The sequence below is a fragment of the Streptomyces sp. BL1 genome (genome assembly GCF_057628045.1).
This window is the reverse complement of sequence record NZ_JBXYWZ010000002.1, coordinates 7,680,949-7,737,057: the sequence shown is the minus strand read 5'-3', so window position 1 is coordinate 7,737,057 and position 56,109 is coordinate 7,680,949. Positions and strand designations below refer to the sequence as shown.

General features: G+C 71.2%; 52 protein-coding genes (1 of these 52 only partly in view). 22 read left to right on the top strand and 30 right to left on the bottom strand.

All coding sequences use genetic code 11. The annotated features are described in order from the left end of the window. Positions 1-483 carry the 3' portion of a hypothetical protein gene (locus AC3AGO_RS34050; RefSeq protein ID WP_487824154.1) on the top strand. It extends 66 nt beyond the left edge of the window, so the window shows 483 of its 549 coding nt (coding positions 67-549); its start codon lies beyond the left edge, outside the window; the stop codon is at positions 481-483. Positions 484-562: 79 nt separating this feature from the next. Here AC3AGO_RS34050 and AC3AGO_RS34045 read toward each other — a convergent pair whose 3' ends face one another. Further along, entirely contained in the window at positions 563-1,906 is a 1,344-nt protein-coding gene (locus tag AC3AGO_RS34045) for an aspartate aminotransferase family protein (protein ID WP_487824153.1), read from the bottom strand. A gap of 925 nt (positions 1,907-2,831) precedes the next feature. Here AC3AGO_RS34045 and AC3AGO_RS34040 point away from each other — a divergent pair. Then, positions 2,832-3,422, top strand: a complete 591-nt coding sequence (locus AC3AGO_RS34040; RefSeq protein ID WP_487824152.1) for a DUF6461 domain-containing protein — start codon at positions 2,832-2,834, stop codon at positions 3,420-3,422. A 32-nt stretch (positions 3,423-3,454) separates the two neighbouring features. Here the strand turns inward: AC3AGO_RS34040 and AC3AGO_RS34035 are convergent, their stop codons facing one another. Beyond that, positions 3,455-4,354, bottom strand: coding sequence for a serine hydrolase (locus AC3AGO_RS34035; RefSeq protein WP_487824151.1), 900 nt, complete (start codon positions 4,352-4,354; stop codon positions 3,455-3,457). Beyond that, on the bottom strand, positions 4,351-5,277 hold the full coding sequence (locus AC3AGO_RS34030) for a LysR family transcriptional regulator (protein WP_487824150.1): 927 nt from the start codon (positions 5,275-5,277) through the stop codon (positions 4,351-4,353). Before AC3AGO_RS34030 ends, AC3AGO_RS34035 begins: the two co-directional genes overlap by 4 nt. A 168-nt stretch (positions 5,278-5,445) precedes the next feature. Between AC3AGO_RS34030 and bla the strand changes: the two genes are divergently transcribed. Together bla and AC3AGO_RS34020 are read left to right on the top strand one after the other, a co-directional pair. Further along, the gene (gene bla / locus AC3AGO_RS34025) at positions 5,446-6,381 is read left to right on the top strand and encodes a class A beta-lactamase (RefSeq protein ID WP_487824149.1); all 936 of its coding nucleotides are present in this window, start codon (positions 5,446-5,448) and stop codon (positions 6,379-6,381) included. A gap of 167 nt (positions 6,382-6,548) precedes the next feature. Next, a complete protein-coding gene (locus AC3AGO_RS34020) occupies positions 6,549-6,863 on the top strand; it encodes an STAS domain-containing protein (protein ID WP_487824148.1) in 315 nt (104 codons plus the stop codon). Between the two features lie 76 nt (positions 6,864-6,939). Here the strand turns inward: AC3AGO_RS34020 and AC3AGO_RS34015 are convergent, their stop codons facing one another. From AC3AGO_RS34015 to AC3AGO_RS34005, 3 genes are all read right to left on the bottom strand, one after another. Further along, positions 6,940-7,278, bottom strand: coding sequence for a DoxX family protein (locus tag AC3AGO_RS34015; RefSeq protein ID WP_487824147.1), 339 nt, complete (start codon positions 7,276-7,278; stop codon positions 6,940-6,942). Positions 7,279-7,469: 191 nt separating this feature from the next. Beyond that, positions 7,470-8,762: a hypothetical protein gene (locus tag AC3AGO_RS34010; protein WP_487824146.1), complete on the bottom strand. Its 1,293-nt coding sequence runs from the start codon at positions 8,760-8,762 to the stop codon at positions 7,470-7,472. A gap of 379 nt (positions 8,763-9,141) precedes the next feature. Beyond that, on the bottom strand, positions 9,142-10,671 hold the full coding sequence (locus tag AC3AGO_RS34005; protein WP_487824145.1) for a purine-cytosine permease family protein: 1,530 nt from the start codon (positions 10,669-10,671) through the stop codon (positions 9,142-9,144). A 268-nt stretch (positions 10,672-10,939) separates the two neighbouring features. Between AC3AGO_RS34005 and AC3AGO_RS34000 the strand changes: the two genes are divergently transcribed. Next, on the top strand, positions 10,940-11,581 hold the full coding sequence (locus AC3AGO_RS34000; RefSeq protein WP_487824144.1) for a GntR family transcriptional regulator: 642 nt from the start codon (positions 10,940-10,942) through the stop codon (positions 11,579-11,581). 129 nt (positions 11,582-11,710) lie between these two features. Here AC3AGO_RS34000 and AC3AGO_RS33995 read toward each other — a convergent pair whose 3' ends face one another. From AC3AGO_RS33995 to AC3AGO_RS33975, 5 genes are read right to left on the bottom strand one after another with little or no spacing between them, the layout of a single operon-like run. Further along, positions 11,711-13,213, bottom strand: coding sequence for an aldehyde dehydrogenase (locus AC3AGO_RS33995; protein ID WP_487824143.1), 1,503 nt, complete (start codon positions 13,211-13,213; stop codon positions 11,711-11,713). Continuing rightward, a complete protein-coding gene (locus tag AC3AGO_RS33990) occupies positions 13,185-14,066 on the bottom strand; it encodes an alpha/beta fold hydrolase (RefSeq protein WP_487824142.1) in 882 nt (293 codons plus the stop codon). Before AC3AGO_RS33990 ends, AC3AGO_RS33995 begins: the two co-directional genes overlap by 29 nt. Continuing rightward, the gene (locus AC3AGO_RS33985; protein WP_487824141.1) at positions 14,063-14,614 is read right to left on the bottom strand and encodes an amino acid synthesis family protein; all 552 of its coding nucleotides are present in this window, start codon (positions 14,612-14,614) and stop codon (positions 14,063-14,065) included. Before AC3AGO_RS33985 ends, AC3AGO_RS33990 begins: the two co-directional genes overlap by 4 nt. Next, positions 14,611-15,204 carry an amino acid synthesis family protein gene (locus AC3AGO_RS33980; protein ID WP_487824140.1) on the bottom strand — a complete coding sequence of 198 codons (594 nt, stop codon included), beginning with the start codon at positions 15,202-15,204 and terminating at the stop codon, positions 14,611-14,613. The genes AC3AGO_RS33985 and AC3AGO_RS33980 overlap by 4 nt, the downstream gene beginning before the upstream one ends. Continuing rightward, positions 15,201-16,340: an LLM class flavin-dependent oxidoreductase gene (locus tag AC3AGO_RS33975; protein ID WP_487824139.1), complete on the bottom strand. Its 1,140-nt coding sequence runs from the start codon at positions 16,338-16,340 to the stop codon at positions 15,201-15,203. The genes AC3AGO_RS33980 and AC3AGO_RS33975 overlap by 4 nt, the downstream gene beginning before the upstream one ends. Positions 16,341-16,596: 256 nt before the next feature. Here AC3AGO_RS33975 and AC3AGO_RS33970 point away from each other — a divergent pair, with 256 nt between their 5' ends. Then, on the top strand, positions 16,597-17,064 hold the full coding sequence (locus AC3AGO_RS33970; protein WP_487824138.1) for an ester cyclase: 468 nt from the start codon (positions 16,597-16,599) through the stop codon (positions 17,062-17,064). Next, entirely contained in the window at positions 17,061-17,606 is a 546-nt protein-coding gene (locus AC3AGO_RS33965) for a flavin reductase family protein (protein WP_487824137.1), read from the top strand. Before AC3AGO_RS33970 ends, AC3AGO_RS33965 begins: the two co-directional genes overlap by 4 nt. A gap of 67 nt (positions 17,607-17,673) precedes the next feature. On the opposite strand, the gene AC3AGO_RS33960 is transcribed toward AC3AGO_RS33965, so the two are convergent. Both AC3AGO_RS33960 and AC3AGO_RS33955 read right to left on the bottom strand, forming a co-directional pair. Next, positions 17,674-18,105 (bottom strand): hypothetical protein, encoded by a 432-nt coding sequence (locus tag AC3AGO_RS33960; RefSeq protein ID WP_487824136.1) that lies wholly within the window; start codon positions 18,103-18,105, stop codon positions 17,674-17,676. Next, complete coding sequence (locus AC3AGO_RS33955) at positions 18,102-18,686, bottom strand: class I SAM-dependent methyltransferase (RefSeq protein ID WP_487824135.1); 585 nt, start codon at positions 18,684-18,686, stop codon at positions 18,102-18,104. Before AC3AGO_RS33955 ends, AC3AGO_RS33960 begins: the two co-directional genes overlap by 4 nt. A 113-nt stretch (positions 18,687-18,799) precedes the next feature. Between AC3AGO_RS33955 and AC3AGO_RS33950 the strand changes: the two genes are divergently transcribed. Both AC3AGO_RS33950 and AC3AGO_RS33945 read left to right on the top strand, forming a co-directional pair. Further along, positions 18,800-18,976: a hypothetical protein gene (locus tag AC3AGO_RS33950; RefSeq protein ID WP_487824134.1), complete on the top strand. Its 177-nt coding sequence runs from the start codon at positions 18,800-18,802 to the stop codon at positions 18,974-18,976. A gap of 186 nt (positions 18,977-19,162) precedes the next feature. Then, the gene (locus tag AC3AGO_RS33945) at positions 19,163-21,718 is read left to right on the top strand and encodes an alpha-L-arabinofuranosidase C-terminal domain-containing protein (RefSeq protein WP_487824133.1); all 2,556 of its coding nucleotides are present in this window, start codon (positions 19,163-19,165) and stop codon (positions 21,716-21,718) included. A 53-nt stretch (positions 21,719-21,771) separates the two neighbouring features. Here AC3AGO_RS33945 and AC3AGO_RS33940 read toward each other — a convergent pair whose 3' ends face one another. Beyond that, on the bottom strand, positions 21,772-22,566 hold the full coding sequence (locus AC3AGO_RS33940; RefSeq protein ID WP_487824132.1) for an IclR family transcriptional regulator: 795 nt from the start codon (positions 22,564-22,566) through the stop codon (positions 21,772-21,774). A 152-nt stretch (positions 22,567-22,718) separates the two neighbouring features. Between AC3AGO_RS33940 and AC3AGO_RS33935 the strand changes: the two genes are divergently transcribed. Next, on the top strand, positions 22,719-23,867 hold the full coding sequence (locus AC3AGO_RS33935) for an MBL fold metallo-hydrolase (protein WP_487824131.1): 1,149 nt from the start codon (positions 22,719-22,721) through the stop codon (positions 23,865-23,867). A 30-nt stretch (positions 23,868-23,897) separates the two neighbouring features. Here the strand turns inward: AC3AGO_RS33935 and AC3AGO_RS33930 are convergent, their stop codons facing one another. Continuing rightward, positions 23,898-24,281 (bottom strand): ArsR/SmtB family transcription factor, encoded by a 384-nt coding sequence (locus AC3AGO_RS33930; RefSeq protein ID WP_487824130.1) that lies wholly within the window; start codon positions 24,279-24,281, stop codon positions 23,898-23,900. 181 nt (positions 24,282-24,462) lie between these two features. On the opposite strand from AC3AGO_RS33930, the gene AC3AGO_RS33925 reads away from it, so the two are divergent. Next, the gene (locus AC3AGO_RS33925) at positions 24,463-25,476 is read left to right on the top strand and encodes a zinc-dependent alcohol dehydrogenase family protein (protein ID WP_487824129.1); all 1,014 of its coding nucleotides are present in this window, start codon (positions 24,463-24,465) and stop codon (positions 25,474-25,476) included. Positions 25,477-25,748: 272 nt separating this feature from the next. Here AC3AGO_RS33925 and AC3AGO_RS33920 read toward each other — a convergent pair whose 3' ends face one another. Then, positions 25,749-26,261, bottom strand: coding sequence for a glutathione peroxidase (locus tag AC3AGO_RS33920; RefSeq protein ID WP_487824128.1), 513 nt, complete (start codon positions 26,259-26,261; stop codon positions 25,749-25,751). Between the two features lie 223 nt (positions 26,262-26,484). Beyond that, a complete protein-coding gene (locus AC3AGO_RS33915) occupies positions 26,485-29,124 on the bottom strand; it encodes a family 78 glycoside hydrolase catalytic domain (protein WP_487824127.1) in 2,640 nt (879 codons plus the stop codon). Between the two features lie 462 nt (positions 29,125-29,586). On the opposite strand from AC3AGO_RS33915, the gene AC3AGO_RS33910 reads away from it, so the two are divergent. Together AC3AGO_RS33910 and AC3AGO_RS33905 are read left to right on the top strand one after the other, a co-directional pair. Further along, a complete protein-coding gene (locus AC3AGO_RS33910; RefSeq protein WP_487824126.1) occupies positions 29,587-30,918 on the top strand; it encodes an MFS transporter in 1,332 nt (443 codons plus the stop codon). Positions 30,919-31,245: 327 nt separating this feature from the next. Further along, positions 31,246-33,012 carry a PP2C family protein-serine/threonine phosphatase gene (locus AC3AGO_RS33905; RefSeq protein ID WP_487824125.1) on the top strand — a complete coding sequence of 589 codons (1,767 nt, stop codon included), beginning with the start codon at positions 31,246-31,248 and terminating at the stop codon, positions 33,010-33,012. 87 nt (positions 33,013-33,099) lie between these two features. Here AC3AGO_RS33905 and AC3AGO_RS33900 read toward each other — a convergent pair whose 3' ends face one another. Continuing rightward, positions 33,100-34,464 (bottom strand): FAD-dependent oxidoreductase, encoded by a 1,365-nt coding sequence (locus tag AC3AGO_RS33900; RefSeq protein ID WP_487824124.1) that lies wholly within the window; start codon positions 34,462-34,464, stop codon positions 33,100-33,102. Between the two features lie 459 nt (positions 34,465-34,923). Here AC3AGO_RS33900 and AC3AGO_RS33895 point away from each other — a divergent pair, with 459 nt between their 5' ends. Genes AC3AGO_RS33895 through AC3AGO_RS33885 form a run of 3 tightly spaced genes read left to right on the top strand, consistent with a single transcriptional unit; the run spans position 34,924 to position 38,473 of the window. Next, entirely contained in the window at positions 34,924-35,937 is a 1,014-nt protein-coding gene (locus AC3AGO_RS33895) for a dioxygenase family protein (protein WP_487824123.1), read from the top strand. Beyond that, on the top strand, positions 35,934-36,809 hold the full coding sequence (locus tag AC3AGO_RS33890; protein WP_487824122.1) for a fumarylacetoacetate hydrolase family protein: 876 nt from the start codon (positions 35,934-35,936) through the stop codon (positions 36,807-36,809). Before AC3AGO_RS33895 ends, AC3AGO_RS33890 begins: the two co-directional genes overlap by 4 nt. Then, positions 36,806-38,473, top strand: a complete 1,668-nt coding sequence (locus AC3AGO_RS33885) for an FAD-dependent monooxygenase (protein ID WP_487824121.1) — start codon at positions 36,806-36,808, stop codon at positions 38,471-38,473. Before AC3AGO_RS33890 ends, AC3AGO_RS33885 begins: the two co-directional genes overlap by 4 nt. Positions 38,474-38,594: 121 nt before the next feature. Here the strand turns inward: AC3AGO_RS33885 and AC3AGO_RS33880 are convergent, their stop codons facing one another. The 7 genes from AC3AGO_RS33880 to AC3AGO_RS33850 form a co-directional block, all read right to left on the bottom strand. Then, entirely contained in the window at positions 38,595-39,365 is a 771-nt protein-coding gene (locus tag AC3AGO_RS33880; protein ID WP_487824120.1) for an SDR family NAD(P)-dependent oxidoreductase, read from the bottom strand. Between the two features lie 41 nt (positions 39,366-39,406). Next, complete coding sequence (locus AC3AGO_RS33875; RefSeq protein WP_487824119.1) at positions 39,407-40,288, bottom strand: sugar phosphate isomerase/epimerase family protein; 882 nt, start codon at positions 40,286-40,288, stop codon at positions 39,407-39,409. Beyond that, positions 40,285-41,289: a transketolase family protein gene (locus AC3AGO_RS33870; protein ID WP_487824118.1), complete on the bottom strand. Its 1,005-nt coding sequence runs from the start codon at positions 41,287-41,289 to the stop codon at positions 40,285-40,287. The genes AC3AGO_RS33875 and AC3AGO_RS33870 overlap by 4 nt, the downstream gene beginning before the upstream one ends. A gap of 82 nt (positions 41,290-41,371) precedes the next feature. Further along, positions 41,372-42,277, bottom strand: coding sequence for a transketolase (locus AC3AGO_RS33865; protein WP_487824117.1), 906 nt, complete (start codon positions 42,275-42,277; stop codon positions 41,372-41,374). A 209-nt stretch (positions 42,278-42,486) separates the two neighbouring features. Continuing rightward, positions 42,487-43,851, bottom strand: a complete 1,365-nt coding sequence (locus AC3AGO_RS33860; protein WP_487824116.1) for an MFS transporter — start codon at positions 43,849-43,851, stop codon at positions 42,487-42,489. A gap of 497 nt (positions 43,852-44,348) precedes the next feature. Next, positions 44,349-44,651, bottom strand: a complete 303-nt coding sequence (locus AC3AGO_RS33855; protein ID WP_487824115.1) for a hypothetical protein — start codon at positions 44,649-44,651, stop codon at positions 44,349-44,351. Between the two features lie 293 nt (positions 44,652-44,944). Next, a complete protein-coding gene (locus AC3AGO_RS33850) occupies positions 44,945-45,538 on the bottom strand; it encodes a carboxymuconolactone decarboxylase family protein (protein ID WP_487824114.1) in 594 nt (197 codons plus the stop codon). A gap of 144 nt (positions 45,539-45,682) precedes the next feature. On the opposite strand from AC3AGO_RS33850, the gene AC3AGO_RS33845 reads away from it, so the two are divergent. Further along, entirely contained in the window at positions 45,683-46,513 is an 831-nt protein-coding gene (locus tag AC3AGO_RS33845) for a potassium channel family protein (protein WP_487824113.1), read from the top strand. Between the two features lie 37 nt (positions 46,514-46,550). Here AC3AGO_RS33845 and AC3AGO_RS33840 read toward each other — a convergent pair whose 3' ends face one another. Continuing rightward, the gene (locus AC3AGO_RS33840; protein ID WP_487824112.1) at positions 46,551-47,189 is read right to left on the bottom strand and encodes a GntR family transcriptional regulator; all 639 of its coding nucleotides are present in this window, start codon (positions 47,187-47,189) and stop codon (positions 46,551-46,553) included. A gap of 337 nt (positions 47,190-47,526) precedes the next feature. Here AC3AGO_RS33840 and AC3AGO_RS33835 point away from each other — a divergent pair, with 337 nt between their 5' ends. After that, positions 47,527-47,883, top strand: coding sequence for a PRC-barrel domain-containing protein (locus tag AC3AGO_RS33835; protein ID WP_487824111.1), 357 nt, complete (start codon positions 47,527-47,529; stop codon positions 47,881-47,883). Positions 47,884-47,914: 31 nt separating this feature from the next. After that, on the top strand, positions 47,915-48,082 hold the full coding sequence (locus AC3AGO_RS33830; protein WP_487824110.1) for a hypothetical protein: 168 nt from the start codon (positions 47,915-47,917) through the stop codon (positions 48,080-48,082). Between the two features lie 77 nt (positions 48,083-48,159). Here AC3AGO_RS33830 and AC3AGO_RS33825 read toward each other — a convergent pair whose 3' ends face one another. Then, the gene (locus AC3AGO_RS33825) at positions 48,160-48,456 is read right to left on the bottom strand and encodes a glutaredoxin domain-containing protein (protein ID WP_487824109.1); all 297 of its coding nucleotides are present in this window, start codon (positions 48,454-48,456) and stop codon (positions 48,160-48,162) included. Positions 48,457-48,869: 413 nt separating this feature from the next. Between AC3AGO_RS33825 and AC3AGO_RS33820 the strand changes: the two genes are divergently transcribed. Beyond that, positions 48,870-50,705, top strand: coding sequence for an alpha/beta fold hydrolase (locus AC3AGO_RS33820; protein WP_487824108.1), 1,836 nt, complete (start codon positions 48,870-48,872; stop codon positions 50,703-50,705). Positions 50,706-51,063: 358 nt separating this feature from the next. Continuing rightward, entirely contained in the window at positions 51,064-51,474 is a 411-nt protein-coding gene (locus tag AC3AGO_RS33815) for a DUF1801 domain-containing protein (protein ID WP_487824107.1), read from the top strand. A gap of 90 nt (positions 51,475-51,564) precedes the next feature. On the opposite strand, the gene AC3AGO_RS33810 is transcribed toward AC3AGO_RS33815, so the two are convergent. Continuing rightward, complete coding sequence (locus tag AC3AGO_RS33810; RefSeq protein ID WP_487824106.1) at positions 51,565-52,761, bottom strand: protein kinase domain-containing protein; 1,197 nt, start codon at positions 52,759-52,761, stop codon at positions 51,565-51,567. Between the two features lie 183 nt (positions 52,762-52,944). Then, positions 52,945-53,316, bottom strand: a complete 372-nt coding sequence (locus AC3AGO_RS33805; RefSeq protein WP_487824105.1) for a VOC family protein — start codon at positions 53,314-53,316, stop codon at positions 52,945-52,947. Between the two features lie 157 nt (positions 53,317-53,473). On the opposite strand from AC3AGO_RS33805, the gene AC3AGO_RS33800 reads away from it, so the two are divergent. After that, positions 53,474-54,511: a PHP domain-containing protein gene (locus tag AC3AGO_RS33800; RefSeq protein WP_487824104.1), complete on the top strand. Its 1,038-nt coding sequence runs from the start codon at positions 53,474-53,476 to the stop codon at positions 54,509-54,511. A 263-nt stretch (positions 54,512-54,774) separates the two neighbouring features. Here the strand turns inward: AC3AGO_RS33800 and AC3AGO_RS33795 are convergent, their stop codons facing one another. Next, positions 54,775-56,031, bottom strand: a complete 1,257-nt coding sequence (locus AC3AGO_RS33795) for a phosphodiester glycosidase family protein (protein WP_487824103.1) — start codon at positions 56,029-56,031, stop codon at positions 54,775-54,777. Positions 56,032-56,109: the final 78 nt, after the last annotated feature.

Here is a 56,109-nt window from a genome sequence, read left to right as displayed (position 1 = left end):
ACCGCCGCGGAGGCCAGTGGCGGGGACGTCCAGTCCGACGCAGGCAGGCACACGACTTCCGTCGAGCGGAAGCCCCACTGCGACGCGTCACCATGGCCGAATGTGTGGAGCCGCTCCGACACCGTCCGCGTCAAAGGTCGTGTCGGCAAGCTCTATACGGAATCGATCCAGGACGACGAGGCGTACACCGCCGGCAGCCGTCTGAAGAAGGGCGACAAGATCTCCGTCGAGCGCAGCAAGAAGACCTTCACCAGGCCGGACGGGGACAAGCCGGGGCGCCCCAGCCACTCGGCCGTGAAGAAGAAGGGCATCAAGAAGTCCTGCTACGCGAAGGTCACCGAGCGGGGGCAGACCACCCTGGAGACCGGCTCGGTGTGGCTGTCCACCTCTGCCACGGACAGCTACGCGGTGCGCTCGTGCGTCAACCCGAAGGGCAGTACGGGCAAGAAGTGCAGCAGGTGGTTCGTCGACCACCGCGACTGACCCACACCCGTGCAGGGGCCCGGCACAGGAGGGGTGGGCCGGGCCCCGCTCAGGGTCGCCGGGCTCGAAGGCACGCGGCTCAGAGCGTTGCTGTCGCGTCGGCTATCGCCTTGTCGAGGATGGTGAGGCCGAGGGTGAGTTCTTCTTCCGTGGCGGTGAGGGGTGGGGCCATGCGGAGGACTCCGCCCATGGCAGGGATCTGGACGATGTTCATGTGGAGGCCGAGGTCGAGGCAGCGGCGGGTGACCTGTGCGCCCAGTTCGTCCGAGCCCTGCTCCGACTCGTGGTCGCCGGCGAATTCGAGGCCGGCGAGCAGGCCGCGGCCGCGGATGTCGCCGACGACCTCGTGGCGGTCGGCGATGTCCGTCAGCCCGCGGCGGAGGAACTCGCCGAGCGACTGCGCGCGTTGATCGAGCTTGTCGCGGGTCAGCACGTCGAGGACGGTGTTGCCGACCGCGGCGACCAGCGGGTCGGAGACGTGCGTGGTGAAGAACAGGAACCCGCGCTCGTGCGCCTCCTGCTCGATCTCGGCGCTGGTGACGACAGCTGCCAGGGGCAGTCCGGCGCCGAGCGTCTTGGACAGCGTGAGGATGTCGGGGACGATGCCGTCGCGCTCGAACGCGTACCAAGTGCCCGTACGGCACAGGCCGGTCTGGGCCTCGTCGAGGATCAGCAGCATGCCGCGTTCCCGGCACTTCCGGTGGAGGGCCGCGAAGTAACCGGGCGGCGGCTCGATGATGCCGCCCGAGCTGAGGATGGGTTCGACGATGCACGCGGCCAGGCTGCCGGTCGACTGCGCGTCGATCAGGTCGAAGGAGAAGTCGAGTTGGCGCTGCCAGTCCAGCTCGCCGTCGGGCGTGGTGAAGTCCGGCCGGTACGTGTTCGGCGCGGGGATGGCGAAGTTGCCGGGCGCGGCCGGCCCGTAGCCCTTGCGCCCGGCGCTGTACGTGGCGGACGCGGCGGCCTGCGTCATGCCGTGCCAGGAGCGCGCGAACGAGACGATCTCGTGCTTGCCGGTGACGAGCTTGGCCATCCGGATGGCGGCCTCGTTCGACTCGGCGCCGGTCGTCAGCAGCAGCGTCTTCTCCAGCGGCGCGGGCAGCGTACCGGCCAGCCGCCGGGCGAGGTCGACGACCGGGCGGCTGAGCATCCCGCTGAAGAGGTGGTCGAGGGACGCGACTTGCCGCTGTACGGTCTCGACGATCTCCGGATGCGAGTGGCCGAGGATGGCGCTCATCTGCCCCGACGTGAAGTCGAGGATCTTCCGGCCGTCCTCGGCGTACAGAAAGCTCCCCGCGGCACTGCCGACGATCTCGGGGCTGAACTCACCGCCGTACCGTACGAGATGCCGTCCGGCGTCGGCCCAGAAGCCTTTTGTGGACGACTCGGCGGTGGGCGACGCGGCGGTGCTCGGTTCAGCCATGCCCGCACCGTAAAACGCGCTTCACCAGCACGTCCATAACGCGCCAGAGGCTCTGATGAGGATCGCGCGACTGACCGCCGAGCGTGTGGATCACGCCGCACCCGAACGATGCGCCGGATGCGAACTGGCCGGAACCTGCCGCGTGTTGAGGGCGCACACGTCCCCCAGGAGGGAACAACCGCACGAACCGGGCGCAGTGGACGCGGAATTGAGACGCCCGGAAATATGACCCTGGCGTGCTTGAAGTGTGAACAGCATGTGTGTGCGACGGCGACGGGGGTAGTCAGCGGTCCGGTAGCGGTCAACGGTGCACGTCGGCGCCTGCCGAGTGCGCTCCTCATCCCGCAGTGCACGCAGGCAGGCAGTCACGGCACCGGCGGGGAGGGGGACCGCACCACAGGGGGTCTCCCGGTCCCGGGCGAGTCAGCTCACCCGGCGGGCCCGTGCCCGTCCCACCGGGAGGCCCCCGTCCACACCCCGCGAGCAGGCGAGGCAACGGAAGGGTTCAACTCCGGTGCGGGCACGGCGCGTACGCGATGCCGCCCTCCACCCCCGTACGGAAAGCCGCTTCGTACGGAAGGCGGCTCCCGTACGCAAGGCCGCTCCCGTACGGAAGGCGCCCCCGTACGGAAGGCGCCCTCGTACGGAAGGCCACTTCGTACGCCGCGTCACCCCGCGCCTGCCGGATCCGCCCCTCGCAGGCCCGGCGTGCGCCGAGCAGATCCGGCGAACCGGCCTGCCACGACCGGCAGTCGGGCCCGCAGCAACCGTTCCGGTGGTGTGCACGGCTCGTGGCTCCAGCCGATCGTGTGCGCGGCGTCCGGTGGCGCGGCTCCCTGCCGCGGGAGGTGCGCTGAACAGGTCCGCACGCCCCGCACCATCCGGGCACAATGACCGTCGAACCCGAGCAGGAAGGCTCCACACCGTGGACTTGGACGAGATGTTCGGCGAAGGCTGGTGCGTAGCCCTCGCCCCTCACCCGCTCACCGAAACCCTCCGCCTCATGGGCGTCGACAGCCCCGTGCCCTGCCCCGAGGGCATGGGCCAGGCCGCACAGTTCCTCGAAGAGCAGCAGGGCAATGGCGCGTTCGTCCTCGGCCGTGACATGCCCGGCGGCTGGACCCTCACCATCGAGTCCGAGAGCTGGATCGGCTTCGACGACGATGTGCTGCGTACCTTCACCGCCGACGGCCGCACCGCCATCAGCGCCTACCGCGACCCCGACACGAAGACGGCCACCATCGCCCACGACGGCGCCATTCTCGGCCGCCTCGAACTGTCCGGCGGCTATTTCGACGGCCCCTCCGGCAGCGTGGACACCGCCCACCCCGTCGTCCGCTCCCTCACCGCGGTCGGCTTCGACGCCTCCGACGACTGCGAACCCAGCGGCGAGGCCGACACCGACGAGCCCGACGGCTGTCTCGTCCTCGCCGTGCGCGTCCTGACCGGTATCACCCTCACCGCGGCCGACTTCGACGGTCCCTGGACCGGCGGCGTCTCCCGCACCGCCTTCTGACCCGAGGTACCGGCCCGCCCGCACGACTTGGCCTACTGCCGCAGATGGTCGCGCAGGGTACGGGCCACCTGGGCCATGAGGGCCTCGGCGCCCGGCTGGGTGCTCGCGGGTACGCGTGACGCGGTGAGGACGGCGATCGCGTACATCTGGCCGTCGGCGTGTTCGACGACACCGGCCTCGTGCCGGAGGTTGAGCAGGGTGCCCGTCTTGGAGGACCAAGTCGAGGCGTCGGAGCTGAAGTCGGGGGCGAGGCGGTGCCGCATCAGGTTGTTCCCCATCAGCTCCCGTACGCGGGCCGCGACCGCGGGGTGGATGTCCGAAGGCGTCCACAGGGCCTGCAGGAGGTCGGCGTACGCGCGCGCCGTTCCGGAGTTGGCGCGGCTCACGTCGAGTTGGGCGAGCGGATGGCCGCGGCCCCCGGTACCGGCGTCGATGGCGAGGGCATGGGCGAGGTGGACGTCCGCGGTGTCGAACCGTTCCGCGGGCGTGTCGGTCAACTCGCTCATGGTGTGCCGGACATGGAGCCCCGCGAGGCCCAACTCGCGGAGGACGGCGGCCACCTGGCCGGGCGGGGTGAGCTCGAAGAGGGCGTCGGCTGCGATGCCGTCACTGATCGAGGTACTGAGGTAGAGCAGATCGTCGACGGCGATCCGCGCGGGGTGGCGGAACCGGCTCATCCCGGTGGGCCCGGGCGTGGTGATCCGTCCGGGCTGCACGGTGACGGCCTCCGCCCCGTCGAGTTCGCCGCGCCGGATCCGCTCCAGGGTGGCGAGCGCGAGCGGGACCTTGACGAGGGAAGCGACGGGGAGTTCCGCGTCCGGGTCGATGCCGATCTCGTCGCCGGTGTGCAGATCCCGTACGAGGAAGGACCCGTCGAGCCCGCCGTCGCGCAGCGACTGCCGCAGCTCGTACAGGAGTTGTTCCGTGCTCACCGTTCCCTCTTCCGCTCGACTGCCCTCTCGGACTTCCGTTCCGCGTCCGCTTCCGTCTCCGCTCCGAGGCAGTCCGCGAGGTCGTCGCCCAGGCGTGCCCGGAGGCGTTCGGGGTCCCCGTCCGCGGTCGCGGCGACGGCGAATCCGCGGGCGAAGTCGCTCTCGCCGACGGGCCGCCAGTGGAAGCCGAGCTCCTCGGCCTGCGGCGGCGAGCACAGCAACAGGTCGCCGGAGCACATGACTTCGGCGGCCGCCGCCGTGAGGCTGGGTTCGACGACGAGCTGCGCGGGCCGCAGCCCGACGGCGTCGCACAGCCGCCGCATCCGGTCCCGAACGTGGGGTACGTCGTCCTCCGGCTGAATCCGGATCCGGCGCGGCGGCGAGGTGTCGGTGCGCCCCACGCGCAGGGTCTCCACATGTATGCGGGCCGCGCGGGGCTTGCGGCTGCCGGCGAGGCCGAGCGGCACCGTCCATACCGCCTCGTCGGGCGGCACCGCGACCAGTGCGGCGCGTACCTCCTGGGAGTGGACGAGCTCGGCCCGTTCCGCCGGAGCGGCGGCCCGCGGTTCGAGCGAGAGTCCGTGTCCGCGGCCTGCCGCGACGAGCCGGGCGAGGGCGGCAGCGGAGCAGGTGTCGGGCACGGCGAGCCGCAGGGGCTTGCGCTTGGCCGTCCCCGCCTCGCGTTCCAGCGCGTCGGCCTGCAGTACGAGCCGCCGCGCGAACGGCAGCATGTCCTGCCCGAACGGGGTGAGCGTCGCCCTCCGCGAGGTGCGCTCGAACAGCTGCTCCCCGAAGTGCTTCTCCAGCGCTGCCACCCGACGGCTCGCGACCGACTGGGACATCCGCGCCGCGGCCGCCCCGACAGTGAAGCTCCCGCGTTCGCTGACATTCACGAACGCTCGGCACGCCGCGACCACATCCATGCACCTCACCGTATGCCAGATCGGCATCGAACCGCGCATTCGCGTCTTGGACCGCATCGCTCCGGCCCGGCACCGTTGCTGCCGTACCGGGCGCGCACCGCGTGTGCGCCCGGCAGGACCCGCAGCCCCTGCGCCGGCGCGCGCAGCACAGCACCGGAGGTTCGGACCATGCAGCACCCCCTTGCCCGCCGCATCGCGCTGGGCGCGCTGGGCACCCTCGCGCTCGTACCGCTCACCGCCTGCGGCCCGGCCGACACCTCCGCCTCCCCCGCTGCCGCGTCCTCCCCCGCAGAGAAGACCGCCTCCTCCTCGGCTGGGCAGGAGGCGACAGCCGCCCGCTTCGCGAAGCTGGAGCGGAAGTACGACGCGCGGCTCGGCGTCCACGCCGTCGACACCGGTACGGGGCGCGAGCTCGGCCACCGCGCGGACGACCGGTTCGCGTACACCTCCACGTACAAGGCCCTCGCGGCGGGCGCCGTCCTGCGGAAGTACGACGACAAGGGTCTCGACAAGGTCGTCCGCTACCAGCGCAGCGACCTGCGTCCCCATTCGCCGGTGACCGGCAAGCATGTCGGGAGCGGTATGAGTCTGCGCGCCCTGTGCGACGCCGCCGTCCGCTACAGCGACAACACCGCGGGCAATCTGCTCTTCGACGCCCTCGGCGGGCCCAAGGGGCTCGACCGTACGCTGGAGCAACTCGGCGACCACACCACACACATGAACCGGTACGAGACCGAACTCAACGAGGCGGCACGCGGAGACACCCGCGACACGAGCACGCCCCGCGTGCTCGCCCAGGACCTCCGCGCCTTCACCCACGGCAAGGCCCTCGACGAGGACGACCGCCGGCTCCTCACCGAGTGGATGCGGACGAACACCACCGGCGCGAGCCTCATCAAGGCGGGTGTTCCCGGCAGTTGGAGCGTGGGCGACAAGAGCGGCGCCGGCGGCTACGGCACCCGCAACGACATCGCGGTCGTACGGCCCCCGCACGGCGCGCCCATCATCATGGCGGTCCTCTCCGACCGGGACGGCAAGGACGCCGAGTACGACGACGCGCTCATCGCCGACGCCGCCTCCGTCGTGGCGGACAGCCTGTCGTAAGCCCGTGAGGCCTCAACTGGCATGCCAAATGAGGCTGGTAGTCGCCGTTCAGTGAGGTCTCCACAGGGCAGACAGGAGGACGATGGGATCAGCCCGAGTCATCGTCTCCCCAGACCTCGGAGCGGTGTGTGATGTCTCTGCCTACCCCCTCCCGCCCGGCTGCCCTGGTGGTCCATTGGACGACCCGCCCGCTGGGTGTACGACTGACCGGTGTCCTCGACGACACCACCGAGGCACTGCTGGAAAAGTGCCTCCGCGAACTGTCGGCCCGCCATCCCGGCCGGGTGATCCATGTCGACCTCACGGCAATGGCCTCGGTGACCCTGGTGTCCGCCGCGCTGCTGGTGACCGTGGCGAACCGGTCCCGTGAAAACGGCGGTGAGCTGCGTGTGCACCTGTCCCCCGACCTGGAGCGCCTGTGCGGGATGACCGCGCAGGAGCAATCCCCCGCACAGCCCCGGCAGGCACCGCCGGGCCGCTGAGCCGGCCCGGCGGTGCCGGTACCTGAACGAGCCGCCCGCTCCAATACCCGGCAGCCCTCTGCCCGTTCACCCACGCTCAGTACAGGGCGAGGATGGCGACCAGTGGGGCGGCGAAGAGCAGCGGGGCGATGATGTTGTGCCAGGCGCGGGCGCGGATCACCGTCACCTCGGCTCCCGCGAAGTACACGAGCAGCGCGATCGCCGCGGCCACGCCCAGCGGTTCGAAGACCAGCCCCACGAGCAGGCCTGCCGCGCCCGCCGCCTTCGCCGAACCCAGCCAGGGCACCCAGGAGTCGGGCACTCCGTACGAGGCGCGGATGTCCATGGCCCACTTCGCCCGCATCAGCCACGCCGTCGCCGAGAACGTCACCATGGCGGCGGCGATCAATGTCATCACAGTCCCGGCTGTCGACATCTCCGGCACCCCTTCCGCTCGTTCCGGGGCCCGTCCGCAGGGCCCGCACCGCTACGACGCGGCGGCCCGGCCGGAATGTGACATGGCTTCGTGCGTACGGGCCCCGGAACGGGGGCGGCAGCGGCGGAGACTGAGGCGACGGCGTACGAACTGCCGTCGCCTCAGCCCCCGTTGACCGGAGCAGGTATCCGTCAGGTCGGGGTCTCGCCCGTGCGGATCGGGCGGCGGTCGCGTTGGCGCTGGAGGGACTGGAAGTCCTTGCAGTAGGCCTCGTTGCGGCCGGGAGCCCCGTCCTTGCCCGGGCGGACGACGCGGTTGGCGTAGAGGCTGTTGAGCATCCACGGCTGCTTGTCGGGGCCGATGTTCCGCACCATGGCGTCGGCCTGCACGATGCCGTACGTGGCGACCGCGAGCTTGCCCGTGTCGCGGAACGCCTGTACCTGGTCGCGCAGATAGTGCTTGTTCCTGTTGAACCACGGGCTCATGGCGAGGAAGTCGTTCCACTTCTGCTGCGGGAAGGGGTTGTCGACGGCTTCCTTGAGCAGCTGCCACACCTGCGTCTTGGGCGGCATGTCGTACTGCTCGGCGAACTTGGCGGGGATCCTGTCCTGCAGGTGCTCACGCCAGTTGAGGACGAGGGAGAACTCCGTCGCGAGGAACTTCTGGTCGGGGCGGAGGTGCGGGAGCACGTAGTCCAGGTACTTCTTCGCGGCGGCGATGGAGACGACGTGCGGGTGGATGTCGACGCCTTCGATCTGCCGCGTCTTGTGGACGAACTCCAGCCAGCGGCGGGTGGCCGGCGTGCGCTTCGCGGGCCGGTCCAGGTGGTTGAGGGCGCCCATGTAGAGGCGGGTCCTGCAGCGCTCGGCGAACTTCTTCTTCCGGTACGCGATGACGTGCCGGGCCACGTGCTCGTAGAAGGTGTTGATGGCGGCGCTGTCCCGGTCGGCGGGCCTGGTCTCCAGGAAGGGCTCGTTGCCGACGACCAGGATGTCGACCTTGCCCAGCGCGGCGTCCAGCACCTTGTCCACGCGCGCGAGTTCGGCCTTCATGCCGGGGCTGCCGGCCTTGGGGAGCGCCTTGTCCTGGTAGGGGAACTTCAGCGAGAGGATCGTCCCGTAGCCCTTCTCGCTCGCGCTGAGCAGAGTGGAGACGGCGGCCTGCTTCTCCGGGGCCTCCTTGCCGGCCTCGGGCATCGGGATGAAGCCACGTACCCAGCCCGCGGAGACGCCCTCCAGGTGGGAGAAGCGCATGTCGCTGGGGTCCTCGTTGAAGTTGGCGCCCAGCACGCCGCTCGGCGCCGAGGAGCCGCCGCCCCCGCCGGAAGCCGACATCGCGGCGGTGTCCGCACCGGCCTTCTCGCCCTTCTCCGCGCTGCACCCGGCGGTGAGGAGAGCGGCACCGGAGGCGCCGAGCAGCAGTCTCCGCGAAATCCCCTTCGTACCCTCGGAGTTGACTGTCCCCGGTATGCGCGGACGCTGCATCGGCTCCTCCTTCTCGGTCCCCGACGGTGAGCCGCCCGCGGGGTTCCCCGTACGGTGGCGGCTCGTTCCGTCGTGACGGTGCGTGCCCCTTCGCCGCCCGGCCGGGGTCCCATGGCCCGGGCCGTACGGTGCGGGACGGAACGCGGAGGTGCTCCGCAACCGGTCCCGCGCTCGCGGTCCATGAGGGGCCGCACACGTGATCGTCTTCGGTCGCACGCAGTCGATCACGAACACTCAAACCCGCTCAACATCTCTGTTCACTTGTGACACTGCGGTGACGCCCCCGGCACAGCCCGGACGATTTGCCACGCCGTACGCCAACGGGCCCGGCGAACTCCTCGTCCACCGGGCCACGTTGGGAATGCCGCAAGCCGCAGGCTCAGTCCGCGCTGAGGTCCGCGGTGTTGCGCGCCCCCGACGCATTGCGGGACCCAGCGGTGCCACCGGACTCCGGCTCCGCAGCGGTCTCCGCCGTCGCGCCCGCGTCCGCAGCCGGAACGGCAGGCGTACCGGCCGAAGCGCGGCGCCACAGCGGGGGGAGGTTGCGGGTCGCGAGGTAGACGAGGGCCGCGACGGCGAAGCCGACGTAGTACGAGACTTCGCCCCACTCGGGGTGGGCCTTGGCGATGGGGCCCGTGTAGAGGGTGGAGTTCCAGAAGGGCACCGAGCAGAGCGTGCCGGCGACCCAGGCGATAAAGCCCCATTCGAGGACGCGGCCGGTGTCGAAGAGTTCGGGGATGCGGGAGCGGTCCTTGCGCGGGCCCGCGTAGTAGTCCATGAGCAGCACCGCGATGTAGGGCGCGATGAAGTACGCGGTGAGGTTGAGGAACACCTCGAAGGACGTGTAGATGCCGTCCTCCGCCCACAGGCTGACCCCGAACGCGGCCACGCAGATCAGCGTGACGCAGGTGCTGCGCTTCAGCGGGATGCCGAGGGTCTGGAGCGAGATGGCCCCGCCGTACACGTTGAGGAAGTTCTGCGAGAAGGAGGACAGGAGGATGGCGAGCATCGCCGGGACCGCCCAGGGTCCGGTGAGTTCCTTCAGCGCGGTGATGGGGTCGCTGGAGTCGGAGGCGCCGGCGAGGATCGCGCCGGTGATGCCGAGCCAGGACAGGGTGAGGAAGTTGCCGAGCGCGGTGAGGATTCCGGCGTTGCGGCTGACGCTGCGGCTGGAGGGCAGGTAGCGCGAGTAGTCGGAGGCGAAGGGCAGCCAGGCGATGAGGAAGGCGAGGAAGTGGCCGCCGAGGGTGACCCAGCCGCCGGTCGGGCTCGAGTAGTCCGCGGCGTGCGGGTCGGCTTCGAGGACGGAGCTGCCGCGCTGCAGGGCCACGATGGTGACCAGCAGGAAGAGCCCGAAGAGTACGAAGGTCAGGATCCGCTGCAGGTAGTGGATCATGTTGTAGCCGAAGACGGCCACGGTCAGCTGGAGGCCGGCGAGGACCACGGCGGAGACCCAGAAGGGGATGCCGAGGAGTACGCCGAGCGCCTTGCCGCCGAGGATGATGGTGACGGCGGCCCAGCCGACTCCGGCGAAGACGTTGATGTAGGCGACGGGCAGCAGGTTCCCGACGAAGCCGAGGGGTCCGCGGGCCTGCATCTGCTGGGGTACGCCCAGGTGCACGCCCATGCGGGACATGACGCCCATGGCGACGGCGCCCACGAGCGCGCCGACGACGATCGCCCACACCGCCGAGGTCAGGGACAGGCCGAGGGAGGCGGCGCTGAAGCCGAGCAGCATGATCGGGAAATTGAGGCCCGCGGCGAACCAGATGAAGAACTGGGAGCTGGCCTTGCCGTGCCGTTCCACGTCGGGGATGTGGTCGATGCCGTACGGCTCGATCTGGGCGATGTTGTCGCGGTAGCCCTGATCGGGTGGCTGGGCAGCCTGGCTGGGGGACGCGTTGTCCATGAGGGGTACTCCTTGGAGTCATGTTGCATGCGTGTTGCATGCCAGTAAGGGGAGGGAAGCATGGGGAGCGGGCCGTGGGGCGACCGGCGCGCGGCGGCAGGGGGAAGCCATTTCCGGACGTTCGCGGTGGACAGCCCGCCAGGGCGCGCCAATGTGTCTTGACGCCTGAGTGAGGGGTATCTAGCTTTGTGCCATGCCAGATACAAGACCTGACGCGGGGTCTACCTTTCGTAAGCAGCCGCTGAAAGGCACCAGTGTTCGCAGCCGTGTGGTGAGTGAACTGCGCGGGCGGATCATCTCCGGTGAACTGGCACCGGGGGCCAGCCTGTCAGAGATCGTGTTGTCCGAGGCATTCGGGGTGAGCCGCACGCCGATCCGGGAGGCGCTCAAGCAGCTCCAGACCGAGGGGCTGGTCGTCATCCGGCCCCGGGTGGGCACCTTCGTCTCGGCGCCCTCGCGGCGGGAGATCACCGAGCTGTTCCAGATGAAGGAGCTGCTGGAGGGCGCCGCCGCCCGGCTGCTGGCGCAGCGCGGCCGGGTGCCGGAGCTCCAGGAGCTGGAGGACAACCTGGCCCGTGCCGACGCGGCCGTGGCGTCCGGCGATCAGGAGCAGTACGCCGAACTGGTCCACGAATTCCACGACTTGGTGATGCGCGGCGCCGACAACGCGAAGCTCGCCGACCACTACCGGACGCTGATGAACCAGCTCGCCTACCACCGGCTCGTGCACACCTCCCTCTCGCAGCCGGGCCGTCCGACCCGTTCCGAGTCCGAGCACCACCACGTGCTGGAGCTGGTGCGGGCCAAGGACGGCGACGGTGCGGAGCGGGTGATGCGCGAGCACGTCCGGGCCAGCCACCGTGCACTGATGGAGAGCCTGGACCGGCCGGCGGCCACTGAGGACGACTGAGCACCCGCGCGTACGGTGGCCGCGTTCGACGCTGCCGTTTTCGGAGACTGCCACGTACGGGGCTGCCACGTTCGGGGCCGGGGCCGTACGCGGCGGCCGGTGGTGCGCGTGCGGCATGCTGCCTCCCGTTCACGAGCGCAGGACGAAGGGGTCGTCGGCGGGGCCCTCGCCCGTGTCGATCCACACACTCTTGAGGCGGGTGTACTCGTCCATGGCCTCGGTGCCGTGCTCGATGCCCATGCCGCTGGACTTGAAGCCGGAGCGCGGAGACATGGGCGACATGGAGCGGTAGGTGTTCACCCACACCGTGCCGGCGTCGAGCCGGGAGGCGACGCGGTGCGCGCGGGCCAGGTCGCGGGTCCACACGCCGGCGGCGAGCCCGTACTCGGTGTCGTTGGCCAGGCCGACCAGTTCGTCCTCGGTGTCGAAGGGCATGACGGCCACGACGGGGCCGAAGATCTCCTCCTGGCACAGGCGCATGCTGTTGGCGGCGTCGACGAAGACGGTCGGCCGGTAGTAGAAGCCGCCGTCCAGCCCGGCATCCGTAGCCGGGCGCGCACCGCCGGCGGCGAGGCGGGCGCCGTCGTCCAGACCGAGTTTGACGTACGCCTCGACGCGGTCGCGCTGTTGCTCGATGGCGAGTGGGCCGAGCTGCGTGGTGGGCTCCAGCGGGTCGCCGAGGCGGATCTCCCCGGCCCGCGCGGAGACGCATTCGACGACCTCGTCGTAGACGGCGTGCTGGGCGAAGACGCGGCTGCCGGCCACGCAGGTCTGGCCCGCGGCGGCGAACACGCCGGCGACGATGCCCGTGGACGCGTTGGTCACGTCCGCGTCGTCGAAGACGATGTTCGGGGATTTGCCGCCCAACTCCAGGGTGGTGCGCACGAATCGGGAGGCGCAGCTGCTCGCGATGCGCGAGCCGGTGGCCGTACTGCCGGTGAAGGACACCTTCGCGACCCGCGGATGCTCGACGAGGGGCGTACCGGCCTCGTCGCCGTAGCCGGTGACGACGTTGACGACGCCGGGCGGGAATCCCGCCTTCTCGAAGAGCGGGGCGAGCTGGAGGAGGGACGCGGAGGTGTGCTCGGAGGGTTTGACGACGACCGTGTTGCCTGCCGCCAGCGCCGGCGCGATCTTGGTGGCGGTCAGCAGCAGCGGCGAGTTCCACGGGGTGATCGCGACGACGACGCCCAGCGGCTCGCGCACGGTGTAGTTGAGGACTTCCCTGCGGGACGCGGGGATGGTCTGGCCGTGCGGCTTGTCGGCCAGCCCCGCGTAGTAGTGGAAGTACTCGGGCAGGCTGGCGAGTTGGGCGCGCATCTCGGTGAGCAGCTTGCCATTGTCGAGGGTTTCGGTGCGGGCCAGTTCCTCGCCGTGTTCGCCGATCAGCTCGGCCAGCCGGCGCAGCAGCGCTGCGCGCCGGGGCTGCGGCATGTCCCGCCAGGCCGGATTCTCGAACGCGGCCTGTGCGGCGTCGACGGCGCGCCGCGCGTCGGTGGCGTCGCCGCGTGCCGTCTCGTACCAGACGGCCCCTGTGGCGGGGTTGGTGCTGGGCAGGTACGCGCCGCTGGCGGGCGGCACCCAGGCGCCGTCGATGTAGTGGTCATGGCGTGCCGGCCGTGGTGCGGTCACGGTCCACCTCCGCGGTGTGTCGGATGATCCCGTCCGTGAGAGGTCCGGGGGCTTCGAGGGGAAGAAGATGGCGCGCGCCGGGGACGACGGAGTGCCGCGCCCCGGGGATCGCGCCGGCCAGCCGTCGCGTCATCTCGGGCGTGGACCCGGGGTCGTCGCTTCCGGTGACCGCGAGGGTGGGTACGTTCAACTCCCGGAGCTGCGGCCACAGTTCGGCGTCGGCGCGGGCGAAGACGGCGTAGCAGGCCAGGTACGAGGCGCGGTCCTGGCCCAGGAGGGTGGCCCGTACGGAGGCGGCCAACTCCGGCTCCTCGTCCCGCCATTGAGCCGAGAACCAGCGGTCGAGTGCCGCGTCCGCGGAGGCGGCGAAGTCCTCCCGAGCCGCCTCCAGCCGTCCCTCGACCTTGCGGGTCTCCTGCTCGCTCCGCCGGGCGACCGAGCTGACGAGGGTCAGCGAGGCCACCGCGTCCGGCCGCAGCAGCGCGGCTCGGGTGGCGACCAGCGCGCCGAGCGAGAAACCGACCAGGTGGGCGCGGCCCAGCTCTTCCGTGCTGTCGAGGATGTCGCGGGCCAGGTCCGTCAGCGTGACGCCGTCCGGCGCGGGCGGTGAGGCGCCGTGGCCGCGCAGGTCCACGGCGCGCGTACGGTGCCGGGCTGCGAGCGCGGGGCGGCAGCGGTCCCACATGCGCCGGTCGAGGCCGACGCCGTGCAGCAGCACCAGTGGGGTGCCCGCGCCCTCGTCGTCATGGGCGAGGCCCTGCTCACGGGCAAGGCTCTGCTCACGGGCGAGGCCCTGCTCATCAGGAGAGCGCCCCGCTCCCCCGCCGCCTCTGTCCCGGCCTGCCGTGCTCACTGCTCGCTCTTCAGTGGCGCGAGGCGGGCCTGCGGCCGGCCCTGTGCCGCGGCGGCCAGCGCGATGACGATCTCGCCGGCGCGGGGCGCGTCGGGCAGCCGGATCTCCACGCTCTGGTGGTGGGAGCGGACGGTGGCGTCGGTGATGTGCTTCAGCGGAATGTCGAAGACGGTCCCGGCACCGGCCACTTTCTCCAGCGCCGGCAGCAGCGTGGTGGCAGAGGCGGCCTCCCGGAAGTGGTCGCCGAACTTGAGCGTGTGGATCAGGCCCGAGCCGTGCTCGACCTCCCCGTCCAGCCCGACGACGGCGGCCTTGCCGTACGCCTCCACCGGCGAGCCCAGCGCCTTCACGGTCAACGGCGCGAGCAGGGCGCCCAGTTGGGGTGCGATCTCGTCGATGCCGGGCGCCAGGTCCCGTACGAAGCCCTGCCCGGCCCACGGGTTCTCGATGACGGCGGCCACGACGGCCGTACGTGCGGGAGGCGAGACGGCTTCCCCGCCCTCGGTGTGGATCTCATCCAGCAGGGTCACGGTCTTGCGGAGCTTCATCGCTGTCCTTCCAGGCTGTTCAGGGTGACGACGGGATCGGTGAGCCGGTCGCCGATACGGGCGTTGGGGCGCGGTCCCGTGGACGCGGCCGCGGTGATGACGAGTTCGTCGGGGCGCGGCCCGTCCGGTACGCGGATCTGGGTTGAGGTGTAGTGCGAGCGGGTGGCGGCCTCGGTCTTGTGCCACATGGGCACGGTCACGGTGGTGCCGGCCGCGGCCCGCTCCTCGCTGAAGGCGATGATCGAGGTGCCGTCGAGGAGTTCGCGCAGCACGTTCCCGAAGTACGGGGTGTGGATGAGCGCGTCACCGTGCTCGGCCTCCCCGTCCAGGCCCACCAGCGCGGCCTTGCCGAAGGAGGCGACGGCCTCGGAACCGCCCAGCATGGCGGTCAGCCGGTCGGCGATCTCGCGCGCCAGGACGGGCGCCAACTCCTCGACCTCGGGCTGGAGATCGGGCACGATGCCGCGCCCGGCCCACGGGTTGCGTACGGCGACGGCCACCGCGCCACGCCGTACGGGACGGGCCACGGGGGTGCCCAGTTCGCTGGTCAGCTCCTCGCAGGAGGAGACGATCCGCCGGATCGCGGTCACGGACGGTCCCCCTCGCCGGAGAAGCGCGGCAGCACCTTCTCGGAGAACAGCTCCAGGCTGCGCATGGCGTGCTTGTGCGGCAGCCCGGGGTGGGTGGTCCACAGCATCAGGTGCTCCAGGCCCACTTCGTCCCGCAGTTCCTCGATCTTCCCGGCGACGTGCTCGGGGGTGCCCACGAGGAGGTTGCGGTCGTTCAGGAAGTCGAAGCTCAACTCGTGCTGCGGGCCCAGCTCTTCGCCGTCCTCCATCATGTTGCCGAGGCCCCGCCAGTGCGTCACCCACCGGTACGTCTGCAGCAGGGCGTGCTCGAACTCGGCGCGGGCCTGCTCCATGGTGTCGGCTACGTACACGTCCCGTACGAGCGCCAGGCCCTCGCCCGGCGCGTACGGGCGGCCCGAAGCCTCCGAGGCCGTACGCCGGTACAGGTCGAAGCGCTTCTTGAGCTCGGAGACCGGTGGCATCCAGAAGATGCCCTGCATGCCCTGCCGGGCCGAGGACTCGATGGACCGCGGCGAGTCGACGACCTGCCACAGCGGCGGGTGCGGGCTCTGGTACGGCGCGGGGACGACCTTCAGCTTGTCGATGACGCCGTCGCGCGTGAACTCGTCCGTGGCCGGCGAGAGCGGATGGTTCCACTGCACATCGGGCGCCGGGAAGTCGTGGAAGCGGCCGTGGTGTTCGAAGAACTCCCCGGACCACGCCTTGCGCAGGACCTCCATCGTCTCCTCGAACAGCGCCCGGTTCTGCTCCGGATCGCGCGGGTCGGCCTGCGGGTTGAGGTTCATCGCCTCGCGCCCGTACAGACCGCGGCCGACGCCCACCTCCACCCGTCCGCCCGAGAGCTGGTCGAGCAGTGCCAGGTCCTCGGCGAGGCGCAGCGGATGCCAGAAGGTCACGATGTTCGCCGCCTGGCCGATGCGCAGCCGCTCCGTACGGGCGGCGATGTCGGCGCCCATCAGCACCGGGTTCGGGGTGAGTTCCTGCCCCTCGTGCCCGAAGTGGTGCTCGGTGTACCAGGCCGACCAGAAGCCCGCCTGCTCCGCGGCCACGGCGTACTCGCGGGCCTCCCGCATCAGGCGGTGATAGTCGCCCAGCCTCCCCGGGGCACCGAGCGCGTGAAAGATCGAGAACCGCATGAATCCTGCACCTCATCCACCAGCCGAGAACGTCTCTTGCATGCAAGAAGAAACATAGGGAGGGCTTCTTCGGAGCGTCAAGAGGTGCGACAGAGAACGTTCTTGGACGCCGAAAACCCCACGTTATAGCGGTGTTGGGGCGACGGGAGGCCGGTCGCGCCGCATCGGCGGAGCGCAAACCATTGACATGCAAAGGCCGTTGTTCATAGCTTCCTGCCACACAACAGTCTCTCCGTTGTCACGAGAGAGGGAGCTCATGAGCACCGACATCGAGAGCCGCATCGAAGCGGCCTGGACGGCAGCCTGGAACCAGGGCGAAACGGACGCGCTGGACGGGCTTCTCGCCCCCGGTTACATACGCCGCGGCCGCAGCACGCAGACCCTCGCCGACCTCAAGTCCGGGATAGCCGCCTGCCGTTCGGGCCTGCCCGACCTCGTCACCACCATCGACGACTGCGTGGTGGGCTACGGCCGCATCGCCACCCGCTGGCACAGCACCGGCACCCACACCGGCACCCTCCTGGACGTACCGCCGACTGGCAGGCGCCTGACGGTCTCCGGCGCGACTTTCTCCCACATCGAGAACGGGATGATCACCGAGGAGTGGGTCACCTGGGACCCGCGGCAGATGCTCCAGGCCCTCGGGATCATCACGCTGCACAGCGCGTTCGACGAGAACGGCGCGTACGACGAGCACAGCCGCAAGGAGGCGACCCCCGCATGACCGCCCCGACCCCGACGGCCGCAGCACAGACCGACAGCGCGGTGGCGGCCCCGACCGTGCCCGAGGAACACATCAAGGGCGTGCACCGGAAGTTCGTCACCGGCGTCACCATCGTCACCGCCATGGACGGCGACCGGCCGCGCGGGCTCGCGGTCAACGCCTTCTCCAGCATCTCCGTGACCCCGCCGCTGGTGATGGTGTGCGTGCAGCGCACCTCCTCCACCTACGAACCGCTCTTCCGCGCCGGCCACATGGGCATCAGCATCCTCGCCTCCGACCAGCTGCCCGTGGCCTCGGTGTTCGCCACGAAACGCGAGGACAAGTTCGCCGACCTGCGCTGGACTCCGGCGGGCAACGGCTCGCCGCTCATCGACCACAGTGCGGCGGCGCTGGAGGCACGTATCGAGGAACGGCTGCAGACCGCGACCCACACCATCTTCGTGGGCCGCGTCGTCGAGGCCACCCACTCCGAACGCCCGCCGCTCATCTACAGCGCCGGCGGCTTCTACGACGGAGCCCGCCTCACCGACGCGCCCTCCTGACGCTGCCCGTGCTCACCTCCCGGTCATGGGCGGGGTGTTGACGGCACCTCAGGCGGACGGTGCATTACTACTCTCGGGGCGGTGAGGACGGGCGGGGAACCGCGGAACTCGACGGCCGTACGGACCGCAGATGCCGTGGCGGCGGGCTTCCCCGGCGCATGCGCACCGCCAGCCATGCGGCCAGGTCCTCGGCATGTGCGGCCTCGGTGAGGGGCCCGAACGAGAACGCGGCCCCGAGCGGCGTACGGTCCCGTGCGCAGGGCTGGACGACCACGCGGACTCCCTCACGCGATACGCGGTTCCCCTCGTGGTGCGGGCAGTGCAGGTGCCCGGCCAGGCAGCCCGTACTGATCAGCACGCCGTGAGTGGACTGCCGCACGGCGGCCCGCAGGGGCTCCACGACGCTGTCCCCGGCCTCACCGCAGCCGCCCTGCGCACGGCACATCGCCGCGGTGAAGCCCTCGGGAACCGGCCGGCCGCGGCGCGCACGCCCGCTCATGCGTGCCCCGTTCCGGTGAGGATGCGGACCCCCAGATCCGCCACCGACGCCTCACGGAGATGGGCGGCGAACCGCGTCCGTACCCGATCGACTGCCGCCGGGGTCAGCCCGTCCAGCAGGGCGCGCGTGCCGCTGCCCACCGCCAAGCCCCATGCGCTCTCGGGCGTCAGCGGAACGTCGAGCTCGCCGCGTACGACGCCGACGTCGGTGAGGCCGAGCCCCTCCAACCAGGCGGTCAGCTTCTCGCGGGTCTCGATCCGCGCCCTTTGGGACAGCGACGGGGAGTCGGGCCACTCGCGCTCCGCCTCGATCGCCCTCTTGAACGCCGTCCCCCAGCCGTCGAGCGCACCCTTCTCCCATACGGTCACCGCCAGGCGCCCGCCGGGACCCACCGCGCGTGCGGCCGGCAGCGCCGAGGCCCCGGCCCCGCAGCAGGCATCCAGCACACGCTCCCCGGCAACGGGCGCGGCGGCGGCCGACGCGGCCTCCCCCACCGGAGCCCACAGCAGCGGCGACCACCGGTGGAACTCCTCGGCACCCGTACTGAACACCTCACCAATACCGGCCTGTTGCACAGCCATGACGCGAACCGCCCTCCCCTGTCGACGCCCGGGAACTCACCGTACATGAAAACGGTTGTCGTTAAGATCGATCGCGGTCGCCGCCGCGGTCTTGTCGCGCTCCCGTGGCGTGCGTGGCGCTGCGCCCCGTGGCGGCGTTGGCGTGGCCGGCGGAGTGGGCGATCGTCGCCGTCCGGTGGGACTGCGGGGCCGTCTTCCTGCTGCGGCTGCCGCGGATCCGGGCGGGGGCCGACGCGGAGGACCGGCTGCTGAGCGCGCTCGCGGTACGGGCCGGCACCGGCAACGGCTGAGCCGCCCTGTTCCACCGGAAGCACGCGGGATTCCGCGCACACATGTGCCGTGTGTGCGCCATGTGTTGACGCGTACCTGTGGCATCTCTAGCTTTCTGTTCGAAGTTCCGGTCTGTGTACGGTATTTCGAACGCAACGGCAGACCGGAGTGTCCCCCGCACGGTCCGAACGACTTCAGGGAGCTCCATGCCCCGCAGACGCGGAAGACCCTTAGTTTTCCTCGGCGCCCTCCTCGCCGGCGCGCTGCTCGTGCCGCCCGCAGGAGCCGCGGTCCCGCCCGCCGGCACGACGGCGGAACCCGACTACGAGATCAAGGCCGACCCCGCCCGCAGCGGCCCCGAGATCAACGACCGGATGTACGGCGTCTTCTACGAGGACATCAACCACGCGGCGGACGGCGGCCTCTACGCCGAGCGCGTCCAGAACCGGTCCTTCGAGTTCGACCGCGCCGACAACGCCGCCTACACCCCCATGACCGCCTGGAGCGAGACCGCGGCCGGCGGCGGCAAGGGCACCGCCGAAGTCGTCGGCGACGGACAGCGCCTCAACGAGCGCAACCGGCACTATCTGAAGCTCACCCTGCCCGCGGGGCAGAGCGCCGGCGCCCGCTACGGCGTCGTCAACTCCGGCTACAAGACCGGCATCGCGGTGGAGAAGGGCGCCCGGCACGACGTCTCCGTCTGGGCCCGCACCGACAACGCCGACCGTACGCCGCTGAACGTCGCGCTACGGGACGACAAGGGCGCGCTGAGCTCCCCGCTCGAGGTCGCCGTGCGGGGCGACCGCTGGACGAAGTACACCGGCACGCTCACCGCCCAACGCGCCTCCAAGGGCGGGCAGTTGGCGGTCACCGCGGGCGGCAGCGGCACCGTACGGCTGGACGAGGTGTCCCTGTTCCCGCGCGACACTTTCAAGGGCCGGCCGAACGGGCTGCGGAAGGATCTCGCCGAGAAGGTCGCCGCGCTGAACCCCGGGTTCGTCCGCTTCCCCGGCGGCTGCCTCGTCAACACCGGCAGCCACAAGGCGTACGACGAGTCGTCGGGCTGGGAGCGCCGCCGCTCCTACCAGTGGAAGGACACCGTCGGCCCGGTCGAACAGCGCGCCGTGAACGCCAACTTCTGGGGCTACAACCAGTCGTACGGCCTGGGCTACTACGAGTACTTCCAGTTCGCCGAGGACATCGGCGCGATGCCGCTGCCGGTCGTTCCCGCGCTGGTCACCGGCTGTGGTGAGAACAAGGCCACCGACGACCCCGCGCTGCTGAAGCGGCACATCCAGGACACGCTCGACCTCATCGAGTTCGCCAACGGGCCCGTCACCTCCAAGTGGGGCAAACTGCGGGCGCAGATGGGGCACCCGAAGCCGTTCAAGCTCACGCATCTTGCCGTCGGCAACGAGGAGAACCTCCCCGACGAGTTCTTCGAGCGCTTCACCGCGTTCCGGAAGGCGATCGAGGAGAAGCACCCGGAGATCACTCTCATCAGCAACTCGGGCCCGGGCTCCGAGGGTTCGACGTTCGACCGGCTGTGGGAGCACAACCGGAAGTCCGCGGTGCCGATGGTCGACGAGCACTACTACAACAGCCCCGAGTGGTTCCTGCAGCACAACCAGCGCTACGACTCCTACGACCGGGCAGGGCCGAAGGTCTTCCTCGGCGAGTACGCCTCCAAGGACAACAAGTTCCGCAACTCCCTCGCCGAGGCCGCCTACATGACAGGGCTGGAGCGGAACGCCGACGTCGTACGGATGGCCTCCTACGCGCCGCTGCTGGCGCACACGGACAAGCCGCAGTGGAGCCCCGACATGATCTGGTTCGACAACTCCACGTCGTGGGGCTCGACGAGTTACGAGACGCAGAAGCTCTTCATGAACAACGTCGGTGACCGGGTCGTACCGAGCACCGCGACCGGCACCCCGGCCGTCTCCGGGCCCATCACCGGCGCCGTCGGCCTGTCGACGTGGGCGACGAGTGCCGCCTACGACGACGTGAAGGTCACCGGAGCGGACGGCAAGGAACTGCTCGCCGACGACTTCTCCGGCGGCGACGGACAGTGGAAGAAGGCGGCGGGGCGCGGCAGTTGGCAGGTGGAGGACGGTGCGTACGTGCAGTCCGACACGGCCGCCGAGGACACCCTCGTCACCGCGGGCGACACCGGCTGGAAGAACTACGACCTGTCCGTGAAGGCCACCAAGCGGGCCGGCAAGGAGGGCTTCCTGGTCGCCTTCGGCGTCAAGGGAACCGGCAACCACTACTGGTGGAACCTCGGCGGCTGGGGCAACACCCGCTCCGCGGTGGAGAAGACCTCCGACGGCGCGAAGCAGACGATGCGGGAGAAGGACACCACCATCGAGTCCGGCCGCCAGTACGACCTCCGCGTCCAGGTGCGCGACCGGCAGGTCACGCTCTACGTCGACGGCAAGAAGTGGGACAGCTTCACCGACGACAAGCCCGCCGAGCCCTTCCGTCAGGTCGTCACCCGTGACGACAAGACGGGTGAGCTCATCGTCAAGGTCGTCAACGCGCAGGACAAGGCGGCCGATACGAAGGTCGACCTGGGCAAGGGCACGTCCCCGGCACGCAAGGCCCGGGTGACCACGCTGCAGGGAGCGGCGGACGCGGAGAACACCGCGACCCAACGCCCCGTCGCGCCACGGCAGTCGGTCTTCGACGGTGTGGCGGACACCTTCCGCTACACCTTCCCGGCCAACTCGGTCACCTTCCTGCGGGTCAAGACCCGCTGATCCCCCGGGCACACCGGCCGGGGCCCCTCTCGTACGGACCCCGGCCGGTGTGCTCACCCCACGGGCGCCGCGGTGCGCGCGGTGCCGCGGAAGCCCATGCCGCGGGAGATCGCCAACGCGGTGGCCCGCACGACCTGTTCGTACGCCTGCGGCCTGGCGACGGCCGCGGGCACGACGATCGACACCGCGGCGACCGTACGCCCCGCATGGTCGCGGACGGGGACCGCGACGGAGGAGACGGGAGCGGGGCGCTGCCGCTCGAAGACCACCGCGCCCGTACGGTGCAGCCCCGCGAGCCGCTGCCGGATCCGGTGCTCCTCTGCACCCGAACCGAGCTGCGCGAACTGCCCGTCCCGCACCTCCGGTTCGGCCGTCGACAGCAGCACCAGACCGACGCCGGTCTCCAGCAGCGGCATCCGGCCGCCCACCCGGTAGGCGATCTCCACCGCACCGTGTGCGGAGAGCCGCTCGACGAGCAGAGCCTCGGCCCCGTCCCGTACGGCGAACAGCACATGCTGGCGGGTGACCTCGTGCAGATCCTCCAGATACGGCAGGGCCACTTCCCGCAGCCCGTGGCTGCGGGGCGCCAGCGAAGCGAGCTCGAACAGCCGCAACCCCACGACGTACCGGCCCTGTTCGTCCCGCTCCAGAGCGCCCCAGTCACTCAGGCGCGCGGCGAGACGGGAGACCGTACTGCGCGGCATGCCGACCCGGCGGCTCAACTCCGCCAGCCCCAGCGCACGGTGCTCCGCACTGAACGCCGCCAGCAGGGCCAACGCCCGGTCCACCACTGGCGCACCACTCTTGGGCCGCTTCCCCCGCCGCGGGACCACCTCGTCCGACTCCATCCCCCGAGTGTGATCCACCGTTCCGTCCAATGGAACTGCCGGTGACGGTGGGGCTTCCGGTTCGCATGCTGAGGACAACCCTGCCCGCCCCGGAACACAGCGCGGGCACCGCGCGACGAGAGGCAGCGATGACCGGAGAAGCAACTGCTGACATGAAGTCCGGACGGTGGTCCCGGCGCGGCCTGCTGGGAGCGGCCGCCGGCACGGCCGCCGCCGGGGCGATGACCGCGTGCACGCACCAGTCCGCCTCGGGCAGCGCCCACGGCTCCCGGACGCCGGCCGAACCGACCACGCTGTCCGGCGACATCGACGGCTTCCGCACCCGGCTCGTCCTGCTGGGCACCGCGGCGGGCCCCGTGTACACACCCGGCAGGGCGGGGATCTCCAGCGTTCTCGTGGTGGGCGACCGGTATTACGTCGTGGACGCAGGACTGGGCGCGGCCCGCAGGCTCGGGCAGAGCGGCTTCTCCCCCGCGGAGCTGGGAGCGGTCTTCGTCACCCACCTCCACTCCGACCATCTCTTCGACCTGTTCAACCTGCTCTGGATGACGCCCGGCAAGTTCCGCGGCCCGGTTCCCGTCCACGGTCCGGGCTCGGCGGGCGGGCTGCCGGACCCTTACGGAGGCAAGCCCGTACCCGTCGCGGAGAAACAGCACCCGACCCCGGGCACGTCCGGCATGTTCGCCGGGCTCATGTCCGGCTACGCCTACGACATGAACATCCGTAACGCGGAGGCCGGTTCGCACCTCGACTATCAGCGGCTGTTCGACGCGCACGACGTGGACCCGCCCGACAGCATCAAGGCCTCCCCCACCCGGACAGCGCCGGACATGAAGCCCTTCCCCGTCTTCGAGGACTCCCGCGTACGAGTCACCGCCGTGCTGGTGCCCCACGGCCCGGTCTTCCCCTCGTACGCCTTCCGCTTCGACACCGACGAGGGCGCGGTGACGTTCTCCGGGGACACCGCGTTCAGCGACAACGTGTCCCGGCTCGCCGACGGTTGCGACATCCTGGTGCACGAAGTGGTCGACCTGGACTGGTTCTCCAAGAACGCGGACTCCGGGAGCGGATTCGGGCCGGGTTTCATCGACCACATGAAGGCGGCGCACACCACCCCGCAGGACGTCGGCCGCGTCGCCACAACCGCCGGCGTGAAGCAGGTCGTGCTCAGCCACATCGCGCCGGGCGACCCGCGCGCGGTCACGGACGACCAGTGGCGCAAGAAGGCCGCGACGACCTACAAGGGCAAAGTGACCCCCGGCCACGACCTCACCGGCTTCGGCGTGAGGCGCAGGTCCTGAACCGGGCGGGGCTGACCGCCTTCCGGGCGTTCAGCCCCTCGCGTCCGGGTCTGTGACGTCGTCCTGGACGCAGGCGTCCAGGAGCCCCGGGAAGCGGCTGTCGAGGTCGTCGCTGCGCAACGTGTTCATACGCGAAGTGCCCACGTAGTACTGGCGGATGATGCCGGCTTCGCGCAGGACGTTGAAGTGGTGGGTCGCGGTCGAGCGGGCCACGGGCAGGTCGAACTTCCCACAGCTGATGTCCTCCCCGGCGCGGTGGAGCTGTGCCGTGATGCTGCGGCGTACGGGGTCGACGAGCGCCTCCAGAACCGTCTGGAGCGTGATCTCTTCCGGTTCCGGGTGCTCGGGCGCCCGGGCATCGCTCTGGGGCACCGGGGTCACCTCCTTCGGGAGTCGTGGACGGCCACACGCCATGATACTTCCACCCTCATCAAACGTCGACGCGCATCGAAGTTTGACAGTCATCGTAATAAGGGTTCTAGTGGAAAAGGCGGGAGGCCACACCGGCCCCGGACCCCGCACCCCCACATCACGACAGGCCCTCTGCCCCTGTCCGCCCGGCAGACGGCCGCACCACTCCACGTAAGGAACCACCATGCGCGCTTGGCAGATCGAGGACTTCGGCCTGGAGAACCTCAAGCTCAACGAGATCCCCACGCCGGAGCCCGGCCCGGGCGAGATCCTGGTCAAGGTGTCCGCGGTCTCGATGAACTACCGGGACAAGGCGATCGTCGACGGGATCTACGAGGCCGAGAAGATCCGCAAGGGCCTCATTCCGGTCAACGACGCGGTCGGCACGATCGTGCAGACCGGCCCCGGCGTCACCCGCTGGCAGACCGGCGACCGCGTCCTCTCGCACTTCTACTCGCGCTGGCTCGACGGCGCCCCCGGCCGCAACGAGCAGGACTTCAGCCGCGGCGGCCCGCTCGACGGCGGCCTCGCCGAATACATGATCCTGGAGGCCGACAGCGCGGTCGCCGCCCCCGCGAACTTCACCGACGAGCAGGCCTCCACCCTGCCCATCGCCGCACTCACCGCCTGGTTCTCCCTCGTCGAGCAAGGAAAGCTGCAGGCCGGCCGGAGCGTCCTGGTGCAGGGCACCGGTGGGGTGTCCGTCTTCGCCATCCAGCTCGCCTCCGCCCTCGGCGCCCGCGTGATCGCGACCTCCAGCAGCGACGAGAAGCTCCGGCGCGCCGCCGAGCTCGGCGCCACCGACCTGATCAACTACCGCACCCACCCGGACTGGCACGAGAAGGTCCGCGAGCTCACCGGCGGACTGGGCGTCGACCAGGCGCTGGAGGTCGTCGGCGGGGAGAACCTGAACAAGACCGTCCACGCCACCAAGGCCGGCGGGCACATCTCGCTGATCGGCTTTCTCAGCGGCCAGAACACGAGCCTGGACCTGATGTCCGTCATCTTCGGCCAGACCCAGATCCGCGGCATCGCCGTCGGGCACCGCCGCGCCTTCGAGGAAATGAACACCTTCCTCGAACAGCACACTGTCGAGCCGGTCATCGACTCCGTCTACGGCTTCGAGGACGCGCACGAGGCGTACCGGCACCTCGACCGCGGCGCCTTCGGAAAGATCGTCATCCGCGTCGCGGACTGACCCGCCGTCCCCCGTGTCCGTGTCCGTACGGCACCCCGCCGTACGGACACGCCACCCGCCCCAACTCGCCCCCTGCTCTGGAGAGATCCCCCGTGGCGAAGATCGTTCAGTTCGACCGGCTCGGCGGCGCCGAGGTCCTGACCCGGCCCGGTCCGGGGACATCGGCGTCCGACCACCGGCCGGACGCCGATATCACCGCGCCGGGAGTGAGCCGCGCCCGGACTCGTGCCCGCCCAACACCCGCAGCGGGCACACCGGTTACGCGGCGGCCTTCAGGCCGGCAGGACGCGCTCGATCGCCTCGGTGACGTCGGCCGAGGACGGGTCGGTCTTGGGGTGGAAGCGGGCGGCGACCGTGCCGCCGGGAGCGACGAGGAACTTCTCGAAGTTCCAGCGGATGTCGCCGCTGTGCCCCTCCGCGTCGGGTACGTCGACGAGCGCGGCGTACAGCGGGTGCCGGCCGTCGCCGTTGACGTCGGCCTTCTCCGTCATCGGGAAGGTGACGCCGTACGTCGCCGAGCAGAACTCGGCGATCTCGCCGGCGGTCCCGGGCTCCTGGCCCGCGAACTGGTTGCACGGCACGCCCAGCACGGTGAACCCGCGCCCCGCGTACTGCTTCTGGAGCTCCTCCAGCGCGGAGTACTGCGGCGTCAGCCCGCACTTGGAGGCGACGTTGACGACGAGGACGGCCTGGTCCCGGTACTGCCCGAGGTCGGCGTCCCCGCCCTGGAGGGCCCCGATCTGCGTGTCGTAGATGCTGCCGTTGCTGCTCTCTTGGGTGCTCATGCTCGCGATGCTAACGAGCACCAGTGACAACAGCCGACGCGCCCCGGCGGACCGGGCGACTCGGGGCGGACTGGGCGGCTCGGGGCGGACCGACCGCACACGTACGCGGGAGCCGGCCCGACCCGGCAGCCCGGCCACCCCCGTACCGGCCGCCCCGTCCCCGTGCCGGCTCCCGAGAGACCCCCGCGCCCCCGCGGCACGCCCCGGGAGCCGGCCCGCGCCCTCACTCCGGTGCGACGAAGGGATGCCGGATCGCGGCCGGCGGCCAGGGCGCGGCGCTGGGCAGTACGCGGAAGCTGTGCGCGCCCGAGCCGACCGTGAAAGCCGCGCTGCCGTCCGGGAGTTGAACCTCCGCCATGGTGTTCGGCGGCACGACGGCCTCCACCACCACCTCGTCGCCCTCGACGCGCCAGCCCGCCTCGGCCCTGCCGTACGGGGTGTCGTGCGTGGCTCGCGCACGCGTGAGGTCGCCGCCGGGGACGGGCGCGATGCGCAGCCTGCGCCAGCCCGGTTCGGCGGAGGCGAGTCCGGCGACCGTACGGTGCAGCCAGTCGGCGACGGCCCCCAGCGCGTAGTGGTTGAAGGACGTCATCTCGCCGGGGTTGATGCTGCCGTCGGGGAGCATCGAGTCCCAGCGCTCCCACACCGTGGTCGCCCCCATGGTGACCGGGTAGAGCCAGGAGGGGCAGCCCTGCTCCAGCAGCATCCGGTAGGCGAGTTGCGGCTCGCCGGCCTGGCACAGCGCGTCGCAGATGAGCGGCGTACCGGCGAATCCGGTCGCGATCCGGAATCCTGACCGGCGCACGATCTGCGCCAACCGCCGCGATGCACCCTCGCGTTGACGCTCGTCCGGCAGCAGCGCGAAGCACAGGGCGAGCGCGTACGCGGTCTGCGCGTCGGAGCCGAGCCGGCCGTTGGGGGTGACGAACTCCGCGGCGAACGCGACCCGTACGGACGAGGCGAGCTTCCGGTACCGCTCGGCGTCCGCCCCCTCCCCCAGCAGGTCGGCCGCCCGCGCCAGCACCTCTGCCGAACGCACCAGATAGGCGTTCGCCACCAGGTCGCCGTCGGTGCGGGCCGCGCCCGGGTCCTCCGGCGGTGCTGCCGGGTCGAGCCAGTCGCCGAGCTGGAAGTCCTGCCGCCACAGCCCGTCGCCCTCTTCGGCGCGCCGCGCCGCGGTCTCCACCCAGGCCCGCATGGACGGGTACTGGGTACGCAGCACCTCCACGTCGCCGAAGCGCTCGTGGAGCACCCACGGCAGCAGCACCGCCACATCGGCCCACACGGCGTGGGCGCCCTGGAAACCCTCGGGCAGGATGTCGGGGACGACCAACGGCGGTACCGCGTCGTCCCGTTCGAGCTGTTCGGCGGCCAGGTCGCGCAGCCAGCCGGTGAGCATGCCGGAGCAGTCGTAGAGGAAGGACGCGGTGGGCGCGAAGACCTGGATGTCGCCGGTCCAGCCGAGGCGTTCGTCGCGCTGCGGGCAGTCGGTGGGCACGTCCAGGAAGTTGCCGCGCATGCCGCGGACCACGTTCTCGTGCAGCTGGCCGACCAGTTCGTCGGAGCACTCGAACCAGCCGGTGCGGCGCATGTCGGTGTGCAGCACCACCGCTTCGATGTCCGAAGAATCCAGCGTGCCGGGCCAGTCGGAGACCTCGGCGTAGCGGAAGCCGTGGAAGGTGAAGCGCGGCTCGTACGTCTCCACGCCCTCGCCGGCCAGCGTCCAGGAGTCCGTCGCGGCGGCGTCCCGCAGCGGCCGTACGCCCAACTCGCCGTTCTCCAGCACCTCCGCGTGCCGGAAGGTGACCGTGTGCCCGGCCGGACCGGAGGCCCGTACGCGCAGCCGGCCGACGACGTTCACGCCGAAGTCCAGCACCGTCCTGCCCGACGGCGTGGTCAGCACCTCTGCCACGGGGACCGTCTCCGTACGGCGCACCGGTGGGCCCGTCGGCGCCACCAACTCGGCTGTGGGCGCGCCGAGTACGGAGACGGGAGCCCAGGCGGAGTCGTCGAACCCGGGGAGGGTCCAGGCGCCGGGATCGCGGCGGGCGTCGTACTCCTCGCCGTCGTACAGTTCCGACCGCCGCAGCGCCCCCTCCCCCGCGCGCCAGTCCTCGTCGGTGCACACCGTGCGCACCGTGCCGTCCTCGAACTCCATCTCCAACTGGGCGAGCAGCGCCCGGTGTTCGCCGTAGATGTTGCGGCGCCCGCCGTGGAAGCCGAGCCGTCCCGTGTACCAGCCCTCGCCCAGCAGCGCCCCGAGCGCGTTGGTCCCCTGCCGCAGCAGCCCGGTCACGTCGAAGGTCTGGTAGCGCAGCCGGTGGCGGTACGAGGTCCAGCCGGGCGCGAGCACGTGGTCGCCGACGGGGCGCCCGTTGAGTTCGGCCTCGTACACGCCGTACGCGGTGACATACAGCCGCGCGGCCGCGACCGGCTTGTCCAGTGTGAACTCCCGCCGCAGCAGGGCGACCGGCAGAGGTTCCCGCGCGGCCTCCCGGTCCGGTGTGACCGGCCGGGCCGTCCAGTCGCCGGCCGTCAGCAGCCCCGCCTCCGCGTGGGTCGTCTCCGACCACGCGGACGGCTCCTCATCACCGGAGCCCCACACTCGTACCCGGATCCGCACCCGCTGCCGTGACTCCAGTGCGGGGCCGGGCCACGGCACGCGCACCGATTCCGCCGACGCGGTGCGCCCGGTGTCGCACAGCACGGAACCGTCCGGGCCGGTGATCTCCACCTGGTATGCGGCCTGTTGCCAGTCGGACCGGTCGGTGGCGGTGCGCCAGGACAGCCGAGGACGCGGCTCACCGATCCCCAACGGCTCCCGGTGGCTTTCCAGTACGGGGGCGTCGACCTGCATGCGCATCACTTCCAAGGTCCGGTTCCGGGCGGGGCAGGGGGTGCTGAGGCTGCCGGGTCTGCGCAGGAACCTAGGACGGATCTTTGAAACGTGTCAATAACGTCACGGTGACTCATCCGCTTCCCGGGCACGTCACGTAAACCTCGCCTTTCACCCCGCCACAACACCGCACCACAACTCTCCTCCGCGCAACGGATTCCGCTTCGACGTGCCGCGACCCTTGACACCGCGCCACGTTGCCGTGATGTTTCCTCGAAACGTTTCACAGCTCGTTCGGCGAGCTGCTGCCCGACACCTGAGCTGTCGTCCCCGACCGGCTCCCTGCCCCCGTCCCCCTTGTCCTCCGCTGCGGACGCGAGTGGCGACTCACCGCCGTCGCCTCCGCACCACCACGAGCCGGCGCTCCTCCCGCCCGGCGCCAACGGGCGTCTGTGGAAGGGCCGCTGACACGACACCCCGGAGAGTGCCGTGAGAGACAATCCCGCACCCGCGAGCACCAAGCCGCCCGCCATCTCCCGCTCCCACTGGAAACTGGCCGTGCTCAGCGGCGTCGCCTCCTATCTCGACTCCGGTCTCATCATCTCGGTGTCGCTGAGCATCGGTTTCTGGGCGGATCACTACGGCTTCTCCTCGTGGACGCTGGGCGCCCTGAGCGCCGTGCTGACCATCTGCATCGCCATCGGCTCGTTCGCGGGCGGCTGGCTGGCGGACCGGTTCGGCCGCCGCCGCCTCTACGGCATCGACATCCTGGTCTACGCCGTCGGCGCGCTGCTCATCCTCGGCGCCCCGAACGGGACCGTGGTCTTCACAGGCGTCGTCATCGCCGGCCTGGCGGCGGGCGCCGACCTTCCCACGTCCCTCGCGGTGGTCTCCGAGGCCTCTCCCGAGCACGCCCGCGGGCGGCTGGTGGGCTTCACGCAGACCATGTGGGTCATCGGCATCGGCGCCACCCAGATCGTCGGATTCGCCGTCTCCACACTGGAGTTCGCCGGCACCCGCATCCTCTTCGCGCACCTCGCCGTCGTGGCCGTGGTGACCTGGGCGCTGCGGCGCCGGATACGGCTGCCCGCACATCTGGAGAGCGTGGAGTCCGCGGGAGGCGGCGAGCAGCTGAACCTCCGTACGCTGCGGCAGCTCGGTTCCCGGCACGTCCTGCTGCCCCTCCTCGCGACGGGCTTCTTCTACATCGCGTGGAATCTCGGGGCCAACACCTTCGGACAGTTCGGCAATTACCTCCTCACCACCGTGAGCGGCGCCTCGCAGACCCTCGCCACCGGTCTCAACGTGGCCATGATCCCGCTCGGCCTGATCTGCTCCGTGCTCTTCGTACGGTTCGCCGACACCCCGTGGCGCAACAGGCTGTTCGCGGTGGCGGCCGTGGTGCAGGTCGGGGCCTTCGCCTTCGGAGCGGTCACCGGCGGCGCCGTCCTCGCCGCCATGATCGTCTTCGCGGTGCTCTACAACATCAGCAACCAGTTCGCCGGTGAGGGAACGTACAAGGTGTGGTCCCAGGAGCTCTTCCCGCCGCAGTTGAGGGCCACCGCGCAGGGCCTCACGTACGGGGTGTGCCGGTTCGTCGTGGCGATGGCGGCCCTGGTCACGCCCGCGTTGATGGAGGCGAGCGCGGCCGGTCTGCTGTGGGGGCTGACCGTCGGTATGGCGCTCGCCGGGCTCATCGGCGCGTACATCTCCCGGCGGCTCGCCCCGGCCCCCGGCCGCCTCACGACCGACGACGGCTCTCCCGGCGGCTCCGGTGCGTACGACGGCAGCCCGGTGCCTCTCAGCGCCGAGGGCCGCTGACCTCGGAGGCCCGCCGGCACGCCCGCGCCGGGGCCGGGCACTTCCCCCGCGCCGGGACCGAGGTCCTGCGCCACGAGGAAGAACGTCCCTGGTCCCGGCGCGGGCGCGGTGGTGTCCTCGGTCGGGCGGCGGGCCGATCCTCGCCGTCCGGCACCGGCACCTGACGCACGCACTGCCCGCGACCGCTCCCATCGCCCCCCCGGTCGCGCGGCAGCGGTCTCTCGTGGCAACGCGCCCCCGTGTCGGCGATCATGCCTGTGTGCCGGTCCGATGCGCCGCGACGGCAGGCGACAGGGCCGGACGAGGAAGGTGGCTGGGTGATGCGGTGTGGCAACGCCTCCTGACGACGGCCGCGGAATCTCCCGCGACCCGGGCCGCACCGGCTCCGGCTCCGGCGGACAGGCCCGGGACCCGTACGGCATCGCGGACCTCCTCGCCGACCAGCAGCACCGCGTACGGGCGTTCACCGCCCGCCAGGCGGCGGACGGGCCGACAGCGGAGCCGCCGGCCGGCGCCACGGCTCCTCGGGAAACAGCACTCCCGGAGCTGCCCGGGGCGCAGGAACTGCTGGACGCCATGCCGGTCGCCGCGATGCTGCTCGCTCCGGTCGTCACGGCGGACGGCGAGATCGGCGACTACATCTACGTGGCCCAGAACGCCGCTGCCCTGCAGTACGCGGAGACGTATCTGTCCGGCGTGCTGCCGCCGTGGCGCGGCCCGCTCCCGCTGTTCCGGCGTTTCCCGCACATGGCCGACACCGTCGTGCCCGCGCTGCTGGCCGAGGCGTACCGCACCGGCCGGGAGCAGGGTCCGGAGCCCGCGGAGTGGTACGTGGAGGATCCGCGCGGCGAGCCGGTGCGCATGAGCAGCGAGGTGCGGGCCGCCCGGTGCGGGGATCACATCCTGTTCACCTGGGAACAGGGGCACCGCGTACGCATGGCTCGGGAGGCGCAGCGGCTCGCCCGCGTGGGCTGGGCCGAGTGGGGTCTGGGGGACGGCCGGGTCGACGCGTCGCTGGGCCTGCATCTGGTGCTCGGGCTGGACCCCGGACAGGATCCGCCGAGCCTGCCGGAACTGGCCCTCATGGCGTCTCCCGACAGCGGTGCGGAGTTCCACGGGCTGCTCGACGCCGTACTGCGGCGGGAGCGGACCGGCGAGTGCGACCTGCGCCTCGGTCACGAACAGGGCGAGCGGGTCGTCCGCTTCGTGGCCGAGCCGGTACGGCTCCCGCACGGCCCGGTGTGGTCCGTACGCGCCGTGCTGCGGGACGTCACCGAGGTGGGCCGCAGCCGTGAACTGGCGGAACGGGCGCAGGCGGAGGCGCGTGCGCAGCGCGAGCGCGCCGACGCCGTCGCGGAGATCGCCGGACGGCTGCGTGAGGCGGTGCTTCCGCGGCTGTCCGCCGAACTGGCCCTGCACGGGCTGGAGTCGGCCGCCGTGTACCGGCCCGACGCGGGCGAGGCGGGCGTCGGCGGCGACTGGTACAAGACGCGCGTGCTGCCCAACGGCCGCGTGCTGGTCGCCCTGGGCGACGCGCGCGGGCACGGCCTCGACGCGGTCGCCCTGATGGCCAAGCTGCGCTACGCGCTCGCCGGGCTCGCCTACACGGGCACCGGCGTGGAACAGCTCACGTCCTGGCTCAACGAGGCGGCCTGCGACGACGGCACCGAGTCCACCACCACCGCGATCATCGCCCGCTACCACCCGGAGCGTTCGCTGCTGCGCTGGACCTGCGCGGGCCACCCGTGCCCCGTCCTGGTGAGGGACGGCCGCGCACGCCTGCTGCGTCCGCCGCTGCACGGGCCCGGGCTGCCGCTGGGCGTGCTGCCCGGCACCACGTACGAAGCCGCGGAGACGGAACTGCGCCCCGGTGACGTCCTGTTGCTCTACTCCGACGGCCTGATCGAACGCCGCGACTGCGACCTGGACGACGGGATCGCCGCTCTCCTGGCCGCGGCCGAACGCTGCGCCCAGCACGCCCTCGGGCCCGGCCCCGGCGGTCTCCAGTCCTACGCGGACGCCCTCGTGAAGAGCCTGACGCAGCATCACCAGACCGACGACGCCACGGTGCTGGCCTTCCGCCGCACGCAGTGAACGGACCCACTGGCCGGCCGTCATGCGAAAAGCCCCTCCGCCTCCGGCGCGGTGGCCGGGGGCGAAGGGGCAATGCGCTGTGGGGTGTTACGCGCCGCTCGCGTCGAGCATGCCGTCGCGCTCGACGACCTTCACGCGCTCGCGGCCCTGCGGCTCGCCGAGGGAACGCTCGTGCGCGTCGAGGCGGTACCAGTCCTCCCAGGTGGTGAACCGTACGCCGCGCTCACGCAGGAACGCCTCGATCGCGTCCTCCTCCGGCGCGCTCGGGGCGGCCAGGCGGCCGGCCTCGTGGTCCTCCAGGAGGCACGCGACGGTCTCGTTGGCGTCGCCCTTGGTGTGGCCGATGAGGCCGACGGGCCCGCGCTTGATCCAGCCGGTGACGTAGGTGGACGTCATGTGCGCGCCGTCGCCGTCCAGGACGCGGCCGGCCTCGTGCGGCACGGTGCCGGAGCCGGTGTCGAACGGCAGCTTGGCGAGCTCCTCGGAGAGGTAGCCGACCGCCCGGTATACGGACTGGACGTCCCAGTCGTTGAAACGGCCGGTGCCGCGCACGGCGCCGCTGCCGTCGAGCTCGGTGCGCTCCGTACGCAGTCCGACGACCTTGCCGTCCTCACCGAGCACCTCGGTCGGCGACTCGAAGAAGTGCAGGTAGAGCTTGTGCGGACGGTCGCCGGCGTCCCGGATGGCCCACTTCTCCAGGGTGTTGGCGACCATGTCGGCCTGCTTGTTGCTGCGGCGGGTCTCGATGGAGCCGTCGTCGTACTCGATGTCCTCGGGGTCGACGATGACCTCGACGTTCGGCGAGTGGTCGAGCTCGCGCAGCTCCATGGGGCTGAACTTCGCCTGCGCCGGGCCGCGGCGGCCGAAGACGTGCACCTCTTGCGCCTTGTTGGCCTTGAGGCCGTCGTAGACGTTCGGCGGGATCTCCGTGCTCAGCAGCTCGTCGGCGGTCTTCGACAGCATGCGCGCGATGTCGAGCGCGACGTTGCCCACGCCGAGGACGGCGACCTTCTCGGCCTCCAGCGGCCAGGTGCGCGGGACCTCGGGGTGCCCGTCGTACCAGGACACGAAGTCGGCGGCGCCGTACGAGCCCTCCAGGTCCATGCCCGGGATGTCGAGCGGGCGGTCGGCGCTGGCGCCGGTGGAGAAGATGACGGCGTCGTAGAAGGAGTGGAGATCGTCCAGGGTGATGTCCCCCGGGTAGTCCACATTGCCGAACAGCCGGATCTGCGGCTTGTCCAGCACCTTGTGGAGCGCGTCGACGATTCCCTTGATCCGCGGGTGGTCGGGCGCCACGCCGTAACGGATGAGGCCGAAGGGCGCCGGGAGCCGCTCGAACAGATCGATCGAGACGCCGGGATCGGCGGCGGCCTCGGACTTCAGCAGGGCGTCGGCGGCGTAGATCCCGGCCGGACCGGCACCGACGACAGCCACCCGTATCGCACGTGACATGGAACGACCTTTCCTCTTGGAGCGCTGCACACCATACTTGATCGAAGTTAGGTGTACCTAACCGCCCCCTGAGCAGGCCGTTCCGGGAGAGATTCCGGGATCGCCGATGAGTTCTGGCGCTCGGGACAGTCTGTACTGCCGTGATCCCACACGTCGGTCGCGCCCACGATGTGAGACCGAAAGCAATAACATGTGAGACGGAGCATGAACTCCCTCCCCAGGCACGTGGCCGGCTCCGGGCGGGCGGCGCGTTCCCGGGGTCACCGGCCCAACCAATGGAACGCTTGCTGACGGGTCCGGTTCCGCTGCGCATCCTGGATGCGGTCCCTGCGGCCGGGCTCGTCCCTGTGTCCGGAACCGCGTCACGGGCGTCAGGGACCGGAACGGCGGCCGTGCCGGGGCTCCCCGGTGCGCAGGGCCGCCAACTCGCCGGCATCCGCAGACCGTTGGGAGAGCTCCATGCCCCACCCGCCGACCACGCCGACCGGATCCGCGCCGCCCGGAAACGCTCCGACAGAAGACACACAGGCCGACGACGCACAGGCCGAGGGCGCTCCGGCCGACGACGCGCAGACCGAGCTCGGCCGGCTGCTCGCGGAGGTCCAGGCGCAGATCAAGACGGACGACCCGCGGCTCGCGGAGATCGTCCGCTCCGCCGTCACACACCTGCACGCCTTCGTCCGCGAAGTACGCCCCACCGAGCGGGAGTGGCTGGCCGGTCTGGACTTCCTCGCCCGTACGGGGCAGGCCTGTACCGATACGCGCGACGAATTCATCCTGCTGTCCGACATGTTGGGGCTCACCTCGGCCGTGGACGAGGTCAACCACGCGGGCCCGTCGGAGGCGACGCCGTCGTCGGTCGAGGGCCCGTTCCACTCCCCCGCGCCGGCCCGCCCGTCGGGCGCGTGGCTGGCAGAGGGGCCGGAACGCGAACGCGGCGAGCAGATGGTCGTGCACGGGCAGGTCAGCGACTGCGCGGGCAAGTCGATCCACGGCGCCACGGTGGACATCTGGCAGGCCGACGACGCCGGCCACTACGACACACAGGATTCCGCGCAGCCGCCCGGGAACCTGAGGGCGCTGCTCACGACGGAGGCGGACGGACTGTACTGGTTCCGCAGCGTGCTCCCGAGCAGCTACCCCGTGCCCACCGACGGACCGGTCGGCGAGCTGCTCACGGCACTCGGCCGGCACCCGATGCGTCCCGCGCACATCCATCTCCGCGTGGAGGCCGAGGGCTACCGGCCCGTCACCACGCACGTGTTCGTCGCCGGCGACCCCTATCTGGACTCCGACGCCGCGTTCGCCGTCAAGGACGCGCTCGTCGTCACCCCGCAGCCCGTCGACGACCCGGTGGCGGCCCAACGGTGGGCGGTGGAGGGGCCGTTCCTCGACTTCACCTTCGACGTACGCCTCGCCGCCCTCGACGGCAGCGATTCGGCGGCCGGAGCAGCGACGGAGGTGGCGCGGTGAGGTTCGTCGGACTGCGCGACGGGCGTGACACGCTCGTCGGGGCCGTGACGGGTGACCGTGTCACCTCGCTGGCCGACGTCCGCGACTTCTACGCGGACTTGCCCAAGTGGACCGCGTACGCGCGTGAACTCACCCACGGCGACCAGCCGTTGGCCGAGGTGGTGCAGGCGCCGCCGGTCCCGCCGTCGGCGCGGGTGCTGTGTCTCGGGCTCAACTACCGTGCCCACGCCGAGGAAGGCGTCTACGGCGTTCCCGACCATCCGACGCTGTTCGGCAGATGGACATCGTCGCTGTCGGTGGACGGCGTCCCGGTCCCGGTGCCCGCGAACGAGCCGGGGCTCGACTGGGAGGGGGAGATAGCCGCCGTCGTCGGCGCGCGGCTCGCGGACGCCGACGAGGCGACGGCCGAGTCGTCCGTCCTCGGCTACGCCCTCTTCAACGACCTCACCGCGCGCACCGCACAGAAGCTCACCGCGCAGTGGACGCTCGGCAAGAACGCCGACCGCAGCGGCCCGATGGGGCCGATCGTGACGGCCGACGAGACCGGCCCGCTCACGGCCGGGCTGCGGCTGACGACCCGTGTCAACGGCGAACCGGTCCAGGACGGCAACACCCGCGACATGATCTTCGGCGTCGGGTCCGTACTGTCCCTCGCCAGCCGCACCTTCACCCTCGAACCCGGAGACGTCCTGGTCACCGGCACCCCCGAAGGCGTCGGCTACACCCGCACCCCGCCGCGCTTCCTGCGGCCGGGCGACGTGGTCGAAGTGGAGGCCGAACGCCTCGGTACCCTCCGCACGCCGGTCGTCGCCAAGGACCCGCCGGGAGCAGGCCAGTTGAGTGCCGGGCGGTCCGGCGGGGAGCGGCGATGAACAGCGCCTCTCTCGGGAACGTCCCCGGTCACCTCCCCGCTCACGTTCCGGTGCTCATCGCCGGTGGCGGGCCGAGCGGTCTCGCGGCCGCGATCGAACTCGGCCGGGCCGGCATCCGCTGCTGCGTGGTCGAGCCGCGCGAGACGCCGGCTGCCGGCCGGCCGCGGGCCAAGACCACGAGCGCGCGCACGATGGAACTCCTGCGCCGCTGGGGGCTGGCGGACCGGGTACGGGCGGCTGCCCCGCTGCCCGTCTCGTACGCGCAGAACGTCGTCTTCTGCACCGGGCTGACGGGTCATGAGATCACGCGGTTCCGCAACGCGTTCGCCCTGCACACGGAGCGCCGTGACGAGTTCGCCGAGTGCGGGCAGCAGATCCCGCAGCCCGTCGTGGAGGAGGTCCTGCGCGAAGCGGTGAACGAGCTCCCCGCCGTCACCTTCCTGACCGGCCACCGCCTGCTGGAGGCGGAGGACGGACCGCACGGCTTACGGGCGACCGTCGCCGGGCCGGACGGCCGGGCCCGTACGGTCACCGCCGACTACCTGCTCGGCTGCGACGGCGCGAGCGGGGTGTGCCGGGCCGCCATCGGTGCACGGTATTCGGGCAGCAGCGGCGAACTGCCCAACCTCAACGTCACGTTCAGCGCACCGGAGTTGACCGAGAAGGCCTTCGCCGCGCCCGCCGTGCACTACTGGGTCGTCGGCCAGGCCGCGGGCGGCATCGTCGGCAGGCTGGACCTCGACGGCACGTGGTGGGCCATCGTCCAGGGCGTCGACGCCCGTACGCAGCGGGTCGATCCGGCGTCGCTGGTACGGCAGTTGACGGGCGCGGACATCGACGTACGGGTACGGGCCACCGATCCGTGGTCGGCCCGTATGCTCCTCGTCGACCGCTACCGGGGCGAGCGGGTCTTCCTCGTCGGCGACGCCGCACACCTCAACCCGCCCTGGGGCGGGCACGGTTACAACACCTGTGTCGGCGACGCGGTAAACCTCGCCTGGAAACTGGCAGCCGTACTGCAGGGCTGGGCCGGGCCCGCGCTGCTGGACAGCTACGAGCCGGAGCGCCGGCCGGTCGCCGAGCAGACCATCGCCGACGCGGCCTCCCAGGAATCCCGGCTGGCCCCGGCGTTCGCGCACCCCGACCTCGACGCGGACACCCCCGCCGGAGCCGGCCGACGGGCAGTGGTGGCGGAGGAACTCCAGGCGAAGCAGGGCGAGTTCCACAGTCTCGGCCTGGTGCTCGGCTACCACTACGCGGGCTCCCCCGCCGTGGTGGACGACGGCACCGCGCCGCCCGCGCACCGGCCCATGACGTACCACGGCTCGGCCTGTCCGGGCGCCCGGCTGCCGCACCGCTGGCTGCCCGACGGCTCTTCCCTCTACGACCGTCTGGGCCCGGGCTTCACCCTGCTCCGGCTCGACGGCCGCGCCGCCACGGCACCCTTCACCGAGGCCGCCGCCGCACGCGGCGTCCCCCTCACCGTCCTCGACCTCCCCCACCTCCCCGACGCCGCGTCCTACGGCGCCCCGCTCCTGCTCATACGCCCGGACCAGCACATCGCCTGGCGCGGACACGACGCGTCCGGGGCCGGAACGGTCCTCGACACGGCCCGCGGCGCCGTCCGCGCGCCCTTGCGCGGATCGGGAGCCCATATGGCATGAACCCCCGCCCACGCGCGGCTCGTTGGGGCCCCGCACCTGCCCGTACGTGCCGCGCCTGCGGCCCGGCGCGCGAAGAAGGGTGAGCGGCCCACCGTACGGGCCGTCTCACCCCCGCTTCCGGTCAGTGGATGTGCGAGCCGCCGTTGATGTCGTAGGTGACGCCGGTGAGGTATTCGGACTCCGGGCGGGCCAGGAAGGCGATGACGTCGGCGACGTCCGTGACGGTGCCGGTGCGGCCCATCGGGATGTCGGCGACCATCGCGGCCTTGCGCTCCGGGTCGAGCTTGCCGGCGGTGATGTCGGTGTCGATCAGGCCGGGCGCCACGGAGTTGACGGTGACGCCGGAGGGGCCCAACTCCCGTGCCAGGGCGCGGGAGAAGCCGAGGAGCGCCGCCTTCGCCGCCGAGTAGGCGACGCCGCCGAAGACGCCGCCGCCGCGTTCCGCTGACACGGAGGAGAGGTGGATGATCCGGCCGAAGCCGCGTTCGGCCATGCCGGAGGCGAGGCGCTGGGTCACCAGGAAGCTGCCGCGGACGTTGACGTCGAAGATGCGGTCCCACTCCTCGGCGGAGACGTCGAGGAAGCGGGTCGGCGAGGTGATGCCGGCGTTGTTGACCAGGGCGCCGACGGGCGGCAGCGCGGCCTCGACGGTCTCCACGGCGGCGTTCACCGCGTCGGCGTCCGTCACATCGGCCGCCGCGCCCAGCGCCTGCACGCCGTACGCCTCGGCCACTTCACGCGCGGTGTCCTCCGCGGCTTCCTTGTCGATGTCGAGGACGGCGATGTGGTAGCCGCCGGCGGCCAGGGCCCGCGCCGTGGCCCTGCCGATGCCGCGGGGGGAACCGGCGCCGGTGATGACGGCGGTGCGGGGGGTGGCGGAAGAAGCGGTCATGGTGAATCTCCTTGTGAGAAGCGGGGGTTGGGAGGGGCTGTTCAGGGGCGGGAGGGCGCGGCCGCGGCGTCCGCGAGCAGGGCCGAGATCGCTGCTCCGGCCTGTGCCGCGGCGGCGGGCCGGTCCTCGTCCCGTACGTCGTTCGTCTCCAGTTCGAGGCTGTAGTGGCCCGCGTAACCGGTGGCTGTCAGGTGGCGGATCAAGGCAGCGAAGTCGACGTCTCCGCGGCCGATGCTCCGGTGGATGTCGCCGCGTACGGCATCGCGCAGGTGGACGTGCGCCAGGCGGTCGCCGAAGCCGCGCGCCGCTTCGACGCAGTCGCCGCCCGAGGCGACCACGTGACTCGCGTCCAGTACGAACTGGACCTCGGCCGCCCCCAGTTCACCCATGAGGCGCAGGGCTCGGGGAAGGTCGTGGCACAGCCGCATGGAGTGCGGCGCCTCGGCGTACAGTGCTAGGCCGTCCCGCGCCAGGAGGCCCGCCGCCGTGGTCAGAGAGGCCGCGACCGCCCGTACGGCCTGCTCTTCGTCGTCGCGCGGCTCCGTGCCGTGCGCACCGCACGGGAGGGTGATGGAGGACGCGCCGGTCAACTGGGCAAGACGAGCGAGCGGTTGGAGGCGCGTACCGATGCCGGCAGGCGTCAGTGCCGGGTCGTCCAGCGCGCCGATGTCGGCGTTGACCGTACGGACGCGCAGCCCGCTCGCGGCGACCTGTGCGGCGATCGACTCGATGCGCTCCGGCGGCAGCGGTACGGGAACGTGGTCGCAGACACCGGGCAGGGCACCGAGGTCGATCTCGGCGAAACCGGCCCGCACGATCTGCCGCAGCGCCTCCTCCAGGGGCAGCCGGCGCAGCGAGATCGTGCTGCACCCGACGCGCGGGTCGATGCGGGCGCCCGCGGCCGAGCCGGTCCCGAGCGTCACAGCGCCTCCCGGACGCGGGACTTGATGCCCTCGACGGACAGCCCGTACCGGTCGTGCAGGGTGGGCAGCGCGCCCGCGGCCAGGAACTCGTCGGGCAGGCTGACCGGCAGGATCCGCCGCCCCTGCCCGGCGAACGCCAGGCAGGAGGCCACGGACTCGGCCAGGCCGCCGACGACCGTGTGGTTCTCCAGCGTCACCACGAGCCGGTCCCCGGCGGTCTCACGCAGGATCGCCTCGCGGTCCAGCGGCTTGATCGTCGGTACGTGCAGGACGGCCGTGTCGATGTGGTCGGCCTCCAGCTCACGTGCCGCACTCAGCGCCCGCGTCGTCATCAGGCCCGTGGAGATGAACAACACGTCGCGTCCGGTGCGCAGTTCGGCCGCCTTCCCCGGTACGAAGCGGTAGTCGTACTCGTCGAGCACGGTGGGCACGGCGCCGCGCAGCAGCCGCAGATAGGTGGGCCCGGGGGTGTCGGCCAGCGCGGGGACGGCCTGTTCGATGTCCACGGAGTCGGCCGGGTCGACGATGGTGAGGCCCGGTACGCCGCGCAGGATGGCCAGGTCCTCGGTGGCCTGGTGGCTGGGCCCGTAGCCGGTGGTGAGGCCGGGCAGCGCGCCGACGATGTTGACGTTGAGCCCGGGTTCGGCGATGTCCAGGCAGAGGAAGTCGTAGGCGCGGCGGGTGGCGAAGACGGAGTAGGTGGAGGCGAACGGGAGCAGCCCGACCTCCGCCATGCCGGCGGCGGCGCCCAGCATGGACTGTTCCGCCATGCCCATCTGGAAGAACCGGTCCGGGTGGGCCTCGCGGAAGATGTGCATGTCGGTGTACTTGGCCAGGTCGGCGGAGAGCCCGACGATCTCCCGGCGTTCCTGGGCGAGTCGGTCGAGCGCGTGGCCGAACGGGGCCTTGGCGATGCGCTGTCCCTCCTCGGCGATCGAGGCGATCATGGCCGAGGTGGTGAGCTTGCGGGGCGCGTCCTTGGCGGCTGCGGGGGCGTTCATGGTGCGGTTCCCTTTCTGGGGAGGGCGAGACAGGGGCCGGGAAGAGCGGTGCGGGGCCGGGGAGTTCAGGCGGTGCGGGCCGTCACGGGCGCCCGTGTCCCTCCTCCAGCTGGTCCCTGGCGATCTGCCACTCGTGCTCCTCGACCCGCAGGAAGTGCGCCTTCTCGCGGGTCTCCAACATGGGTACGCCGCGCCCGATGCGGGTGTCGCAGATCAGCACGGACGGCGAACCGCGGTGTGCCCGGGCCTCGTCGAAGGCGGCCACGAGCGCTTCCATGTCGTTGCCGTCCACCCGGATCGCGTGCCAGCCGAACGCCTCCCACTTGTCGGTGACCGGCTCGGTACGCAGCACACCGCTGGTGGGGCCGTCCGCCTGCAGGGCGTTGACGTCGACGATCGCGGTCACGTTGTCCAGCCCGTGGTGCGCGCACCCCAACGCGGCCTCCCACGTGGAGCCTTCGTCGAGCTCGCCGTCCGACAGCAGGTTGTAGACGCGCGCGTCGCTGCCCTGGAGCCGCAGGCCGAGGGCCATACCGGCGGCGATGCCGAGTCCGTGGCCGAGCGAGCCGCCGGAGATCTCCATGCCGGGCGTGTACGAGGCCATGCCGGACATGGGCAGCCGGGATCCGTCACTGCCGTACGTGTCCAGCTCGTCGGGGTGCAGGATGCCCGCCTCCGCGAGGGCCGCGTACAGGGCGATGGCGTAGTGCCCGATGGACAGCAGGAAGCGGTCCCGTTCCGCCCAATCGGGCTCGTGGGGCCGGTGGTTGAGCGCGTCCTTGTAGGCGACGGCGAGGATGTCGGCCACTCCGAGGGCCTGGCCGATGTAGCCCTGGCCCTGCACTTCGCCCATGTCGAGGGCGTACCGCCGGATGCGGTACGCGGCATCGCGCAGCTCCCGGATGCGGCGCGCGTGCGCCGATCCGTCGTCAACGCCCGCCGTGGCGGGGCTCGTTGCCGGGTCGGTGGTGGATGCGGTCGAGGTCACTGTTCCTCACTTCTCGGTTGACGCGGCGGCTTCCGTTGGGGCCGCCAGTCGGTCGGCGCGGGTTTCTCGGGCGATGCGCGGTCTCGGCCGGCGCGGACTTCTCGTCGGCGCGAGGGTGGTTCATGTGTCCGGCAGGCGGGGCGTGTTCGGCCGCCGGGGCCCGCGGGAAGGGCCCCGGCAGCGAGACCCCGCGGGCCGGGCACGCGGTGTCACCGGGCGGCGGCGGTGAGCCCCGCGGCGCTGCGCGAGGGGCCTTCGCCCAGCGCCTCGTCCATCGCGGACCTCTCCTTGTCGCCCCAGGTCTCCCAGGTCACGAGCGTCGCCACGACGCCCAGCAGTCCGAAGAAGCTGAACAGGGCAGCGGGGCCGGCCCAGCCCATGCCGGAGTACAGGGCGGTGGCGATCATGGGGGTGAAGCCGGAGACGACCGCGGAGAGCTGGTACGCGAGCGAGGTGCCGGCCGTACGGGTCTTGGTCGCGAACAGCTCGGCGAACCAGGCCCCTTGGACTCCCGCCAGGGAGTTCTGGCACACCGCGTAGCTGACCACGAACGCCACCAGGACCAGCGCCATCAGCTCGGTGTTGACGAGCAGGAACATCGGGACGCCCCACAGCAGCGTCACCACACAGCCCAGCAGGTATACCGGTCGCCGCCCGATGCGGTCGGACAGCCCGCCCCACGCCACGGTGGCGACGATGCCGAGCGCGGCGGCGGTCACGAGTGCGGTGAGGCTGGCGGTCCCGGAGACGTCGGGCGCCTTGCCGTCGTCCAGGTAGGAGAGGACGAAGGTGACCGACACGGCGTACCCGGCGGTCTCGGCGCTGCGCAGACAGAAGGCGCGCAGCACGTTGCGCCAGTCGTCGCGGAGCACCTCCTTCAGCGGGTTCTTGGCGACCTGACCGGACTCCTTGAGCTCCTGGAACTCGGGCGACTCGTCGATCTTCAGCCGGATCAGGATGCCCACGACGATCAGCACGGCGCTCAGCAGGAACGGCACGCGCCAGGCCCACGTGTCGCTCAGCAGGTGGTCGCTGCCGAGGAACGCGAGGTTGGCGAGCAGCAGCCCGACGGGGAAGCCGGCCTGGGTGATGCCGGTGTAGAGACCGCGTTTGCGCCAGGGCGCGTGCTCGTACGCCATGAGGATCGCGCCGCCCCACTCGGCACCGAAGGCGAGCCCCTGGATCACGCGGACGGCGACCAGCAGGACCGGCGCCCACACGCCGACCATCTGGTACGTGGGCAGGCAGCCGATCAGGACCGTGGCCACACCCATGATCAGCAGGGAGCCGACCAGGACGGGCTTGCGTCCGATGCGGTCGCCGAGGTGTCCGGCGATGATCCCGCCCAACGGCCGGGCGGCGAAGCCGATGCCCAGGGTGGCGAACGACAGCAGCGTCGCGGAGAGCGGATCGGAGTCCGGAAAGAACACGTCACCGAAGTACAGGGCTGCGGCCGTACCGAACCCGATGAAGTCATAGGTCTCGATCGTCGCGCCGATGCCGCACCCCACGGCGACCCGTCGGCGCTCCGGTGACCCCTGCGCCGCCTGCGCGGATGGCGTTGAGCCGGCCATTCCGATCCTCCTTGATCGTCGCTGACACACCAGTGCTCTCCGAGCCTGGCCGCTCTCTGTTGAGTGTTAACACTCAACAGGCGACCGATCCTCTGCGGCGCTTCACGCTGTGTCAATGCTTGCGACGCGGCTATTTCACGAGAAGCCGCGGCCACGAGAAGCCCCGCTCAGCCGCCCGGCGAAGGCCGACCCACGGGAAGCCGCCACGGAAACGGGCTCTCCACGAGGGACGGGCCAGGCGGGCATCTACGGGCGCGGGCCCGAGCGATCGACGTCGACGGGGCGGATTCGAGGTCCGCGCATGGACAGCCCCGGAGCGCACCGGCCCGGCACCACCCGACATGAAGCCGGACGCCTCGCCCTCCCCGGCGCCCCGGCTCCACACGCACGAACGCGCGTGGCCGGGCCCTCACGTACGGGTCCCGGCCACGCGCCGGCACTGCGGAACTCCGGTCGGAGCGGGGCCACTTCCGTACCCCGCTCCGACCGGTGAAGAGTCAGCGCACGTACCCCCAGAAGCCGGGGTTGCCCGCCGCGCAGTAGCCCTCGACCGCGGGAGTGTGGGCGATGTTCGCCGCCACGCCCGCCTCGCAGTCCGCGAGCGAGTTCCACCAGGACAGGCAGCGGAAGCCCGGCTGCGGCGCCGGCGCCGTGCCGGGGCACGAGAGCGCCCCCACCTGCGCCGGCCCGGCAGCGGGAGACGCGGCCGACGCGGACGTGGCACCCGTCATGAGACCGGTGACCGTGAGGACCCCGGCCGCCCCCGCGAGGGCCAGGGTCTTCCTGACTGACGTGATCATTGCTGCTCCCCTGAGTCGCTGCGACGGCCCGCCCTTCCCCGAGGACGGGCCACCCCGTATACGCACAGGACGCCCCCGCCGTATGACACACGCCCACAGAAAGTTGCCGCAGTTCCCGAGGAGGCCACCCTCAACAACAGCCGTCCGCACCGCAGTTGACCGCGCCCGAAGTCGCCCTCGCAGCACAGGAGTTCGGACCTCCCCCAGGATCCCCGGCACCTTGTCCGTTCACGCCGGCACCGCCTGCTCGTACCGAAGCCCGAGAGCGAGCGCGGCCTCCGGGCAGGACTCGGTCATGACCCCGACGCCACACCACCGCCCGGCTCGGCGAGCGGGCGCAGGTCGCAGGTGGCCGCGAAGCCCTGCGACTCGATGCCGAAGGCGACGTTCGTCCTCGCGTTCATGTTCGCCAGCGCGATCCACGCGGTGAGCTCGACCAGCGCCGGCGCCCCGAGCCGCTTCAGCAGCCGGGCGGAGAGCGCGTCGGTCACGGTGGGCGGGGTCTGGCTCATCGCCTCGGCATACTCCATGACGTCCCGCTCCAGCGGCGTGAAGACGTCCGACTCCCGCCAGCGCGGCACCTCGCGCGCCTTGGCCTCGTCGAGTCCCTCGTTGTGCGCCTGGAAGTAGCCCAGGTCGAGGCACCAGGTGCAGCCGATCAGGGACGTCACCGCCATGTGCGCATAGGACTTCAGGTTCTCGTCGCACTTGTTCCACTTGGCGGCCTTCCGGCCCATGCCGAAGCCGGACATCAGCACCGGCCGGTTGTGCCACATCACTTCGGCCGGCTCAGCCACCGCACCCAGCATCTTCCTGCTCATCCGCTTGATCAGAGCACCGTAGACACCGGTCAACTCGGCCTTCGGGACGCGGGTTGTGCTCGCCATGACTCTTCCTTCGTCGGGCTACGACATGGAGACGCCGCCGGCGCGCCGAATGTGACACGGAGCCGTACGCGTACGGCTCCCGGCCCCCGGTTCCGGTGGTGCACGCGCCAGGGCAGCGCGGGGAATCCTCTCTACTCTGAGCGCATGACCGGCATCACGACGGGCGCTCAGGCGGGTACGCACACCGGCACGCCGACACCACAGCAACGGTGGGAAAGCCGCACCCAGTGGCTTCTGCTGTCCCTGGCGGTGCTCTTCGCCGTCGCCTACGCCGTACCGATCGTCCTGACCGATCTGGACCCCCTGCTGCGGGACATCTGCTCGGCGATCGAGTGGACGGTGTGGGCGGCCTTCGCCTGCGACTACCTCATCCGCCTCCGACTGACGCGGCAGCGCTGGCAGTTCATCCGCAACAATCCGCTGGCGCTGCTCGCCGTGCTGCTGCCGATGCTCCAACCGCTCAGGCTGCTGCGGCTGGTGTCCGCGCTCCTCCTCGTCGGCCAGCGGGCGCGGCTCTCCACCCAGGTGAAGCTCACCACCTACGTCGCCGGATCCTGCGCAGGACTCCTGGCCTTCGGGTCACTGGCCGTACTGGAGGTGGAGCGGGGACAGCCGGACTCCACCATCAACTCCATCGGAGACGCGGTCTGGTGGTCCTTCACCACCATGACGACCGTCGGCTACGGAGACCTCTCCCCGACCACGGGCCTCGGCCGGCTCCTGGCAGTCGGACTCATGCTCTCCGGGATCGCCCTGCTCGGTGTGGTCACCGCGAACATCGCGGCCTGGTTCATCGGACAGGTCGACCGGGAGAAGACGCAGGAGAAGCACCAGACCGAGGCACTCACCGCGCTCACCGCAGAGGTGCGTGCGCTGCGCGCGGAGGTCCACAGGCTCACCGGAACACCCCCGGAGGACACGGAGCAGCCCACCGACCCCGCTGTCCCCGCACAGGCCGACCCCCGCCCCCGGTAAGGGACTTCGCGTTCAGCTACCGGAACGCCCTCAGCACCTACGCGGTGTCGTCCGCTCCCCCGCTCAGTTCCGCCATGGCCGTCGTCATGTGCTCGCTCAGCACACGCACCGCGGCATCGGCGTCCCCACGCTCGATGGCCTCGACGATCGGCATGTGGTGCGCGGCGGACATCGTCGCCCGCCGCTGCTCGCCGGCGGCGCTCATCACCACCACCCGCGTCGGCCCCTCCAGATGACCCCAGGTCTTCACCAGCATCGAGTTCCGCGACAGCTCGCAGAGCGTCGCGTGGAAGGCGAGGTCGGCCTCCACCTGCGCCTCGAAAGCGTCCGGGTCGTCCAGCGCCGCGCTCAGCCGCTCCAGCGCCCGGCGCAGCGTCGCGGCGGCGTCCTCCCGGTCGGGCAGGGCGACGATCTGCGCCACGGCGAGCCCCTCGATCGCCTGCCGTACCTGGAACAGCTCGCGCACCTCCCGCGGCGACAGGCTCTGTACGCGCAGCATCCCCCGCGCCCCGGCGACGACGAGCCCCTCCTGCTGAAGGTGCCGCAGCGCTTCCCGTACGGTGCCGCGGCTGACCGACAGACGGGTGGCGATCTCCACCTCGCCGAGGTGGTCACCGGGCCGGTACTGGCCCGTGGTGATCGCGGTGCGCAGCGCCACGAGAGCGCGCTCACGCAAGGTCGACCGATCCAAATTCGGCAACGCCGGCACGGCCACAATCACTCCTCATCAACCCCGGTCCGCGGCACACAGATTCGATGATTCTACTGCCGACAGTCGACGTCCAGGCCTCGTTGATCATGACGGAGACGCTCGGCACCGGGCGCCGGAGGGCCCGTACGGCCCCGTACGTACCCCCATCGGCCCAGCGTGGGCCCGGCCCGTCCTGCCGTACGCCGGTATCCCGGAGGATCATGGTCCGGTGCGGAGCCGGCGGCTCGTACCGCGTCGTCAGCGGCTGCGGGAGCCGGATCCGGACACGACGATGTGAGGACCCGAGGAGCGGAGTACAGCGATGTTCGAGGCGGGCGACATCCGCGAATGGCGGACTCACGACGTGGTCGACGACAGCGGGAAGAAGATCGGCTCGCTGGAGGCGGTCTACGTCGACACCGCCACCGACCAGCCGTCCTTCGCATCGATCACGGTGGGGGTGCCCGGTCGGCGCCGGCTGGTGTTCGCACCCCTGGCCGGTGCGACGGTCGGCCCCGACTATCTGAAGGTCGCCCACCCCAAGTCGCAGGTCAAGAACGCCCCTTCGATCGACACCGACGGGGAGCTGACAGCAGGCGAGGAGGAGACCGTCTTCTCCCACTACGACCTCTCGTACACGCGCGGCAGCGGTGGCGAGCGGCGCCTGGCGCGCCGCTGACACCCCGTACGGAACGGTTCAGGAGAAGAACATGGTGTGGTTTCTGCTGCTGCTCATTGTGGCGATCGTCCTCGGATTCCTCGGAGCGATCCTCAAGGGCCTGCTGTATCTGCTGATCATCGGCGTCATCGTCTTCGTCCTCGACCTCATCTACCTCGGCTGGCGCCTCCGCCGCCGAGGCATGCGCGCCGGCCGCTGAGCCTGCGCCCGGTTTCGGCCCCGGTCCCAGCGCGAAGCTGGGCCCGGGGCCGCGCTGTGCGTGCACGTCGTACCGGGTCAGCCGCGGTCGGTCGGGCGGCCGGATTCGGGCAGCGCGTGCGGGGCGTGGCGGGCTGCGGCTTCGAGGACCTGGCGTTTCGACGGGTTGACCATGGCGTGCCCCGCGACGGTCACGGTCGGCACGGTCTCGTTGCCGTCCGCTGCGGCACGGACGGCTGCCGCAGCCGCGCTGTCCTGCCAGATGTTCACCTCGGTGTACTGGAGCCGCGTGAAGCGGAGCAGCAGACGGAGCTTCATGCAGAACGGGCAGCCGGGCCGCCAGTAGACGATCACTCCGCCATGCTCGCTACCCATCAAGTCCCCCTCGCTGCTTGCCCGATGAGCCGGATCCCTGCCGGATGAGCCGGAGCCTGCCCGCCCGCCAGAGTCCGCCGGTCCTCCGACCGAGCGTAGACGAGACGGGGCGCTAACGACCCGCACTCCCCTGCCCCACGCTCAGTCGCGGCGCAGCCGTGCGACCTCGGCCTGTCCGGCGGATCTTGTCGCGTGCGGGAGGTTGGGTGGAGTTCGCGCCATTCACCATATGTCCTGAATCACGCATGAGGCATCTCGCCGGTTTCCCATAGATTTGCCGGACGTCGCCACTGGACCGGCACATCGGGTTGTTGGGCTGCCGGAGGTCCCAACTGCCGCTCCTGGCGGCCGAGTTCTCCCGTTCCATGTCACGCGTGCTTCGGCGCGCCCGGACGGCTGAGAGGGACAACACCATGAACGCACCCCAGGACGATGCGGCGGGCACAGTGACCGCCGCACAACTGGCGCAGGTCGAGAACAGCGGGATCTGGGCGTCCAGTACGGCGGTGAACCAGGACGCGGCGAATGTGGGCCAGGCACTGGTGGCCACCCTGCAGGGGAACGTGGCGCAGAGCGCGCTCACCCCCGAACTGCAGCAGGCGGTCAGTCGCGTACAACAGCTGGCCACCGTCGGGTTCCCGACCATCAGGGCCGAGGACGGCACCAGGCTCTCCGCACACACCATCAAGCTGAAGACCACCGAGCCGCGGCCCCTGGTCATCGTGCCGGCCGGCTGGACACCCTTCGGCTGGGTGCTTTTCGAGTACGCGCACCTTCAACTGGCCCTCAGGGGTTACCACGTGCTGGCGTACACCCCACGGGGAATCGGCCTGACCACGCAGACGCCCGGCGGCGACTACATCGACAGCTTCTGGACCTCCGGCGGCACCGTCCAGGTGGCCGGCGAACTCGACTGGACCGACGGTTCGTCGGTCATCGACTACGCAGAGGATTATTTCCAGCCGAGCTCGATCGGCTTCCTCGGCGAATCGTACGGATCCGGAATCGCCCAGCTCGTCGCGGCGCACGACCCGGACGACAGGGTCAAGGCCGTCGTCGCGCTGAGCACGTGGGGCAATCTGGCGACCAGTCTGCTGCACAACGACACGCGCCACCTCCAGGCCGTCACCTCGCTGGTCAACTTCACCGGCGGCCCGGTGGAGCGCAAGTTCGACGAGGCGACCCGCCAGATCCTGCGGGACTTCGACGAGGGCGTGAACCTCGGCGCCGTGCAGACCTGGGGCGAGGAGCGCGCCCCGGAGACCTACCTCGAAGAGACCAACACGCGCGGCATACCGACCTTCTTCTCCAACACCTGGCACGAGACCCTCTTCCCGGTGAACCAGGTGCTCACGACCTTCCGCCAACTCACCGTGCCCAAGCGGCTGAACCTGTGGATCGGGGACCACGCGGCACCGGAGGGCGCCGGGCTGACCGTTCCGCTCAGCGGCCCGAACGAACCGGTCGCCGAAGCCTTCGCCTGGCTGGACCACCACCTGCTCGAGGTCCAGAACGAGGTCCCCGACTGGTCGCAGGTCAAGAGCCAGGTCATGTTCACCTACCAGACCCAGCTCAACGCCGACACGGGCAAGAACGTGATCACCGAGCCGGCCGAGCGCGAGCCGCGGACAAGCTGGGACGAGGTGACGAACGAAGTCGAGCGCTGGTTCCTGACCGACGCGGCAACGGAAGGCGGGGACGGGACCCTGACCGCGGATTCGAATCCCGGCTGGTCGCGCGACTTCATCGCCGGGAACCTGACCGACGCCACTGCGGTCGACTCGGTCATGACCACGGGTCAGGCCGAGTGGAACGGCAATCCGAAGATCTACGAGACCGAGAAGTTCGACCGGCAGCACCTCCTGGTCTGGGTCACCGAGGCCGGCTCCCCGCACGGACAGACCGCACGGCGCATCAGGGGGATTCCGCAGGTGCGGCTGACCGTACGCAGCTCGGCCGCCTCCACGACCCTGGTGGCCTACCTGTTCGACATCGCCCCGGACGCCACCGCCCAGCTCATCACGCATGAGCCCTGCACCCTGACCGACCTCACCCCCGGCCAGAGCGCGACGATCGACTGGGAACTCCAGGCCGCCGCGTACGACATGCCCGCCGACCACCGTCTGGCGCTGGTGATCAACAGCAGGGACCAGCTCTACTCGCACGCCACGGTGGAGGGCACCACCACAACGATCAGCTCGTCCGACTCCGACCCGTCCTACCTGGATCTGCCCCTGGGCCCGGCCTGAGACCGTAGCGCCCACGGCGACAGCCTGATTCTGCCGAACGCCTCCCTGGCGTCCGTATTCTGACGTGCCGTCACGGCGTGGCTCACTGTGGGCAGTTCACCGCGGATCGCTGCGGTGAACTGCCCGGCCCGCACGGCACGTTGGCCGGCTACGACGCCGATGATGACGTCGTAGCCGGCGCAGCATTGTCGCCTCCCTCACCGGAGCGGTCCAGTACGTGGGTCGCGCCGAGCTCGCGCAGCCTCTTGCCGCGCTCGACGCGCGATGGATTTCGCCACGGGCCGTTCGTCCACGCCCACTGGCCCGTACAGGCGATGATCGACGCGTACGAGAAGTGATCCGGCGTTAGGGTCCGGCCATGACACGAAAAGGGCCGGAAGGCTGGGAGCCGCTGCTGGGCGCGGCGTCGGACGAGGTGGCCGAGGTCGCGCGCCGGGCGCGGCTCGTGGTGCGCGAGGCGATTCCGGATGCCACCGAGGAGTTGGACCTCTCCGCCCGGCTGCTGGGCTTCACCTTCGCGCCCGGTACGTACAAGGGGCTGGTCGCGGGGATCGTGCTGCACGACCGGCACGTGAACCTGATGTTCAGTCAGGGCGCGGAGCTCGCCGCCACACTCGAAGCGGGCGCGCTGCTGGAGGGTACGGGCAAGAAGGCCCGGCACATCAAGCTCCGCGATCCGTCGGACCTTGAGGATCCCCGAGTCGCGGAACTGCTGACGGCGGCCGCCGCGCCCGTACGGGAGCGGCTCGGCGGGCCCGGAACCGGGTGACGGTGGCGGGGGTGAGCGGGTCGCCCGCCCGCTTCACGCACTGACACGTCATGCCGGGCGGGTCACGGCCCGACCGGGTTGTCGACAGGGTCAGAAGTCGAGGTAGTGCTCAAGCCTCAAAGGCTCCTGACGGCCTTCCACATGGACGTCTGCCGTCATCGTGAACTCGCCCCATGCCGACATGCTCAGCTCGAACTCCGCTTCCCGGTCCGTGACGACACGATCCGGCTCGGGGAAGGTCGGATGAAGGTGGTAGACGACGTGGGTGACGCGATCGAGGTCGTCCTCGTCCTCTCCTTCGAGGAAGACGCGGACCCGGTGGTATCTGTAGTCCCCTCTGTCCAGCGACTTGTCCCGACGCACCTCGTGGGCCACGTGGATCCTGGGCGCCTCGGCGCTCGTGAGAACCAGCGGTGCCACCGTGGTGGGCGGAGCCGCTCTGCCCGCTGCTGATTCGAGGGCCGTCCGCAGCCGCTGGAGACGGCCGTGGACCTGCCGCGCCGACCGGGGGCGCTGTCCCGGATCGCGTCGCAACAACTCGGCGACGAGCGCGGTCACTTCGGGCGGCAGGTCAGGGCGGAACACGTCCAGGCGTGGGGCTTCTTCTTCCTCTTTGCGCCGGATGACCGCAAGCCAGTTGTGCCCGGTGAAAGGAGGCCGGCCGGCGAGCAAGGCGAACAGCACCCCGCCGAGTGCGTACAGGTCAGAACGTTCGTCCCCGCGCTCGGTGAGGAACTGTTCCGGCGCGCCGTACTCCACGGTGCCGGCGGGTTCCAGCTGGGAGGAACGCGCCACGGAGAACGCGGTCTGGACGAACCCCGCGACCCCGAAGTCGACGACCTTGACCTGCCCGTCCGGAGCGATCATGACGTTGTGGGGCTTGATGTCGTAGTGAATGACCTGAGCCCGGTGCGCGGCGATCAGCGCCGCGCAGATCTCGCTGGTGATCTCCAGGGCGCGGGCCACGGTCATGGAGCTCTCGGCATGGAGGTGATCGGCGAGCGTCGCGCCCTCGGCCTTCTCCATGACCAGGAACAACATGTCGTCGTGGACGCCCCGGTCGTAGAGGGCGGCCACGTTCGGGTGGTTGATCTGCGCGGCGGCCACCGCCTCGCGTTCGAAGCGCTGCGGCAAGTCCGGGTGGACAGTCCCGCCGAGGTCGAGCAGCTTGAGCGCGACGTCACGGCGGAGACTGCGGTCGCGAGCGGCCCACACCTCGCCCATCCCGCCCCGGCCGAGTCTCTTCACCGTCTCGTACCGACCCGCGATCAGCTCTCCCGGCCTCACTGCCCACCCCCGCTGGTCCCTGGAAATGCCAAGAGTAAGGCGACGGCACCGCCGATCGCCACGAATCCGCCTGACGCGTTCAGTTCAGCCGGACGTTCCCAACAGGGCTTCCACGTGCGGCTCCTGACGGATAGTCGGCTGTGTACGAGAGACCTGCCCCCCCGTGTGCCTGGACAGAGAGCCCTAGCCGATGAGGGTGGTCTTCGGGCGGACGACGCAGAACTCGTTGCCCTCCGGGTCGGCCAGGACGGTCCAGGACTCGTCGCCGGTCTGGCCGACGTCCGCCCGGCGGGCGCCGAGGGCGAGGAGGCGCTCGATCTCGGCCTCCCGGTCCTGCCCGGCGGTCGTCAGGTCGAGGTGGAGACGGTTCTTGACGGTCTTCCGGTCGGTCACGGGCATGAAGCAGATGCCCACGGGCGCGGTCTCCTCCGGCCCGATCACCACCTCCCGCTCCCGCTCGGAGAGGATCCGCCAGCCCAGCACCTCGGCCCAGAACCGGGCCAGGGAAGGCAAGTTGTGGGCGTCGATGACGATGTGGTGCAGCGCGACAGGCATGCGGGTCAGTGTGCCCGCCGACCGCACGGAAGGGGACGGTCCGCGCGTTTCGCCCGTCCCGGGGGCCGACGGTGCTCGCCGGGCGTGCCCGGCCCGGCCGGACGCCGCACCCTGGAGTGCATGGTCCTCTCGTACGGGCCGGGCGCTGGAGGTGGCGATGGATCCGGTGGATGCGTTGCGGCGGATCGGCTTTCTGCTGGAGCGGTCCGGGGCCGAGACGTATCGCGTACGCGCCTTCCGCCGGGCTGCCGACGCGGTCGAGGCGTTGGCCGGGGACGAGCTCGCCCACCGGGTGCGGGACGGGACCCTGGAGTCCCTGGGCGGTGTGGGCCCCAAGACGGCCCGGGTCGTACGGGAGGCGCAGGCCGGCGACGTACCCGGTTACCTCCGCCGCTTGGAGGAGGAGGCCGCCGCTCCCCTCGCGGAGGGCGGCGAAGAGCTCCACTCCTCGCTCCGCGGCGACTGCCATCTGCACTCGGACTGGTCGGACGGGGGCAGCCCCATCGAGGAGATGGGGCACGCCGCGGCCGGACTGGGACACGAGTGGGCGGTGCTGACCGACCACTCGCCGCGACTGACCGTGGCCCGCGGCCTCTCGCCCGAGCGGCTGCGCCGGCAGCTGGAGGAAGTCGCCAGGCTCAACGCGCGCTGGGCGCCGTTCCGGCTGCTCACCGGCATCGAGTGCGACATCCTGCCGGACGGTTCGCTCGACCAGGAGCCGGAACTGCTGGAGCAGCTCGACGTCGTGGTGGTGTCGGTGCACTCGAAGCTGCGGATGGACGCGGAGACGATGACGCGGCGGATGGTCACCGCGGTCCGCAACCCGCACGCGGACGTCCTGGGCCACTGCACGGGCCGGCTGATCGCCCGTAAGCAGCGTCCCGAGTCGGTATTCGACGCCGACGCGGTGTTCCGCGCCTGCGCGGAGACCGGCACCGCGGTGGAGATCAACTGCCGCCCGGAACGGCTCGATCCGCCGAGACGGCTGCTGCAACAGGCCGTCGACGCGGGGGTGTTGTTCGCCGTGGACACCGACGCGCACGCACCGGGCCAGCTGGCCTGGCAGGCGTACGGCTGTGCGCGGGCCGAGCGGTGCGGGGTGCCGCCCGGCCGGGTCGTGACGATGTGGGGCGTGGACGACGTGTTGGCCTGGGCCCGTGACGGGGTCGCTCCCGCGGGGGGCTTTACGGGGTGACGCGTGCGCGCCGCGTCGTTCCTCGTGCCGATTCGTGTGCCCCGCGGGCGTGTTGAGCGGCCGCGGCCCCCGCGGTGGTTTGCGCAGTTCCCCGCGCCCCTTGGTCCGATTCATGTGCCCCGCGAGCGTGTTGGACGGCTACGGCTCTCGCCGTGGTTTGCGCAGTTCCCCGCGCCCCTTGGCCGCTTCGTGTGCCCCGCGGGCGTGTTGGACGGCCGCGGCTCTCGCTGGGGTTTGCGCAGTTCCCCGCGACCCCCTTCGGGCTACCGCTCGCGCAGCGTGAAGACTCCGAGGCCGTTGGGGACGGGGCGGGGTGGGGCGCCTGGGGAGTGGTCGGCCGGGGTGGCTTGGGTGCTGCCGGGGAGGCGCAGGGCCATTGCCGAGGAGCGGCCGCCGTCGAAGGCCAGGGCCTCGCGGTCGCCCAACCGGTCCAGTACATCGGCCAGTTCGCGGAACGTCAGGCCCTCGCCCGACTCGGCGCGCCCCTCCAGCGCGAGGAGGTGCAGCCGTCGGCCGCCCGCGCCGATGCCCACCGCCGTACGGGCCGAGGCCGACTTCACGCCCAGCCCGTCGAGTGGGGCGCCGCCACGCAGGAGCGGGTATCCGCCCAGCGCCGTGAACGGCGGAACTCCGCGTGCCGAGTCGAGGCGCGTGGAGACCCGCACCCGGTCACCGCGGCGCAGGTCGCGCAGCGCCTTCGCGCCGGCGTCGCGGCCCACGAGGGTGACCGAACCGTACGGGATGCGTCCCTTGCCGATGGTGCCCGAACTGCGCGCGACCGTACCGCGGTTGACCGTCACCTCCCGGACCTGGCGGCTGCACGGGCCCTGCCGGTCCGTGTCCGTTCCGCACACCGCGCGACGCCGGGAGACCGCGCCCCAGGCCGTGGTGTACGCCCCGATTCCGCCCTGGGGCAGCGCGTACTGGTTGAGGCCCCGCAGCCGCAGCGTCGACCCGCCGTCAGTGCGCGCGGTGCCGTACAGGGTGAGCCGGTCCGTACGGGCGCGGCCGTCCTTCCCGACCGCGAACACGTCCCGGTTGGACACTCCGGGCACGAGGTGCGGGCCGTAGCGCTGGCCTTCCGGCACCGCGCCCTTCACCGGGCGTCCCCGTACGACCACCGGGCCCACCGTCGAGGCGGTGGCCTCCACTCCCGGGTGCTCTTTCGACCGCATGTCGAAGAAGTCCCCGTTCACGCCGGCAACCGCTCCGTGCGCGGCCGCCATCCGGGCCACCGGCGCGCGCCGCATCGCGCCCCGCGGGGTGAGCAGCCCGACGGCGGCCCGCGGGTGGGCGAGGTCCACCGTCACCACGTGTCCGCGGACCTTGCCGTGGGAGGCGGTCACCTTGAACGGCCGGTGGGCGACGCCGGGGGCGAGGTCCGTGACCTTCCCGTACCGGGGCGCGGCGCTCGCGCCCTCCCCGGGGTGCCGGCCGTCGGCCGTCCCGTCCTGGGCCGCCGCGCCGACCAGCAGCAACACCAGCCCCGCCGTCAGCACCCGCACCGCAGCGCCGCGCACTCGCCCACCACCCGACCGCAGTGAATCCCGAACTGGCCCGTACGTACGCACCAGTCCGACAGCACAGGAGCCGGCCGC

Excerpts from the sequence above, each read along its gene's own strand:
- AC3AGO_RS34045 (WP_487824153.1), bottom strand. The coding sequence starts at position 1,906 with ATGGCTGAACCGAGCACCGCCGCGTCGCCCACCGCCGAGTCGTCCACA.
- AC3AGO_RS34030 (WP_487824150.1), bottom strand. The coding sequence starts at position 5,277 with ATGGATGTGGTCGCGGCGTGCCGAGCGTTCGTGAATGTCAGCGAACGC.
- bla (WP_487824149.1), top strand. The coding sequence starts at position 5,446 with ATGCAGCACCCCCTTGCCCGCCGCATCGCGCTGGGCGCGCTGGGCACC.
- AC3AGO_RS34015 (WP_487824147.1), bottom strand. The coding sequence starts at position 7,278 with ATGTCGACAGCCGGGACTGTGATGACATTGATCGCCGCCGCCATGGTG.
- AC3AGO_RS34010 (WP_487824146.1), bottom strand. The coding sequence starts at position 8,762 with ATGCAGCGTCCGCGCATACCGGGGACAGTCAACTCCGAGGGTACGAAG.
- AC3AGO_RS34005 (WP_487824145.1), bottom strand. The coding sequence starts at position 10,671 with ATGGACAACGCGTCCCCCAGCCAGGCTGCCCAGCCACCCGATCAGGGC.
- AC3AGO_RS33985 (WP_487824141.1), bottom strand. The coding sequence starts at position 14,614 with ATGAAGCTCCGCAAGACCGTGACCCTGCTGGATGAGATCCACACCGAG.
- AC3AGO_RS33975 (WP_487824139.1), bottom strand. The coding sequence starts at position 16,340 with ATGCGGTTCTCGATCTTTCACGCGCTCGGTGCCCCGGGGAGGCTGGGC.
- AC3AGO_RS33970 (WP_487824138.1), top strand. The coding sequence starts at position 16,597 with ATGAGCACCGACATCGAGAGCCGCATCGAAGCGGCCTGGACGGCAGCC.
- AC3AGO_RS33965 (WP_487824137.1), top strand. The coding sequence starts at position 17,061 with ATGACCGCCCCGACCCCGACGGCCGCAGCACAGACCGACAGCGCGGTG.
- AC3AGO_RS33960 (WP_487824136.1), bottom strand. The coding sequence starts at position 18,105 with ATGAGCGGGCGTGCGCGCCGCGGCCGGCCGGTTCCCGAGGGCTTCACC.
- AC3AGO_RS33955 (WP_487824135.1), bottom strand. The coding sequence starts at position 18,686 with ATGGCTGTGCAACAGGCCGGTATTGGTGAGGTGTTCAGTACGGGTGCC.
- AC3AGO_RS33945 (WP_487824133.1), top strand. The coding sequence starts at position 19,163 with ATGCCCCGCAGACGCGGAAGACCCTTAGTTTTCCTCGGCGCCCTCCTC.
- AC3AGO_RS33940 (WP_487824132.1), bottom strand. The coding sequence starts at position 22,566 with ATGGAGTCGGACGAGGTGGTCCCGCGGCGGGGGAAGCGGCCCAAGAGT.
- AC3AGO_RS33935 (WP_487824131.1), top strand. The coding sequence starts at position 22,719 with ATGAAGTCCGGACGGTGGTCCCGGCGCGGCCTGCTGGGAGCGGCCGCC.
- AC3AGO_RS33930 (WP_487824130.1), bottom strand. The coding sequence starts at position 24,281 with ATGGCGTGTGGCCGTCCACGACTCCCGAAGGAGGTGACCCCGGTGCCC.
- AC3AGO_RS33925 (WP_487824129.1), top strand. The coding sequence starts at position 24,463 with ATGCGCGCTTGGCAGATCGAGGACTTCGGCCTGGAGAACCTCAAGCTC.
- AC3AGO_RS33920 (WP_487824128.1), bottom strand. The coding sequence starts at position 26,261 with ATGAGCACCCAAGAGAGCAGCAACGGCAGCATCTACGACACGCAGATC.
- AC3AGO_RS33915 (WP_487824127.1), bottom strand. The coding sequence starts at position 29,124 with ATGCGCATGCAGGTCGACGCCCCCGTACTGGAAAGCCACCGGGAGCCG.
- AC3AGO_RS33900 (WP_487824124.1), bottom strand. The coding sequence starts at position 34,464 with ATGTCACGTGCGATACGGGTGGCTGTCGTCGGTGCCGGTCCGGCCGGG.
- AC3AGO_RS33895 (WP_487824123.1), top strand. The coding sequence starts at position 34,924 with ATGCCCCACCCGCCGACCACGCCGACCGGATCCGCGCCGCCCGGAAAC.
- AC3AGO_RS33885 (WP_487824121.1), top strand. The coding sequence starts at position 36,806 with ATGAACAGCGCCTCTCTCGGGAACGTCCCCGGTCACCTCCCCGCTCAC.
- AC3AGO_RS33880 (WP_487824120.1), bottom strand. The coding sequence starts at position 39,365 with ATGACCGCTTCTTCCGCCACCCCCCGCACCGCCGTCATCACCGGCGCC.
- AC3AGO_RS33870 (WP_487824118.1), bottom strand. The coding sequence starts at position 41,289 with ATGAACGCCCCCGCAGCCGCCAAGGACGCGCCCCGCAAGCTCACCACC.
- AC3AGO_RS33860 (WP_487824116.1), bottom strand. The coding sequence starts at position 43,851 with ATGGCCGGCTCAACGCCATCCGCGCAGGCGGCGCAGGGGTCACCGGAG.
- AC3AGO_RS33855 (WP_487824115.1), bottom strand. The coding sequence starts at position 44,651 with ATGATCACGTCAGTCAGGAAGACCCTGGCCCTCGCGGGGGCGGCCGGG.
- AC3AGO_RS33850 (WP_487824114.1), bottom strand. The coding sequence starts at position 45,538 with ATGGCGAGCACAACCCGCGTCCCGAAGGCCGAGTTGACCGGTGTCTAC.
- AC3AGO_RS33845 (WP_487824113.1), top strand. The coding sequence starts at position 45,683 with ATGACCGGCATCACGACGGGCGCTCAGGCGGGTACGCACACCGGCACG.
- AC3AGO_RS33835 (WP_487824111.1), top strand. The coding sequence starts at position 47,527 with ATGTTCGAGGCGGGCGACATCCGCGAATGGCGGACTCACGACGTGGTC.
- AC3AGO_RS33830 (WP_487824110.1), top strand. The coding sequence starts at position 47,915 with ATGGTGTGGTTTCTGCTGCTGCTCATTGTGGCGATCGTCCTCGGATTC.
- AC3AGO_RS33825 (WP_487824109.1), bottom strand. The coding sequence starts at position 48,456 with ATGGGTAGCGAGCATGGCGGAGTGATCGTCTACTGGCGGCCCGGCTGC.
- AC3AGO_RS33820 (WP_487824108.1), top strand. The coding sequence starts at position 48,870 with ATGAACGCACCCCAGGACGATGCGGCGGGCACAGTGACCGCCGCACAA.
- AC3AGO_RS33815 (WP_487824107.1), top strand. The coding sequence starts at position 51,064 with ATGACACGAAAAGGGCCGGAAGGCTGGGAGCCGCTGCTGGGCGCGGCG.
- AC3AGO_RS33805 (WP_487824105.1), bottom strand. The coding sequence starts at position 53,316 with ATGCCTGTCGCGCTGCACCACATCGTCATCGACGCCCACAACTTGCCT.
- AC3AGO_RS33800 (WP_487824104.1), top strand. The coding sequence starts at position 53,474 with ATGGATCCGGTGGATGCGTTGCGGCGGATCGGCTTTCTGCTGGAGCGG.